The 57,671-nt window shown below is 37.9% G+C and carries 44 protein-coding genes and 1 pseudogene; 9 read left to right on the top strand and 36 right to left on the bottom strand.

What is annotated here, in order from left to right:
- Positions 1-8 precede the first annotated feature (8 nt).
- The 10 genes from P3R27_RS03180 to P3R27_RS03135 all read right to left on the bottom strand — a co-directional run bounded on the left by P3R27_RS03180 (position 9) and on the right by P3R27_RS03135 (position 14,285).
- Entirely contained in the window at positions 9-125 is a 117-nt protein-coding gene (locus tag P3R27_RS03180; RefSeq protein ID WP_126134186.1) for a putative metal homeostasis protein, read from the bottom strand.
- 35 nt (positions 126-160) lie between these two features.
- Entirely contained in the window at positions 161-310 is a 150-nt protein-coding gene (rpmG, locus tag P3R27_RS03175) for a 50S ribosomal protein L33 (protein WP_034687754.1), read from the bottom strand.
- A gap of 261 nt (positions 311-571) precedes the next feature.
- Positions 572-1,588: a beta-N-acetylhexosaminidase gene (locus P3R27_RS03170; protein WP_301356966.1), complete on the bottom strand. Its 1,017-nt coding sequence runs from the start codon at positions 1,586-1,588 to the stop codon at positions 572-574.
- A gap of 131 nt (positions 1,589-1,719) precedes the next feature.
- Positions 1,720-3,117, bottom strand: a complete 1,398-nt coding sequence (locus tag P3R27_RS03165) for a M24 family metallopeptidase (protein WP_301356965.1) — start codon at positions 3,115-3,117, stop codon at positions 1,720-1,722.
- Positions 3,114-3,881, bottom strand: coding sequence for a DeoR/GlpR family DNA-binding transcription regulator (locus P3R27_RS03160; protein ID WP_126134188.1), 768 nt, complete (start codon positions 3,879-3,881; stop codon positions 3,114-3,116). The genes P3R27_RS03165 and P3R27_RS03160 overlap by 4 nt, the downstream gene beginning before the upstream one ends.
- A gap of 822 nt (positions 3,882-4,703) precedes the next feature.
- Entirely contained in the window at positions 4,704-6,467 is a 1,764-nt protein-coding gene (locus P3R27_RS03155; RefSeq protein ID WP_301356964.1) for a 1-deoxy-D-xylulose-5-phosphate synthase, read from the bottom strand.
- 161 nt (positions 6,468-6,628) lie between these two features.
- A complete protein-coding gene (locus tag P3R27_RS03150) occupies positions 6,629-7,006 on the bottom strand; it encodes an EF2685/EF0750 family sortase-dependent surface protein (protein ID WP_051536110.1) in 378 nt (125 codons plus the stop codon).
- Positions 7,007-7,027: 21 nt separating this feature from the next.
- Complete coding sequence (locus tag P3R27_RS03145) at positions 7,028-7,684, bottom strand: hypothetical protein (protein ID WP_301356961.1); 657 nt, start codon at positions 7,682-7,684, stop codon at positions 7,028-7,030.
- A gap of 59 nt (positions 7,685-7,743) precedes the next feature.
- Positions 7,744-8,274 (bottom strand): hypothetical protein, encoded by a 531-nt coding sequence (locus P3R27_RS03140; RefSeq protein ID WP_034687761.1) that lies wholly within the window; start codon positions 8,272-8,274, stop codon positions 7,744-7,746.
- A gap of 20 nt (positions 8,275-8,294) precedes the next feature.
- Positions 8,295-14,285, bottom strand: coding sequence for an InlB B-repeat-containing protein (locus P3R27_RS03135; protein WP_301356960.1), 5,991 nt, complete (start codon positions 14,283-14,285; stop codon positions 8,295-8,297).
- A gap of 765 nt (positions 14,286-15,050) precedes the next feature.
- On the opposite strand from P3R27_RS03135, the gene P3R27_RS03130 reads away from it, so the two are divergent.
- On the top strand, positions 15,051-16,547 hold the full coding sequence (locus tag P3R27_RS03130) for an AcpB/EbpR/MafR family transcriptional regulator (RefSeq protein WP_034687763.1): 1,497 nt from the start codon (positions 15,051-15,053) through the stop codon (positions 16,545-16,547).
- Between the two features lie 427 nt (positions 16,548-16,974).
- Positions 16,975-17,114 (top strand): annotated as a pseudogene (locus P3R27_RS03125) (helix-turn-helix domain-containing protein); the annotation flags it as partial.
- Positions 17,115-17,196: 82 nt separating this feature from the next.
- Here the strand turns inward: P3R27_RS03125 and P3R27_RS03120 are convergent.
- From P3R27_RS03120 to P3R27_RS03090, 7 genes are all read right to left on the bottom strand, one after another.
- A complete protein-coding gene (locus tag P3R27_RS03120) occupies positions 17,197-17,550 on the bottom strand; it encodes a DUF7006 family protein (protein ID WP_301357533.1) in 354 nt (117 codons plus the stop codon).
- 179 nt (positions 17,551-17,729) lie between these two features.
- Positions 17,730-19,835, bottom strand: coding sequence for a WxL domain-containing protein (locus P3R27_RS03115; RefSeq protein WP_301357341.1), 2,106 nt, complete (start codon positions 19,833-19,835; stop codon positions 17,730-17,732).
- A gap of 430 nt (positions 19,836-20,265) precedes the next feature.
- Positions 20,266-20,613, bottom strand: coding sequence for a DUF7006 family protein (locus P3R27_RS03110; RefSeq protein WP_034687765.1), 348 nt, complete (start codon positions 20,611-20,613; stop codon positions 20,266-20,268).
- Between the two features lie 162 nt (positions 20,614-20,775).
- Entirely contained in the window at positions 20,776-24,936 is a 4,161-nt protein-coding gene (locus P3R27_RS03105; protein ID WP_301390159.1) for a WxL domain-containing protein, read from the bottom strand.
- Between the two features lie 32 nt (positions 24,937-24,968).
- Positions 24,969-26,012: a WxLIP family cell surface protein gene (locus tag P3R27_RS03100; protein ID WP_301357338.1), complete on the bottom strand. Its 1,044-nt coding sequence runs from the start codon at positions 26,010-26,012 to the stop codon at positions 24,969-24,971.
- A gap of 121 nt (positions 26,013-26,133) precedes the next feature.
- Positions 26,134-26,976, bottom strand: coding sequence for a WxL domain-containing protein (locus P3R27_RS03095; protein ID WP_034687769.1), 843 nt, complete (start codon positions 26,974-26,976; stop codon positions 26,134-26,136).
- A 4-nt stretch (positions 26,977-26,980) separates the two neighbouring features.
- Positions 26,981-27,343 carry an EF2685/EF0750 family sortase-dependent surface protein gene (locus tag P3R27_RS03090; RefSeq protein WP_034687771.1) on the bottom strand — a complete coding sequence of 121 codons (363 nt, stop codon included), beginning with the start codon at positions 27,341-27,343 and terminating at the stop codon, positions 26,981-26,983.
- Positions 27,344-27,952: 609 nt separating this feature from the next.
- On the opposite strand from P3R27_RS03090, the gene P3R27_RS03085 reads away from it, so the two are divergent.
- On the top strand, positions 27,953-28,276 hold the full coding sequence (locus P3R27_RS03085; RefSeq protein WP_301390158.1) for a hypothetical protein: 324 nt from the start codon (positions 27,953-27,955) through the stop codon (positions 28,274-28,276).
- Positions 28,264-29,454 (top strand): AcpB/EbpR/MafR family transcriptional regulator, encoded by a 1,191-nt coding sequence (locus P3R27_RS03080; protein ID WP_318036145.1) that lies wholly within the window; start codon positions 28,264-28,266, stop codon positions 29,452-29,454. Before P3R27_RS03085 ends, P3R27_RS03080 begins: the two co-directional genes overlap by 13 nt.
- 542 nt (positions 29,455-29,996) lie before the next feature.
- Here the strand turns inward: P3R27_RS03080 and P3R27_RS03075 are convergent.
- The 4 genes from P3R27_RS03075 to P3R27_RS03060 form a co-directional block, all read right to left on the bottom strand.
- Positions 29,997-30,659 carry a DUF2786 domain-containing protein gene (locus P3R27_RS03075; RefSeq protein ID WP_126134195.1) on the bottom strand — a complete coding sequence of 221 codons (663 nt, stop codon included), beginning with the start codon at positions 30,657-30,659 and terminating at the stop codon, positions 29,997-29,999.
- A gap of 69 nt (positions 30,660-30,728) precedes the next feature.
- Positions 30,729-30,989: a DNA/RNA non-specific endonuclease gene (locus P3R27_RS03070; protein WP_301355824.1), complete on the bottom strand. Its 261-nt coding sequence runs from the start codon at positions 30,987-30,989 to the stop codon at positions 30,729-30,731.
- Positions 30,965-31,234, bottom strand: a complete 270-nt coding sequence (locus tag P3R27_RS03065; RefSeq protein WP_235186297.1) for a DNA/RNA non-specific endonuclease — start codon at positions 31,232-31,234, stop codon at positions 30,965-30,967. Before P3R27_RS03065 ends, P3R27_RS03070 begins: the two co-directional genes overlap by 25 nt.
- A 132-nt stretch (positions 31,235-31,366) precedes the next feature.
- The gene (locus tag P3R27_RS03060) at positions 31,367-31,825 is read right to left on the bottom strand and encodes a hypothetical protein (RefSeq protein WP_241234764.1); all 459 of its coding nucleotides are present in this window, start codon (positions 31,823-31,825) and stop codon (positions 31,367-31,369) included.
- Between the two features lie 467 nt (positions 31,826-32,292).
- Between P3R27_RS03060 and P3R27_RS03055 the strand changes: the two genes are divergently transcribed.
- The gene (locus tag P3R27_RS03055; protein ID WP_241234765.1) at positions 32,293-32,442 is read left to right on the top strand and encodes a hypothetical protein; all 150 of its coding nucleotides are present in this window, start codon (positions 32,293-32,295) and stop codon (positions 32,440-32,442) included.
- A gap of 562 nt (positions 32,443-33,004) precedes the next feature.
- Here P3R27_RS03055 and P3R27_RS03050 read toward each other — a convergent pair.
- The 14 genes from P3R27_RS03050 to chvE form a co-directional block, all read right to left on the bottom strand.
- On the bottom strand, positions 33,005-34,012 hold the full coding sequence (locus tag P3R27_RS03050; protein ID WP_235186299.1) for a WxLIP family cell surface protein: 1,008 nt from the start codon (positions 34,010-34,012) through the stop codon (positions 33,005-33,007).
- A gap of 127 nt (positions 34,013-34,139) precedes the next feature.
- The gene (locus tag P3R27_RS03045) at positions 34,140-34,715 is read right to left on the bottom strand and encodes a hypothetical protein (RefSeq protein WP_271526072.1); all 576 of its coding nucleotides are present in this window, start codon (positions 34,713-34,715) and stop codon (positions 34,140-34,142) included.
- Between the two features lie 23 nt (positions 34,716-34,738).
- Positions 34,739-35,299, bottom strand: coding sequence for a WxL domain-containing protein (locus P3R27_RS03040; protein WP_301355830.1), 561 nt, complete (start codon positions 35,297-35,299; stop codon positions 34,739-34,741).
- Positions 35,296-35,601, bottom strand: a complete 306-nt coding sequence (locus P3R27_RS03035; RefSeq protein WP_034687793.1) for an LPXTG cell wall anchor domain-containing protein — start codon at positions 35,599-35,601, stop codon at positions 35,296-35,298. The genes P3R27_RS03040 and P3R27_RS03035 overlap by 4 nt, the downstream gene beginning before the upstream one ends.
- Positions 35,602-35,613: 12 nt before the next feature.
- Entirely contained in the window at positions 35,614-38,493 is a 2,880-nt protein-coding gene (locus tag P3R27_RS03030) for a hypothetical protein (protein WP_271526071.1), read from the bottom strand.
- A gap of 548 nt (positions 38,494-39,041) precedes the next feature.
- Positions 39,042-41,417, bottom strand: a complete 2,376-nt coding sequence (locus tag P3R27_RS03025) for a phosphoketolase family protein (protein WP_034687796.1) — start codon at positions 41,415-41,417, stop codon at positions 39,042-39,044.
- Between the two features lie 263 nt (positions 41,418-41,680).
- Entirely contained in the window at positions 41,681-43,105 is a 1,425-nt protein-coding gene (gene araA, locus P3R27_RS03020; protein WP_301355833.1) for an L-arabinose isomerase, read from the bottom strand.
- Positions 43,106-43,125: 20 nt separating this feature from the next.
- Positions 43,126-43,824 (bottom strand): L-ribulose-5-phosphate 4-epimerase, encoded by a 699-nt coding sequence (locus P3R27_RS03015; RefSeq protein WP_301355836.1) that lies wholly within the window; start codon positions 43,822-43,824, stop codon positions 43,126-43,128.
- A complete protein-coding gene (locus tag P3R27_RS03010; protein ID WP_034687800.1) occupies positions 43,818-45,422 on the bottom strand; it encodes a xylulokinase in 1,605 nt (534 codons plus the stop codon). The genes P3R27_RS03015 and P3R27_RS03010 overlap by 7 nt, the downstream gene beginning before the upstream one ends.
- Positions 45,423-45,706: 284 nt before the next feature.
- Positions 45,707-46,795 (bottom strand): GntR family transcriptional regulator, encoded by a 1,089-nt coding sequence (locus P3R27_RS03005; RefSeq protein WP_034687801.1) that lies wholly within the window; start codon positions 46,793-46,795, stop codon positions 45,707-45,709.
- A gap of 177 nt (positions 46,796-46,972) precedes the next feature.
- A complete protein-coding gene (locus tag P3R27_RS03000; protein WP_034687803.1) occupies positions 46,973-47,296 on the bottom strand; it encodes a PTS sugar transporter subunit IIB in 324 nt (107 codons plus the stop codon).
- A gap of 12 nt (positions 47,297-47,308) precedes the next feature.
- Positions 47,309-48,511 carry a multiple monosaccharide ABC transporter permease gene (gene mmsB / locus P3R27_RS02995; protein WP_034687805.1) on the bottom strand — a complete coding sequence of 401 codons (1,203 nt, stop codon included), beginning with the start codon at positions 48,509-48,511 and terminating at the stop codon, positions 47,309-47,311.
- Positions 48,511-50,043 (bottom strand): multiple monosaccharide ABC transporter ATP-binding protein, encoded by a 1,533-nt coding sequence (gene mmsA / locus P3R27_RS02990; RefSeq protein WP_034687808.1) that lies wholly within the window; start codon positions 50,041-50,043, stop codon positions 48,511-48,513. Before mmsA ends, mmsB begins: the two co-directional genes overlap by 1 nt.
- Positions 50,044-50,353: 310 nt before the next feature.
- Positions 50,354-51,445, bottom strand: a complete 1,092-nt coding sequence (chvE, locus tag P3R27_RS02985; protein WP_034687809.1) for a multiple monosaccharide ABC transporter substrate-binding protein — start codon at positions 51,443-51,445, stop codon at positions 50,354-50,356.
- Between the two features lie 226 nt (positions 51,446-51,671).
- On the opposite strand from chvE, the gene P3R27_RS02980 reads away from it, so the two are divergent.
- The 4 genes from P3R27_RS02980 (at position 51,672) to P3R27_RS02965 (ending at position 56,442) form a co-directional block, all read left to right on the top strand.
- Positions 51,672-52,637, top strand: a complete 966-nt coding sequence (locus tag P3R27_RS02980; protein ID WP_301355842.1) for an ABC transporter substrate-binding protein — start codon at positions 51,672-51,674, stop codon at positions 52,635-52,637.
- Positions 52,638-52,645: 8 nt separating this feature from the next.
- A complete protein-coding gene (locus P3R27_RS02975; RefSeq protein ID WP_271526069.1) occupies positions 52,646-54,094 on the top strand; it encodes a sensor histidine kinase in 1,449 nt (482 codons plus the stop codon).
- Positions 54,087-55,673 (top strand): response regulator, encoded by a 1,587-nt coding sequence (locus P3R27_RS02970; protein WP_126134202.1) that lies wholly within the window; start codon positions 54,087-54,089, stop codon positions 55,671-55,673. Before P3R27_RS02975 ends, P3R27_RS02970 begins: the two co-directional genes overlap by 8 nt.
- Before the next feature lie 112 nt (positions 55,674-55,785).
- The gene (locus P3R27_RS02965; RefSeq protein ID WP_301355847.1) at positions 55,786-56,442 is read left to right on the top strand and encodes a YitT family protein; all 657 of its coding nucleotides are present in this window, start codon (positions 55,786-55,788) and stop codon (positions 56,440-56,442) included.
- A gap of 336 nt (positions 56,443-56,778) precedes the next feature.
- On the opposite strand, the gene P3R27_RS02960 is transcribed toward P3R27_RS02965, so the two are convergent.
- Positions 56,779-57,671 (bottom strand): LPXTG cell wall anchor domain-containing protein (locus P3R27_RS02960; protein ID WP_301399057.1); only part of this gene is annotated, 893 nt, incomplete at its 5' end.

Below are 57,671 nucleotides of genomic sequence, written 5' to 3'. Positions count from 1 at the left end.
TACTACTATTAGTATTTATTCTTCAATCTTTTTGATTGTTGGATGAGTTTAAGCGCACGTTTTCGTGTTTTGATATTCGGGCTTTTCAATCGTCTATATGCACTTGAAAGGTCTTGCTTCTCCATTTTAACCCCCTATTTTCTAGAACATTCATTTCACTTTATTTTACTTCTGTAAATTGCATTTTCTTTCTTAATTTTGGCGAATATTTTTTTAACGTTAATCGTTCTGGTGTATTTCTTTTGTTTTTACTCGTCAGATAGATTCGTTCACCAGTTTCCTTGCATTCTAATGTAATGTTTTGACGCATTTTTTCCCCTTCTCTCACTTTTTTTAGTAATTCTATCATTGCCCTATTTGAAACTTTGATCAAACCATCCAAAATTACAAATAGTAATGATTACGATTTATAAAATATAATATACGCTAGTAACGAATTACTGTCAATAAAAAAACGAATGAAAATAGCTTCAAATGGATGGACTCTCATTTTAAACAATAAAAAATAACAAAAAAACTGATTTCCAATGAGCAACTATGTACGCCATCGAACGACAGTTTTTTGTCTTGACTATTGTTTTACAGTTGTTTCTAGTAGTTCAAACAGATCAGCCAGTACAAACTCTGCTTGTGGCTCATCTGCCCAAATACTGACCATACTCCCCATTACCAGTAACTCAGTACCGCTAACCACAGTGGCCGTTGAGATTGTCGCTTGTGCGTTTTTTGCTGTATCAAAGGAGTAATGTCCTTGTTCACTTGTTTTTCGACCAATGACCCAATACCAGTGATCGTTCGTATTCAATAGTCGATGCCCTTGATCAAGTAAAAATTTCGCAGAACTGACGTGATAGTTGTCCCATCCCGCTGTCCAATAGGCAATCATTAAGTCTTGATCGAATCGACCAAATTGTTCTTTTTCCTCGTAGTAGATGCCGTCGTTAAATACGATTGGAATCATCCCATAGGTTTTGACCAGTTGAGCCAACTGATTGGTATAGGTGACAAAATCTCGATACTTCCCAGATTGCTGGAGTCCTCGCCACCCGCCATCAGTTAAATCATTGGCAAATTCATCGCAACCTATATTGAAGGAACTAGTTATCGTTGAGAAGTAGCTCACATATTTTTCAAGTAGTGCTTTCGTGAAAGCGACCGCTTCTTGATTATCCAAATCAAGTGTTCGAATCGACGTTTGATAACAAGGGTGTTCGATGCCTAATTGTTGCATTCCTGTTAGAATCGCATCCATATGTCCAGGGGTATTGATAAGCGGGATCACTTCCATATTTTTTTCCTTAGTCACACTAGCTAACTCTGCCATTTCTGTTTCAGTCAAATAAGTGCCATTAGGATCATCATAGTACTGTTTTGTTCCTGCAATCAATGCTTCTTTGACTGACTGACTGGAATAAGCTTTTCCTTTGACAGTCAGCGCCATGTCATCCAGTAAAAAGCGTAATCCGTTATTTCCCAGTGCAAAAGAAATCGCCGTGTATCGACATTGACTTGCTTTTTTTATGATCTGGATCAATTGTTCTTTCGAAAAATATTTACGTCCATTATCAATCAATAAAACCTTTTTCATCTTTACCTCCACAAAAAGAAATCGTTTACATATTATACAATAAAGTAGGCCTAACGAAAATACTCTTTTGCACTTAAATAAAAAAATCCCCCTCTCAACCAGATTACTCGATCGTTAAGAAGGGAGGTTGCTTATTCAACTGAATCTACACAGAATGCCTTTTCTTTGGCTAAAAAGAACGGACGGAGATAACCGACAGTGTTTGATAGAGGCAGCAATTCTTCACTTACATGAATCTTCAAGACATCCGCTAAATATTGCTTACGTCTAACAATCCGCTCCCACATGTCTGGATATTGTGCCTTCATTTCATTTCTCAATCCTTCATCTGCAAGTACCACACATTCTTCTGCACTTACTCCAGTATATCCTGATACAGAAGGAATAATATCTAATTGGAAGATCATACCACTCTTGATGATTTCTTGCGAACCAGAATAAATGGGTGAGGCTAACCATTCTTCATCCGCCGTCAAGTGTCCGGGATTCAAATGCCAATGATAGGTCGCTTGTGGCAAGACTGTTTCAATCAACTGATAGAGATCAGCCCCTTTCATTCCGATATGGATAGCTTCTAACCAACTAACGATAGCTGCATAATATGGTTTTGCTACTCGATCAAGATAATCGGCTTGTTCTACCGGCAGTTGAGCTTCTTCTTCGATCACAAATCCTGTACGACTGGATAAGCCACCTTTGAAGCCTGTCGTCAATGACAGTGGATCACCTAATTGGATCGTTTTTGCTGTCGGATAAAGATTCGCAAATTCAAAACGGCGTCCAGTTGCAGTAATCGTGATCACTGTATTCGCTTGTCCTTGTCCGTGCAACAACTCTCCGATCTCGGATTCTTTCACACCAAGCTCAATGGCATCTAATGCACGTAGCATGCAAGATGAAGCAAGATTTGCCCCATATTCGTAGTGTGCGATTTCATTTGCATTATTCATGACACGCGCCCCTTCCTCACCAATCAATAGATGAGTGCCATTGACGATAGCAGTTTCCACAGTGATTGCTTGTTTTAGCGCATCTACGATAAAAAATGGTACATCGAACAATTGGCTATTGTCTTGTGTCATAGACGTAAACAACTTCCAACCGACTAATCCGATTTTCTTTCTATCTGCCACCTTTAATGATGCAAAAATAGCTGACAGATTTTGTTCATTGTCCATTGGTTGATTCGGTAAAGAAAATGCTGGATAATGGATCAAATCAGCAGTGATACGCGCATGTGCATTCATTTTTAGATTCTCATTCCCAAGGATCATCGTGAATTTGCCCGATTGATCTAACACCAATAATCCTTCTTCAAATCGCGGAATAAAGCCTGTAAAATATTCAAAATTACCACCATGCTCTTTATCTGCATATATCACCAACAGATCTATCGCTTCGTCTTTCATGCGTTCGATCGTTTTGTTGATTCGTTCGGTGATCGTCTCCTCTGTTAAAAAGACAGGGGAAACATCAGGAAAAATCGCTGGTTTTGGTATAGTTGTTAACTGGATGTTTTCTTTTTTCATTCATTCTTCCTCGCTTCTATGAGTTCTACATGGTTCTCAGTCAGTGCTTTGGCTAATGCTTTTGGAGGCTTTTGATCCGTGATCAAATAATCAATGGCTGATAAGTCGCAAACTTTATAAAAACCAGTTTTATCTAGTTTTGTATGATCCGCTAGCGCGATCACGCTACGTCCTTGTTGGATCATCTGACGTTTTACTAAGCCTTCTTCCTCTGTATGGATGAACAGTCCTTCGCTTGACAACGCAAATACTCCAAGTAGTGTGTAGTCTGCTTGATAATTTTTCAACTGTTCCACTGTTTCCGTTCCAAATAAAAACAACTGTTCTTTGTGTAATTTACCGGGTAATAAGGAAATAGCTGTTTTCGGATGATTGGCTAGTAATAAAGCGTGAGATAAAGAATTAGTCACCGCATGGATTTTTTTGTCCGGTAGTTCTCTGATCACTGCTTCCACTGTAGTCGAAGAATCGAAGATGATTGAGGAAGGATCTGCCATTATTTCAAGCACCTGCTCAGCCATTTGTTTTTTCACTTCATTTAGGATCGATGACCGTTTCTCATAATCAAAGATCGTTGCTTCTTTTTGAAGCGCTAAAGCACCGCCATGGGTCCGTTTGATTTGGTGCTGTTTTTCTAACTGGATCAAGTCGCGGCGAATCGTATCTTTAGACACGTCTAAGCGATCTGCTAAATCTTCAATCGAAGCACTTTTTTCTTGATCAATCATTGTTTTAATACGCTGGATGCGTTCTTCCTTTAACATGACGCTCACTCCTCTTACCTAGGATACGACATTTTGCATTACTTTGCAACTTTATGCTTTTTTAGCAAAAAAAATATGACATTATCCCTCTCGCACTAGCAAAAACCGAATGAACGGCAAAAATAGTAGTGTCCTCTGCAAAAAAATAAGACACCAGCTACAAAATTTGGAGAACGAATCTCGTGGACGCCACCTTATTGCTCAAGTTTAAAGGCTTCTACCCAGACTTCTTTATGGTTGATCGATTCCAATCGTAACAGCTCGCTTCTCTTAAATCGTTTCTATGCGTCTTAGCAAATTAAAAAACTGATCGATTAGTTAAACTGCACCAGCTTCCAAAAATTCTTGACGGCCCCCTACCACACACTTCAATAGGGTCATCTGTGTTATCAGAAACACACTGCACTGATCGTGACCCTCGAATTTGTAAAATAGTAACAAGCTATTTCAACGATCGCCCGCCTTGAATTTGGAAAAATGATCCAAATCACTATATCAAGCTAACTATCTCCCATGCTATTCGCTGTTTTTTTCCAATTGGGATTCATTTTCAATCTGGCACTTTTTGTTAAGCGATAAGGATTTACAACATAATGCACTCTGTTGCAATCACCAAAATACTCATCCTAATTTTCTAGTGACTTTCAGATAAAAATGCCGATAAAGAAACAGTGGCTTGCTTCAATACAATATCCTCAGCATTGAAAGCCAGTCACTGTTTCAGTAATTAATTGTTCAATTATTTTATTTATAAATTTGATTCAGGTGTAAGTTCGCTTAGTTTCAACTCTTTCTCTAGAAATAAGCGCTTCTTCAACTTGACTATCGTTGATCAGCGAGCGTTTCTTCAATATTTCCCACGATATTCTCTACTGTCAGACCATTTTCCGCTAATAGTTCCGATGCTTCATAACGATCATGAAATGCTTTATCTAAGCCGTAAGTTTGTACAAGGATCGCAGCATCCCCCAAATAGCCAGCAACCATTTGTCCATACCCGCCCTCCAAGATACCATCTTCAAGTGTAACTACTATATCGTGGGTTTCTTTGAGTTCATCTAGTAATTCAGTGTCTATCCCAGAGATGAATGCTGGATTGATCACCGTAGCAGTTAGCTGGAGAGTTTTCTTTAATTCAATAGCCACTTTTTCTGCCAAACCATAAAAATTACCTACACCTATAATTGCTACTTTTTCGCCTTTTTGAATGACTTTGTTCTTATATAACTGGCTGTAATCTGTCCGATCTACTTCACCAGAAGAAGTGATCGGACCGACTGGTACGCGGATTGCCACTAATTGATCCGTTTGATCGATCGACCATTCAAGCATCGCTAAGTACTCTTCTTTCGTAGTTGGGGCTAAGTAGACTAAATTAGGGATATGGCTCAAAAATGGAATATCAAAGATCCCTAAATGACTTTCATCATTCATTCCGTTTACAGAAGCAAGTGTCACGAGGATTGTACCTGATAAGCGATTCAGCGCTAAGTCATGGGAGATTTGATCATAACTTCTTTGTAAAAACGGTGAATGGACTGCCCATACTGGTTTTACTCCGCCTTTGGCTAAACCAGCAGTCATCGTTGCCGCATGTTCTTCAGCAATTCCTACATCCACAAATTTTGCCCCGACTTGTTGGCGTTGCTCTGGCGAAAATAAAATCATCGGTGTCCCTGCATTTACGGCTACTACTGTCGGATCTTCAGCCATTTTGCGTAATAAAAAGTCTGTTGTTATGCTGCTGTAGGTTTCTTTCCCTTTCGATCGCAGATACTCACCTGTTTCGAGACTAAACGGTCCACCCGCATGGAACTTTTCACGATTTTCTTCTGCAAAGGAGTATCCTTTTCCTTTGACGGTATGGATATGTAGCACAACCGGCGTATTTTGATCTTTTACTTCTTTGAATAACTCGATCAAAGCAGCTAAATCATTGCCTGCTTCCAGATAATGATAATCAAGTCCTAATGCTTTAAAGAAATTGTTCGTAGCTTGACCATTCGTTTCCCTTAGCTCTTTGAGATTTTTGTAAAGTCCCCCATGATTTTCTGCGATCGACTGGTCATTATCATTGACGATAATGATCGTATTCGTGCCTAGTTCAGAAATATTGTTCAAACCTTCATAGGCTAAGCCACCCGATAAAGACCCATCGCCAATCACTGCAATGACATTATTTGTTTCATTTTTCAAATCTCTTGCCTTAGCTAGACCGTTTGCTAAAGACAATGAAGTCGATGTATGACCGATCGTGAAGAGATCATGTTCGCTCTCTAATGGGTTCGTGTAACCTGAGACTTCCTGGTAATGCGCTTGGTCCAAAAACGCTTGTGCTCTTCCTGTCAACATTTTATGCACATAAGTTTGATGTGAGACATCAAAAACAAATTGATCTTCTGGTGAATCGAACACATAATGTAGCGCCGCCGTCATTTCAACAACACCTAGATTTGGGCCATTATGTCCACCGTATTGGCTGATTTTTTCCAATAACGTGGCACGTGCTTCCTCTACCACTTGTTGGAGCTCTTCTTGTTTCAATTTCTTTAGATCTTGAGGACCTTTTATTCGTTTTAATAACATGAATTTCCCTCCTTTATTTCTGCTTAATCATACACCTTGAACCGAACTCTAAGTCAAGTGATTTTTTTAACAAATGATTCTAATTGTGGTAAATATCGAATACGCTGTTATAAGCTTTTTCCCATAAAAAAACCGCAGATTCTTCAATCTACGGTTTCTATTTATTTCTTAGATGAATCGTTCACAATGATTTTAATCATTTTTTTTGGATTTCGACGCTTGTCACTAATAATTTGATAACTAACTAGAACGATCAAAAACAAAATCGCGCCTATCAAAACGTACAATATTTGTGTTGTTTCTCCCAATGGTGGTAAAACATTCTTCTTAGGCGGAGCGCTTGGTGTCACTGATTCTTTCGGATCTCTAGTATTCGGCTTTGTAGGGCTTGTTTCTTGTGTAGCGTTTGAGTCAAACTCTAGCTCTCCAATGACTTCAATTGTATTAGAACTAGCTTCTATGAGCATCTGTGGCAATCCAACGATCAATAGACCTAAAACCATGAACAAACAAAGAATTGTTTGTTTTTTTTGTTTCATCCAATCACCTCACAATTTGAACTATGGATAAGGATCGCCAGCTTCATCTAGGGCTTCAATGTTCAACGTCAACGTACTTGCAATTGAGATTGCTCCTTTATCCGTTGGAAAATCAAGAATATCAGTATCAACTTCTCCTTTAAAAGTAAAAGTCGCTGCGCTATCTCCTTGTAGATCACTAGGACGTGCATTCGGTGAAGCCAAGGTCATCAAGTCTCCTGATAAATTTGAATTTACTGCCCCATTTTCAATCAAAAGATTGTTGCTCCCTAAACTAACAACCAACGTTAACTGATCGATTGCTGAGATATCTCCAGAAGAAACTGTGTAACTTCCTAGACTGATTTTTACTGGACGACCCGAATGATTGGTGATCTTATGCTCTCCACCTAAAATCGTCTTATAGTCTTCTGGTTCAGTGAAGAAAACAGCTTTTAATGGTAACGTCACATTCAACCACTTATCTGGATTTCCTGGTTCTGGCGCTTCAGGATCTGTGTTATCAAATCCTAAAGTTCCATTGATCTCCACATCTGCAGTCGTATCAATCGACCCACCTATTGAATTATCGATCGTTTGGTCCTCTCCGTTGATGATAATATCAGCTTGAACACTTGCCCCTGTTGCTAAAATCGTGCCGAACATCAATCCTGTTGCTAAAATATTTTTTACTTTCATTTTGTTATCTCCTTTATTTATCTCTTTATATTCTAAAGCATGATTGCTTTATTCCGTCTTTACTGATTGACATTGATGGTCACGTCAACCGTCGTTTTACCCATAAGCTTTTTATTTTCTAAATCATAAAACTCTAATTCCACTACTCCTGGATGCGTGCCTGTCGTTAACTCTTTTGCCAATGTTAATTCGGTTACTTCATATCCAGGCTCCAATAAACCCGTTTCATACAGTGTTTCTTTAGAATCCTTTATGGACAATATTGCTTGCTGCCCATAACGATTGGTCGGTAAGTTTTGGATCCAAATGTTTCCCGTTTTACCATCCGCATTGACCCTGACTTCCGGATACACATTGATAGTGACATTACTATCGTCTACTGCTTGGTTGGCATATTTTTTCAATTGGTCTCCTGTCATTTTTTCCGCATGTTTGATCTCGGGAAAATCATCCGACAAAATCTGCGTTGGTTGGTTATTGGCATACCAATACCAACCAATCGCAACTAACACGAGCAATAATAAAAGAATTGCCAGTAATCTTTTTTTCTTTTGTTGTTCATTCTTTTCACTTAGTTTCTGTGTGATCATGTTCACCTTCTTGTGTGTGTTCAATTTATCTTCGCAGCAAGGTGTAAACTTAGCTTGCCTGTTACTTTATTATTTTGTGTGGCATCACCAAAATATTTCCCTGTAAAATGAAGTGACATTCGAGAATCTGCTGACATTGATTCAGTCCACTGTGCACCAGCAAAAGTACTTTCTTGTCCAACTAAAGGCTTGTCAGATAAGGTCGCACCTCTTCGTTGCAAATATAAAAACATCGATTCGCTTGTCACCTCTTGTTCCAATGAATCTAAAAAGACAATATTCGAAGTACTTGCTAATTCCACATCGTTTTTGGTATGGAAGGAAACTGTCAGTTCTGTCGTTGTCGAATGATTGACCACTTGGTAATCATCGCTAGTCACTTGATCGTCTAAGACGTTAAAGGCCATCCGAACCGGTAACGTTACATGGATTGCTAGATCACTTTCCACCACAAAAGGAATAGTATACTCCCATGTAGCTGTTTCGCCATTAACCAATGACTCGCTGACAACGATTTTGCCAGTCGTCGCTCCTTCTTTTGACGTATTGGGATATTGGGTGAACCCTTCAATTTTCAAGGTAGGATATTGACTGATATCCAAATATCGTCCAATTTGACGATCCATATCTTCACGAGACATTCCTAACGTTGCTTTTTGTTCCCTTGGATTTAAACGATCAATGTTTAATCGTTCAAATCCATTCGCGGTAATTTGATAACGACTTCGATTATCCGATATTCTTGGCTGCACCACGTTATCTTTGAAGTTGTCCAGTCTGCCATTGACCTCTGCATGGAAAATTTCCACGATCTCGCCTTTCGCAACTGATAGTCTTCGATTTGTTCCGAAACCATCCAAAATCTTCACTAAGTCTCCACCCTCTACTGAAAAAACTGTATCAGCAGTCATATTGTTCAATGGACCATTTTTGATAGTGGAACCTTCAAAGTGTTTAAATTCATAATAAAGCTCATTCGCGAACCTGTAATGAATCTCTTGATTAGATAATCCATATTCATAAGTTGCAGTAATCTGTGTTTGATCTCGGTTCAAACTAAATGTTGCAGCCCGTGTATCGTGATCGAAGTCAGTATATTTAATTCCTCGTATATTCAAAGAATGACCAAACTGATAAGTGACTGGCACATCGACCGTAGCTAATACTGTGCCATTTTTCGAAACCTCTACTCGTGCAGATTTACCATTCAACGAATCAGGAAAACTTACAAAACGTGCGTCATAATCCTTTGTTTCCGTTTGATCTTTGAATACTGTGACAAAGTCCATTGCCTGGTAATCTGTTTCCCCATATCCATAGTTCAAGACTTGATTCTTTGGCTGGAAATCTGTGTAATTTCCGATACCAGTAAAACCAATGACGCCTTGTTCATTGATGACCCCGATGGAAAAACGTTCGGCATTATTCCGATTGATTTGGAATGTACCTGTTGTGATCTCTCCTGCCAATTCCGCTTGATATGGATTGAATAAGTAAACAGGTTGTCCTGCAAGATCTAGAGTTACTGTTACTTGGTTTGTTGAGACAGCTGTATCTACTTCTGGTTGGATCGAGTTAAAGAACTCGGATGTTTGTGACCCGTTCGTCTGCCACTTCAAATAGGGATAAGTTCGATTAGCACTGCTCTCCATAGCAAAACCTGTGAGCCACTTTTCACCAAACCCAAGCTCAGTTATAGTTCTATCGATCAATCCTGTAGTACTACGAGCTTCACCCACACCAGTTGTCGTCGTTTTCCTTGTAGTGCTTGCATCAAAATAAACATTACTTGCTGTAATCCCAGTTGTAGTATTCGAAATTGCTTCACCTGCAGTAAAACCTGCGACGAACAAGTTTGTGAGCTTTGCAGTAGCAGTCGAATCGACTATTCCGATCACCCCATGTCCGTTCGTTGAACCAACGCTATAATTATCTATCATCGTTAAGTGACCATTTCCTTCGAGCTTACCAACAAATCCCGCGGAACCATTGGATAGACTTCCAAGCATATATCCATTATGATAACTCTCATTGATCGTCGCATTTCCTGCTAAACGACCAATAAACCCGCCAACATAACTATTCCCACTTCGTATATCACTCGAATTGATACTGCGTTCAATCTGAACTTGACCAATTTCTGTAACATAGCCAATCAGTCCTCCACGATAGCTGGTAGTTGAAGAATTAACTGTCGAGCGCGTCTCACTAAGCGTGTCGGTAATCGTTACTGTACCAGATGCTTGACCGATCAAACCGCCTAAATTCAAAGTATAATTATTCCCACCAGTAAAATTCACTTTTGAACTAGAGTGCCCCATGGTAAGCACGCCTGTCGTGCGACCGACGAGACCCCCTAGTAGACCGTTCGAAGTATTCGAATGAAGATTACTTGATACTTGGCTATTCGTAATTATTAGTTGTCCAGTGTTGTTTCCAACAAAAGCCCCGCTTCCATCTGACTGGTTTGAAACAATACTACTTTTACTGTCTATCCTGATATTATCAAGTTCAACAATACTCCCTGTGCTGATTTGGGCAATCACTCCTGCAGTATAGTTGGTATATGACTGTCCTCTAGTATTTGACACCCTTAGATTTTCAAATGTTAGATTCTCAATTCGTAAAGGATCGTTTCCGACTGAATGAATAAAAGCTAAGTCTAATTCTCCACTAGTCAACGTCAAATTCTTGATGATCGCATGATTACCGATCAATTTCGCTCCATACACTCGTCTGCCTGAAAAAGTTCCTGCATTTGCCATATCGATTGATATTCCATCTTCTGGTTCAATCGAATAGTCTTTATCATCTTCATCAAAAGGCACTTGACTGTTCAAAAAACGACTTAGATCCTCTGCTGTTCGAATGACCGTTTGCACATAATTTGCTGTCACAGTTGCATCTTCTGTCCCCATCGAAAAAGTAGCTGTTCGATTTTTTTGATCAACATTTGTTACGATACTTCCTGTGCCTGTCACGCTAAATCCAACAAAACGATATCCAGCATTTGCTTCAGCCGCCTGAATCGTTGTTGTATCCCCTTCGATAAAATTCGTCTGGACAGCAATTGGATCAGCTGCACTTCCTGTTAAGGGATCACGCCCCAGTGTCAAACTCATTCGCCGTGCGGTAAAGCCCACAACTCCTTGTTGATTGATCACCCCAATTGATACATTTTTAACATTGCCTTGATTGAAACCGAAAGTTCCTTCTGTGGCTTCACCTGCTAAGCCAGAACTATATGGATTGAATAGTTTCAATGGCTCTTGTTTTAGGTCTAACGTTACGGACACTTGATTGCCTGTCACTGGATGATCGACCATCGGATCGATACTTTCAAAAAACATAGATGGTTGGGTATTTTGGGTCTGCCAACTAAGATATGGATAGGTTTTATTCGTGCGCTGATCCACTGAAAAGTCAGTTTGCCAACGACTTCCGAAACCTAGTGCAGTGGTTGTTTCTTCAATCAACTCTAGCGTTGTTTTCGCTTCTCCAACTCCAGTCGTCGTTGACTTATTCGTCGTACTGGAATCAAAATAAACATTAGTCGCCGTGATACCCATCGTACCTGAAGTAATGGGTTCCCCCCCTGTAAATCCTGCGACAAAGAGTTGGCTGAGTGTCACAGAATCCGTTAATTGATTGTTCCCAATCACACCATTACCATTGGAAGAGCCGATACTATAACTATCCATGATGTCAAGAACACCATCGCTATCGGCCTTACCAATGAACCCAGCAGTTCCTAGACTTGTATTTCCTTGGACGTGCCCATTGTGATAGCTTTCCTCAATTCTAGCATTTCCTGACAACCTTCCGATGAATCCGCCCACATAACTATTATTTCCTCGCATATCACCAGCATTGATACTTCGTTGGATCGTAACCTCTCCTGAGAATTTCACTAGACCAATCATACCACCTCGATATGTCCCATTTAATGAATTGATGATTGTTTGGCTTTCACTTATAGAATCAGTGATCCTTACCTCGCTACTGGTTGCACCCACTAGTCCGCCGATATTTAATGTGTATGAATCACCTCCAGTAAAAGTAACTTGAGAAAGGCTACTATCAATGATCAACGGCCCGTCATTTGCACCAACAAGTCCACCTAACAGTCCGTTGGCGGTGTTGCTATGCAACGTTCCTAAAACTTCACTGTTTTTGATCATTACTGAACCTTGATTGTTCCCGATCAATCCTGCATTACCATCAGGCTGACTAGCAGCAATTTGACTGCTTTCATCGATCGTGATATTTTCAAGCTCAACTGACTTCCCACTCGCTACTTGACCGATGATCCCAGCCACATTAGAGTGTGTTCTGGTATTATTAACGAGTAATCCTTCTAATTTCAAGTTTTCTATACGTGAAAGGTTGTCGCCATCGATCGTTTGAATCAATCCAAGAGAAGCTCCTGAAGCTACTAATGAAAGGTTTTTGATGATTGTACCATTTCCGATCAGATTACCAGAAAATTGACTACGACCTGTAAAACCACCTTCTCCGGACATGTCAATCGTTTGATTTATCTCTGGTTCGATCGCGTACGTCTGTTCATTTGAATCATAAGGAAATTCGCTTCGTAAAAATTTCCCAAGATCCGCTTTATTGCGAATGACCGTCGAAGCATACTCAGCTGTGACTGTCGCATTTTCAGTTCCCATGGTGAAAGTGGCTGTGCGATTTGCTAAATCAACATTTGTAATCTTACCGTCACCTGTCACATTGAAGCCGGCTAAACGATAACCAGGAGAAGGTGTATCTGCTGTGACCTTCGTTGATGTCCCCACCAACAGATTGGTCGTCGGCGTAGTTGGATTACTGGCACTTCCAGCTTGTGGTGAACGTGCTAAAGTTAGCATTCGATTAGTCAACTCATAACGAGCGGTAACTTTAGCATTTTGAGATCCCATCGTAAACGTACCTGTTCGATTGGCTGTATTCACATTCGTGATCGAACTTCCTGTACCACTTACATCAAATCCCGTAAACTGATACCCCGTCGCTGGTGCTGCAGCAGTCACCGTTGTTGTTGCACCTTGTGCTAATACGGTCACAGGAGCCGTTGGATTCGCACTAGCTCCTTGTGATGGATTTCTAGCAGACGTCAAAGTATGAGCGGGTAGTTCTATAAAACTGCCACGAATTGCTTGATCAACTGTTGCAAAATAGTTTGCATAATACATATGAATATAATTAGCGGCATAATAAAAATACGTATTGAAAACCCAATCCAAATCAACCGAAAAAGCGTTTGTCCTTTGACTTGTATTTTTTGCGTCTCTGACTCTTTCAACACGTATAGTATATTGTTGAAAGTCAGCTAAGGAACCTTCATTACTATTTGAGGGAGATAGAACTGGCGCTTTTATTTGATAAGGATTTGTTTCTTTAATAGTAAATCGAAAATCTTCATTGCTATGTTCAACCGAATTCACTCCGAATTGATACTGACTTTTTGCAGGCATTTCTGAATAACTCACACCTGCATACAATAAATCGTTAGTATTGCGGTATAAAAATTGTCTAGGCAGCATAACTCGCCCTTCAATACTATTTCCAATTCTGTTACCTAACTGATTGTTGCCTGACCATACAATGGATGCCCGGCTATCATTTAAAAAATAATTCTTAAAAGTTGTTGGAAACTGTGTACGATTTCCACTAGCACTGCCCTGCAAGAATTGAGAAATCCAAAAATTATTTAAACTATTTAGCTGTTGCAGACCTCTTGGCTCCGTTTCTACTAAAGTTCCACCTTCCACCACTTTTTCGGTTGATACCTCTACTCGTTCACTCTCATCCTCAATCGTCTCATCACCTTCTACCAATGTTTCTTCTGTTGTTTCCTGCGTTTGGCTAACATCTTCTACATGTTCTTCTACCCTTAACTCGTTGATTGCCTCAGCAATAACACTGATACTATTGCCTAATGACGAAAAAAGCAGCAAGATAATTACAATAATATGTAAAAATTGTTTTTTATAAAAATGAGTCATTTCTTCCTCCTACTCTATACGTATTACTTGACGTGACGTAATCTGCTGATTTTTTGGCAGAAAGTTATACTCAATGTACATGGGTTACTTCATTCTATTCATAATTTTTTCTTATTTAATGGTTGATTCCATAAACAAAAGCCCTCTAAAATAAATCAACCAACCGTCATAATGGACTATTCATGTTTTTTGAAAGATCCACTAGTTATATTCAACTAATTGAATGTATGTCCCCCCCTTCTTAATCAGGATGAAATCGCGATGTTAAATAACGTTTTTACACAACTATCATTTCTACATCTTTTTATTATAATAACACTATTAAAAAATTTTTTTATTTTTATTTTTCTAAAATAAATAAAAATAAAATACTATAAAATTGATTTACATTTAAAAATCCTTGTTACAATCGATATTTTTATTAATTACAGAAATTTAAAGATACTTTTTTTTTGTTATTTAGAAAAAAATATCACACTATACACCAAAGAAATCTTCACAGGCAAAAAATATTGCCAACTAAAAAAATAACGAAATTATTCAAAATAACAAAAAATATAAAAAAACATTTTTATCCCTAGCTGATCTTACTGATTATGAAAAATTTTTTTAATTATAATGATTTTTTATTTCAAACGTTTGTTTTTTTTGTATAATTATAATAGGTATATTTTCCCCTTACCTTATTTACCTATGTGTTTTATCTTTATAGTCAAAATCGATTACTTACATATTTACAGAAAAAAAAGATTGGAAGCTAGAATAATGGAAAATTTATCCATCACCTTACAACTTGATAATCAGTTTAAACGACAATATCAAATATTAAATTTAGTACATAAAACCAACCAATTAACAATCAATGAACTTGCACTTAACTTAGAGAAATCAAAACCTACACTAAAAAAGGATATTGATGAAATCAATCAAGCACTGATTGAGCATTGTGTTTCACTAAAAATCGATCAAAAAGGTTTATTATCATTCCAATACAAAAAAGCAATGACAATCGATTCGATGATCACCTTATTAGTCAAAAGAACCCTCACTTACCAAATCATGGATCTGTTACTTCATAATATGACTTACTCAACCGATGAACTAGCCGATACCTTGATGGTCTCTAGAAGTACGATTTTTAAAACGATTCGTCATATGAATAACCTCTTGAAAGAATTTAGTGTGACGATCACCACCGGACCATTGACTTTATCAGGTAAAGAAGAAGATATTCGTTTTTGTTTTTTTGCATTTTACTCAAGCTTTGGCGACAGTGCGATCATTGATGCTGATAGCGAAATTGATGCTCAGTATTTAGTCGACGAAGGACATAAAAGAGATCACGCTTTTTTACATTTCAGTCATTTTCGTGCCGCTCTGTGGCTATCCATTGCAAAAGTACGATGGAAATGCAAAAAGCTATGTAGCCTGAATCGAAGTATTAAAGTGTTGATCAAAAACAGCAAAGGCTTCTCTTCGCTTGAACCATTATTGCAGGATTACTATCTTTCACGCTCAAAAGAAACACTTTCCTTAAATGAAATAATATGGTTATACTTGGTCTCACTTCATTGTATTTCCTACACACGTCAAAACAATTTAGATGATGGTCGCTCCTATGCATTTTATCGAGAAGAGGCTCCTGGTGTCATCGAAGCAATCCAACGTTTTCTAGCGACTGTTTTCCCAGAACATATGGTCAAGGACGGTACGCTAGAAAAAATGGAAGCTTATTTGGTCAATGCACGTTTACTTTCTAAAATGAGCCATACTTATGAATTACATTCACCCACCATGGTGACGCAAATGAAGGAACGATATTCTGCAATCTACCAAGTGTGGCTTGAAAAATTGACTCTTCTAAAAAATAATCCTTTGTTCGGTTTTGTTCATATTGACTATCTTGCAGCTGCGTTGACAACATTTCATGCTTCACTTTTAATGAAACAATCGAAGCGGCATTTACGCATTATATTTACGATCCAAGGACCACCATCTTTAGATGATTATATCCTGAATGAGATTGAGACACTTTTTACGCAACGGTCAACGATCGAATTTCAAATCGAACATGCTGTAACAAAAGAATCAATCGAAATGTATCAAGCTGATCTAGTTGTTTGTAATTATGATCTCCATCTGATCGATGAACAGATTTGCCAAATCCATCGAATCTCCAATGTTCCGACGATTGCGGATTGGCGCCTTTTAATGGAAACAATCACTTATTTGTCTTTGCCTGCTTATTTAGAAAATACATAAAAAAATATCACTATTATTTTCTCCACAAAAAAGAGGCCGAGATAGAAGTGTTCAGCCTCAAGAAATAAGGCGCCATCCACAAAAATTTGAAGAACAATTTTCGTGGATGGCGCCTTATTTCCGAAGAGGTCACTTCTATTCTCGCCATTTATTCGGCTTCAGGAGATGCGCTAGGACTAATGTTCCAGCCTCTGTTTTCGATCAGTCGTCCTATTCGTCAACATCGAAGCTTAAAAATATTTTTGTTTTTTTCTTTCCACCATTACTAATGCATGACGATATTCAGAAATTGGATAGATAGGCGCTGTTGTTAGTAGATTCAATTTTTTCTGTTCGATAAAATAGAATAATTGCTGAAAGGTTTGTTGCTATTCTTCATCTAAAACCGAATCTAACAAATGCCTGAGATGATAGATTTTGGCTTGGATCGGCTGCTGGAAGAGAAGCTGCACGTGCAAGAGGAAGGTTTGGTGGTCGTCCTGAGAGGTGGATTTGGAATTACTGAAGACTCTAGTAGATAACGATACGTCTATTAAGACGATTGCCGAACGATGGAACGTTTCTTGAACAACCATTTATCGTTATCTTGGTAAGAGAGTGGAAAAGGAAACACCTAAGTAGTTCTTAGGTGTTTCCTTTTCTTAGAAATTTATACTACATTAAATACCATCGAATATTTATAGTTTGCACTCAGATCATTGCCACAAAGTTCCTTAAAATACGTACGGTAGTCCGTCTCTACAAGCCGCAAAATCTCTTTTATTGGCAATTTACTATAGTCGTAACAAATTATTTCAGCCATTAGTGTTAGTTTCGCATCGATCCCTATAATTTTAGGGAGATTTTCCCAAAAATTGTCTGGTGAAATCGTGCTTGTCAATTGATTCAGTTGTTCGAACTGTTGTACCAAGTATTCATTTAGTGCTTCGTTTTCTTTTTTTTCTTGTGACAGATTTTTTTGAATCTGGCGCATATATTCATCTTTCATTAAGGCTGCTACCATCTTATATAATCCTTTCTTTTTTCTTTATTTCCTATGGGGATGATTAACTATAAAATTCTTTCTATTTATTGATTTTCAACGTTAAACCATTAATATTTTTTAGATTATCATTTTTGTGAAGATCTGATTTATGAAAGGGTCGAAAGATTTAGAGAATTAAAAAAATCATACTCTATTTTTTAATTGTCAGGAACTGCACTTAATTCCCACGTCAACTTGGTCGAATAATTAGTTGCTTCTGGATTTGTTCCTTTAGGTACAAAGAGACCCACACTTTTATCTGCTGTATTTTGATCCCCAAAACGATAGATCCATGTCCCTGTCCCAGATTCTCCTTTTGCTTGTATAAGTACTTTTCTTGTATTTGGTAAAATTCTTTGCATGGATTCTTCCTGTAGTTCAGGTGTAGTTCCACCTTGTGCAGTCACTAGTTCTTGATTGAATAACTGAATTTCAGATCCGGTTAATTCCTGTCCACTTTCGTTACGGAATTGCTCGTACTGAGTAACCGATAACTGCCAACCATTACGTTCATTGACGGAACGACGATCACTAATCTGCACAAAATTTGGTCGTTCCTCGCTGTCGCTTACTGCTCCATCTACATTTAATAATCGTTGCGGTTGTGCATAATAAATTTGATCACTAACAGATATTTTTTGCGTCTCAAAGTTAAATTGAGAAACAAAATCAATACTTAATAAACCTTGATCTTCTGGCAGTTCTGGTTTATTTTCTGGATCGACATAGATATCTGGTTCTAATGGATCAACAGGACTAACTTGAGAAACATCATAAATATACGTTACATTTATATTCTCTTCAGTAAAAATCCCTTGAGCATTCGTTGGTTTCTCAATTAATTTATACTTTTCTATTTCCAATGCGCTTGTTTCATAGCTTTCGCCAATAACTCCCCGGAGTTCTTTCGAATCTGCTAACCTATTTCCCACAGAATCAATATGATTAACAAAAACTCTTCCCTCTTTTTCAAATAAAGCTTGAAGAGTAACATCAGAATTTCCCATAGCAATTGTCGTATTGGTTGCACTTGGGTCATCAATTACTACATTCGTGCCAGTATTCACCTGCCAACCGACAAACCGATAACCATAGTTAGCCGTTGCTCCAATTTTGGTACTTTGCCCTTGACTCAATAAATCCATATCGGCTTGTGTATTACCACCAACGGATGGGAGTGATTCCAATTTTAATGCATATTGAACTGGAGTTACTCTAGTCTGGGTAATAGCTGTGTTTAGTCCATCCAATCGAAAGCCAATCGTAGTCTGATCAGAAGTTGCCGTGAATCTCATTCTGTAAATTTGGTAATTTGAACTTAAAAAGTACGATGCACTGTTTAATGCATTAGGTCCAGCTATTACCCCATTACCATTATAAGCAGTTATAGCTAAATTCCCTGTAGCTGAAATTCTTCTTGCATTTACTTGTACATCATACGTATGACCTTGAACAGTTTGAATTGTTTGACTAGCCATTAAAGTTCTAGTTCCGCTTAGACGTTCAACTTGCAATGCCGCATGTGATCCTATTTGAAAAGTAGAGTCACTTAATCTATTCCAACCTGCTGCAGTTGTTGCTTGAGAAATAGTCAAGTTTCTGGAAAGGGCATCAACCGGCGTTGTAGATGATGCTAATTCCCAGTGAGGGATAGTTGTCTCCACTCCTCTATTGAATACAAAATTTGGATTTATTAAAAGATTAGTCACATTACGTTCGTTTTTTATATCAGTATTTAACGTCTGATCTATGTCTGTACTGCTTGAATTATTGTCACCGCTTTCTTCACATTCACTGATTTCAAGATGAACTGTGGTTTCTTCAACCGATAGTTCGTAGTTTCCAATCATGTCAAACTCCAACGAAAGGGCAAACGTATTTTTAGCCTGTTCTGACTGAATCAACCATTCATGAGGCTGCTCTCCTTGTACAACTGAAGTTCCTTCTGGTAACTGCTCTCTGATGATTATTGCTTCTTCGGGTAAGATGATTCGCACCTCTGAAACTTCATGATCAGAAAAAATATTCACCTTTATCGGTTCATTTACCGCTCCTTTCAATTGAGATTGAGTAAAGAAAAGGTGAGGAGCATCAGCCAAATTTTCTAAAGAGTTTCTTTCGTGTGGTATTTCTACTTGTTGTTCATGTTCGTCTGTGTCTATCGTTATCTCTGCAGAGAACATACTTGTTGGTATGAATACTATTTGAATAAATAGAACTATCGTTCCTAAAAAAAGCATTAGTCTTCTTAATCTTAAGAGCATTGCATTCACTCCTTCTCATCACCTTTATCCGTTTGCTTTTGTTTTCTTTTATAGATGAGGAGATAAAAAATAATTTCACGTAAAATGATTAAGACAATCAGTCACCAATTCATGCTTGAATCAACGGACACATACTAAAGTAACGCTATAAACGTTATGCATTTCTATAATCTCGTAAAAACTATATTTCACCATTTCTATCTAGTGTCGCATCATCTTTATCACTCACTACATCTATAATGCCAAAGTCAGTGTTAATATGCCCTGTATTACATCTGTCTCTGTAGAGTCAGAAATAAATAATTGAATGACATAGTTTGTTGCTAAGTCAGCTGCATCCTCCGTTTAAGTTTGTTTAATTGCCCCAAACTCTCAGCCAATTTATTATTTACTGTGATTTTCTGCACACTTTATTTTATAAGTAAATTTTTTATAATATATTATATACCATCGAATATTTGTTCTTTGCACTTAAATCAAGCTCACAAATTTCCTTGAAGTACGTAGAATAGTCTGTTTCAACTATTCGCAGAATCTCTTTTATTTTTAATTGATCAAATTGAATTAACTCTGTAATTAGTGTTAATTTTGCATCAATTCCTAGAATTATAGGAAGCTTTAAGAAAAAATTATCTGATGAAATTGTATTTATCAATTGATCAAGTTGCTCGAACTGTTGTATCAAATAGTCATCTAGTTCTTCAATGTCTCTTTTATCTCTTTGCATGTTTTCTTGAAACTGACTCATATAATTATTCTTCGTTAGAGGTGTTTCCATATTGTATGCTCCTTTCAAATTGATGGGATTAAATAGAAAAATTTTTCTACTTATTAATTTAACCATAGTAATTCATCTATTTTTATATTTTCATTTTTTAGGAAAGTCCGATTTATTAGAGAGTCTAAGGTCATAGAATGAGAGAATAAATTGAACTATTTTCTAATTGTCAGGAACTGAACTCAATTCCCATATCAACGTTGTCGAATAACTTATCGCCTCTGGATTTGCCCCTTTGGGAACGTTGAGAGTAACACTCTCTTTTGCTGTATCGGCATCACCAAAACGATAAATCCAGGTACCTATTCCTTCATCACCTTGTGCTTTTAACAAAGTAAAACGATTACCTGGTATTAACTCACAGGTAACAGATTGTAGTCTAGGTGCTGTTCCACCTTGAGCAGTAATGAGTTGTTGATTTGAAAAAATTAAACTGGCACCATTAAGCAATTGTTGTTCTTTACTTTTAAATTGTTCTTTTTGTGTCACGGCTAATTCCCAACCATTACGTTCAGATTCTAGTCGACGATCACTGATCTGAATATAGTTTGGTCGTTCTTCCATTTCGTTTACCGTTCCATCCTCATTCAATAACCGTTGTAGTTGTGCATGATAAGTTTTATCATAAGCTGAAATAGCTTGTGAACCAAATTTAAAGGAAGAAACGAAATCAATACTCAATAGATCCTGATTTTCTAGTGGGTCAGGCTTACTTTCTGGATTCACTTCTACTTCCGGATTCAATGGATCTAACGGAGCAATAGGTGAAGGGGAATCTACTTCGAATACAACATCATAATTAACAGTAAACGCACCTTCTCCTTCAATTGTTTGTGTTACTGCAATAACTCCCTCTTTATCTGTATTTGAACTATGTGTATTATCAAATCTCACAAATTCAAAACTAAACTGTTCTTTTTCTAATTCCGTAAATTCTTCATGGTATGAGAAAAAAGTCGATGCTATTTGAGACATTTCTTCTTTTGATGCACCAAATGGAACAACTATATCATTTCGTGTAGTTAATTGATTCACACGCAATAGATGATAGCCATTTCTAGTCAACATATAATACGCAAACGGGTACCCTTGCGTCTCTAGACGCATGTCATTATTTCGAGAAACAAACACATTATTTCCTAATTCATTAGTTACCGGATTATTAATTGTACTTGTATTAATTTTAGTAACATCTCCATAATTCAATGATACATCGGTCAAATTCTCATTCCATTCATTAATCATCTTATTTATAGAATCTGTAAATGTTATTAACCTCAGAGCATGAGATAATAAACTATGTTCCTCTGAGTTTCTATAAATATTAATATGAGGGCGTGTTCCCACACGTTGTGTTCGTAAGCTCTGTTCTCCAAAGGTCGGAATTAGCTGTGGTTTTTCTCCAGTTAATAAACTGAGTGAACTAGTAAACTCGTTTAATTTAGTTTCATTCCCCTGAGTTGCCTTAAAGCCAATACTATGCCCCCAAATGATGTTATAAGAGACAACTACATCTTTTGAAAGGTGATCAGTAGTTACTTTGATAGTTGTTGTTTTTTTACCTACACTTTGAAGATCAAACTCATCAATCAATTCAACATGAAAATCTTCAACAACATGACCTTTAGGTGATTCAGAAACTGACTTTATGAATTTTTTTAAATCAATATCTTTTGTATCACTTCCTAAAATAATATCTTGAGTTTTAGTTTCTACGTCCAATTTTTTTTCATTATATACCGCACGTATTTTTGTGTTTTCGGATCCCATAGTAAATTGTGTATTTGGATTTTGTTTATCTGATACTAAACTACCTGAGCCGATCACTTCCCATTTTTCAAATTGATATTTTTCATTCGGATTCGCTTTTAACAACGTGTTTTCTCCTTCAAGCATGGTCGTTTTTTCTGCTGAGGGATTCCCTCCTTCACTCGGTATAGCTTCGAAAGATAAGGAGTATTGTTGCTGTTCATAAATGTACGTCACCATTTGTTCATATTCTTTAAAAATCCCTGTCGAATTTACCGGTTTGTCTTTTAAAACATAACCTTCTATTTCTTTTGGGTTAGTAGTATACGGTTCATTCAAGTTTCCCTCAATTATATCATCGTCCAATAATTTTTTACCTTCTCCATCAGTGTACCGTATAGTGATATTTCCGCCCTTTTGTGTTTCAAACATAAACGTTAAACTTGCATTTATATCGAGAGGAGTAAATTCATACGTTTCTTCATCATAAAATCCATTTTCTGTCAAAATATCTTGAATGGAATAATTCGATTGGCTAATTATTCCATCTGGAATAGCACTTTCTATTTTTATAGGTATATCGATATATCCTTCTATTTGTTCTTTAGGAAATACAGTATTTCCATTTTGATCTAGATAAAAAATATTTATGACTGATTTTTCATCAGGATATTCTTTACTTCCAGCTATACTTATTCGTTTATAGTTTTCATTGGTGATATCAAATCTAGGGTCACTAAAATTCATAATGTTTTTTCCAATCTGACCAAATCCTCGACTAGTTGAACTTACAAGATTCGGTTGTTCCCAAAGAGATTCTCTGTTTTGCCAAACACTTATATATGAATCGAGAATACTTACCTCAGCTCTCGTTGCTAGAAAGAATAAATCGGTAGCGGCATTACTTCTAATCTCTACGTTTCGAGGGTTTATTATTGAAAATTTAGTGTCTGCACCTTTTAAGCTAATAATAGCATTTAATTCAGTATCAGGTTCATCTTCATCATCAGGTTCATAAGGTCCATCCTCAATACTTTCACCAGGAGAAGAAGGAAGTTCTGGGATAATATTATTATCCTGATTAACCAACAATACTTTCATTTTTGCACCTTGTTCTGTTCGTAAACTAGTACCCTTTCTACTAAATTGAATTCCCATTTGGTTTGATGTATAAATATTGAGTTCACCATTATCTTTTACAGTGTAGTTCTGTGGTCGATTATTTGAGGCACTTTGATCTCCTAGCGGCGCTACACCACCCTCTTGATTTTGATAAAAGTAATTTACTTTTGCTTTTTCCTCAATTATATAGTTTTGAAAGTGACGAAAGACAGCTGGCTGATTCGCATTCTTGTTATTCTCTCGATAAAAATTTACAGTAGCACCTTTTTTTACTAAAAACTCAGAATTTTTTCCTGTGACAGCAGCGCCAAAAACATTCCTTGGATACCATACAGCAGCTCTGGGACTATTAAATACTATGCTCGTATACGTACTGTTTTCTTCAACAACAAAACTTCCTAATGCAAAATTTGATCTACTGGTCCTTATGTTTGTATTTCCTCTTATGATAACTTCAGATCTTCTGGCGTCTACAGCCCTACGTGATCCAGAAATTATGGTGTCTTCAATTAGAATCCGCCATCGTCCACCAGCTACTGAATCGTTTCCTCTTATAAAATCCTTATTAATAGCGGAAAATAAAATATTTATGTTATTTAAATGTAATATTTTTTCTGTATCTCTCGGAGGATCGCCTAGCAATAAGCTGTTTCCTTCCAAATACAAGGTATATCCATTACCATCTATTTCTAGATTTTCTGTTCTTTGCTTAAAATTATCGTTACTAAAAGTAAATATGTCTCTCATCAATTTTATTTTTTTCACTGAATTGTCTTCAATAGCTTGAACTAATTGGTTCCAATTAGAAATCTCTACGTATTCAGTTTTTATATCATTATACTCAATAAATTCATTGGTATTTTTTGTTAAATTTTTTTCTTCCGTATCTTTGGGAATGTTTGTCGAACTTTCTTCAAAAGATTCTGATATTTCATTTTCTTTATTATCTGTATCAGGTTTGATTAGTATATTCTCATCCTCAGTTATTTCTATAGTCATTTTTTCTTCACCAATAGATACCTCAAATACTCCAGATTCTTCGAATAAAATGGGTAAAGTAAATTGATCTTGCGCAAGTTCTGATCGAATTAACCAAATATTTTCATCTGAAGTTTTTTTAATTTCCAAACTATCCAACAAATTATTTGTATCAATTTTCCCTTTTGGTGGTAATTTGATTCTAATTTCATATACTTTTTGATTTGAAAAAATATCTACTTGTATTGGTTCATTTACCTTTCCTTGCATTTGTGATTGGGTAAAGAAAAAGATTGGTGAACTTATCTGATCTTCTAAATCATTCTCAATAGGTGGAGATTCTACTTGTTGTTCCTGTTCCTTTGTTTCCATCATTGTTTCTGCATAGACCATTCCTAACGGTATAAATACTGTTTGAATCATTAGAATTATCATCACTACAAAATATATTGATTTTCTTAAACTTGAGGACATTGTATTCACTCCTTTTCATTCCTCTTATTCGCTTACTCTTTTTTTCTGTTATGCCTAGATAGATAAAGAATGATCCCCAGCAGTAAAACAAGTAATATGATTGAGCCAATCATCCACCAATTGATGCTCGTATCGAGCATCACATCCGCTCGATTCAATGCACGCGCTTCATCTGCATCGATCGTAAAATTCCGTTCCCATTGCCATTCCTCTTCTCCTGAACGTGCCGTCATTTTCAATACGTAGTCACCATTACGAAAGCGATCCCCATCTAAGGAAATCGGAAAATTGAAATTGGAGTTTGGCGCCATTTGCATCTGTTCTTGACTGACTTGGTATAAAATTTCTTCTTCGCCCACTTTTTGAACCGTTGCTTCGATTTCCAAACGATTGATAAATGTCGGGGTGAAGTTTTGTAGATTGGCACTGATGACATTGCGATAGTTGAGTTGATCGGCAAAAACATCCAACAACTCTAAATCAGGTTGCACGGTCTCTTGACTGTTACTCACCACCACACCGATGATATACGCAAACTCATTTTGGATGGCGACTCCTTCTTCGTTACTCGTCTCTTCTGTTGTGTCTTCTTTGACTTCTTCGATCCGTAAACCACCCGCTAAGAAACCTTCAAAGGCTTCTTTAGGCATGTTCAGATCAAGCGTAACGGTCTTTGTTTCATTGCCACCAAGCTCAATAATTTCTGGTTGTTCAACCAACTCAACCAGCGAATGCTTGAGTGTAGGGTCTGCTTTTTTCGCATCTTGTCCGTATTCTACGACCCCCATCACGTTAGTATAAGCAGTATGTGGGGTGATTTGGATTTTCTTAGCTTCTGCGTTTGCGTTTTGTAGTTTCAACGTTAGCTTTTCTGTCGCATCCGGTGCCAGGGTTAACTGAAAGTAACCTTCGTTGCCTGACTTTTGGTTGTCCGAGAATTTCGGTGTTACATAAAAATTCAATGTTCCCTCTTCTGCGCTCACGCGCATCGATGCCAAAAAACTAAAGAACACCATAAGGAGTACTACACCTACTTGTTGGATTTTATTTTTTCGATATGTATTTGCTTGTTTCATTCGTCTACCCCTTCCTTTAAAGAGAGTAGCGCTACAAAATTGTAACGCTACTCCATTAATATAAGACAACTTACTTTCTATCGATTCCAAATCTGGATTATGCTTCACCATTTTCTTCTGATTATTCTTCTACACCGCTACTATCAGGTGTATTGGATAACTCCCAAGTTAATGTTGATTTGTATTGTGCCGCATTTTTGGCTGTAGAACCCGGAATAAATAATTGAATCGCATTGTTTGTGACTACATCTGTCTCTGGATCGGCCTCTTGCGTATTTAAGTTTTCTTGATTGCCCCAAACGACGGAAGAGACACCTGCTCCTTTATCTTTTTCTGCTTTCATAACTGATACAGCAGAAGCATTTGGCATCAATTTCAAATAATTGACTCCGTCTGTATTCGTAGATGGTGCATTGAATTCTGGCGCATTCTTAGGTGTATTTCCTTCATACTGGATTTTTGGGTCTAACAATGAAATCTCCGCACCAAGCAATGTGTCGTTTACCGTTGCATTGGTTGCTTTAAAGTCTGTCATGCGTACTTGTAAATCCCAACCAGCATTCGTTCCACGGACATCTTGTACTTGTGCAAAACTGACATATGGAACTTTGTTTTCTTCACCAGTTGTTCCCCTTTTTTGTTGTTTTTCTGCAATCATGTTGTAGGTTTGATCTTGATTCGAGATGACTTGTGAACCGAAATTCATCGTGACAGCTTTCATGATCGATAAAGGTCCAGTTGTTGCTGGTTCTTCAGGGTCAATCTCTACATCTGGATCTATTTCTGGTGGAACAACGACTAGTTCTTCCTCTTCATTTGGTGTAAATTCAATCGTTCCATCGGTTGTTATATTACGTACTTCTTTTGATGTTTCTTCAGTTGTGTCGTCTGCGACAGCCGTGATACCTCCGGCAAAAATGGTAGAGCTTAACGCAGCAATAGTTGCTAATCTAACGAATTTCATGTATTTAAATCCTACTTTCTTTATTTGTTTTTTTCTTTTTGTGATTACAAAACCAAAAACCAAGTGTTACTAAGGTGATCAGAATTCCCAACATTTTCCAAGTACTCATCTGGCTCTCGTATGTTTGTGGTAATCTTTTCTGCTCGCTCTTTCTCACTTCTAATGGTGGTTGAGCGATTTCTTTAGGGAAGATTGGTTTTATCTCAACTTCGGGTGCTGGATCTGGAATTCCTTTTGTTTCATATACGCCAGTAAAACCAATTGTTCCTCCTGTTTGGACTTGATATACTTCTTGAGCAGCGACTAGATTTAACGGATGTATGATAATCAGTAATACGATAAGGAACAAAATGTGTGTGTGTTTCATTTCCCTCCTCCAAAATTCAACTTAGATTTTTAAAAATCTGTACTCTGTAGACTACAGAAGTAGTTTAACAACGAATTATTTTCTCTGCATAACAAAAATTGCGTAGCTTTATGCAATTTTTTAACTTTATTTTTCATAAATAAGTGAAAATATATAACAAATGTTAACGTATACAATCGAAAATAAGAGAAAAAGAATAAATTTACATTTTTATTTTTTTGATGTTCGTTTCATTAAGAACAATAAAGTACTCAATTAATTAAAATACATTTCTAATAGTGACTAGATATAGTATCTTACTTATATATGAAAAATATTAATAGTACTGCTATAAAGCTAGACATTTGTCAATTTCTCACGGCTTTTTTGTGTATTTATTATCATTACATATACTGTATCCCCATTAACTACTGCTCAAAAAAAAAAAATAAAATAAGCGTAAATAAATTTTTTACATTTCAGCAAATTACTAGTGCTGTATACCGAAGAGAACAATTTAGGTTTTTAGACTCATATTTAGTAATAATTTGTTTTAAAGTAATAAATAATCTATACTGATTTAATCATCTATCTAACATTAAATTAATCTTTAACGGGGGGGCATATATAGTGAATCAATTTCAATTCAATTTTATCATTGACAAACAACTTATTCGTATAGTACAGATTTTAGAACAATTCCAACAATTTTCTGTATGTAGTACAGCGGAATTGACTGAAGTTACTGGTGCTTCCTACAGAACAATTTTAGGCGATATCAAAGAAATAAAAGATTATTTTGAAAACAGCATTGCATTAGATTCCTCAAATACCGGATATAGCTTTACTATCATAAATAAACAAAAATATCTAGAACTAAAAAGATACCTAAGTAAGGAAGAACCTTTATTTAAAATAATTGAAAGCATTTTTTTAATGAAATCTATTCATTAAATGAATGGAGCGAAAAACTTCATATAACTCGTACCTCTCTTGCTAGATATATTAATAAAATTAGGCCAACACTATCCAAGTATGAATTGTATATAACTACAACAAAAGTTGATATTATTGGAGATGAAATCAATATACGTCATTTTTTCCATGATTTTTTTTATCAATCAGATATAACATCGCATACTGTGATACCTTCTATTGAAGCTCAAGAAATTGCAATGAGTTTGAGAAAAGAACACTTTTTTCAAGAATATTCAAAAATCTCATTTTTTGATTTTAACTATATAATATTCATCACCTTGGAACGGTTCATTAAAGGAAACAATATTATTGTATTTTCCAAAGATAAACTTTTTTTGAAAAATCAATTACTCAAACACATGAAATTAATAAACTTATCACATGTAAAAGAAATGATTAAAATTTTTTATAACGTCGAATTAACCGATGAAGAACGGACTTATATGTATATACTTTTAATTAGTCGCAGATCGATTGAATCTTTGGAAGCTGAAGAAAATTTTATTAAGCATTTTAGTTATTGGCCAGAAACTATCTATTTAGCTGAAGAACTTATACACCGATTTGAAATTAGAGGCGAAAGAAAAAAAAGAACAATTATTTTTTTTAATTCTTTTTTTACAAGTTTATTTCTAAAATATACTGTTTCTCCTATTTTAGTTAAAAATTTTGATTCTTTTCCTTATCATATAAAAAAAATTCACCCTAATATATATGATATATGTCATGAATTTATCAGTGAAGAACTTACTAATTTTCTACATTTAAATCATGAACAAGTAGATAGTATAAGTGCAGACATGACATTATTTATAGATTCTGTAAATAATAAGAATTCTTTATCTAAAAAGAATATTCTACTCTTACTTGAAGGAAATCAATTTATTGTGAACAGTATACAGACCCGCATTTATAAGTATTTTTATAATCATCATAATCTTAACTTTCCAGATATCACTGAATTAAATTCATCATATTTTGATACTCATCAATTTGATATTGTTGTAACTAATTATTTTGAATATCTAGAACAATTTGATATTAAAAGTCCTACTATAATATTGGAGCCTGTACCTACAACTTCAAATTGGAAAGAATTATTTAGAATTTTAGCTCCTGACCTAGGAAAGGATTTGTCCTTAATCGATTTTTGAATAGTAGAAACACTTAATTAGTTCTGTCTCCACATTCAATATTTAAATCCAATCTTCTTTGTTAAACATTAGCTTAATCTTTTTCTTATTTTTCATGATTGCACTATCCACTATATTTTCCGTATTCAATCTTTTTTTGTTTTTAAAGCATATGATCGGTATTTAATTTTTAAACAATTATCACAAGAACTATTAAGCTAAATAAAAAGAACTTCTACTATTACTTATAAATCAAATAATAGTAGAAGTTTTTTAGAAAATTTTGCCATTTAACAACAAATTATTTCGTTATTTTAAAAGAAAAATATCAATCCAAGTATACCAAGAATCTACAAAAGGCCCAATAAGGTATACTCTGTTGGACTCAAGAGAATATGTCTTTCTGACCTAATTAATTGAGCCACTGAAAGTGCTATGAAGTGAAGAATAAAAAAAGGATCAAAAACTATTAAGTTTCTGACCTCATACATTCCATTATTATTTTTTATTCCTCTCAATCATATTTTCCATGGCAGTTACTTTGATACTTTGTTTGAATATCTTCAAACAGTTAGTCTCTCTTTGTCAGTAAAGCGGACCCCATCTGCATATCCGGAGTAAAATGCTTCTCTATCTTTTACATCATGGGACGTGTCTTTTCCAGGAACAAGTCCAATCTTTTCAACTGCGATTTCTATAACTTTCGGTACTTGTAAGGCAAGTTCATAGCCGTTTGTTAGCACCTGCTTCTTGAAAGTTTCAGTCAATCCACGTAAATAGCCTTCAAGATAATCTTGCTTCAGCTGCCATTTCCGCTTGTATTTCCGACGTATCTCCGGTAATTGTAAAAATTGTCTAGCACAATAGCTGACACTTCCACGAGCATATTCAAATGTAATCTGAGCGATTTGAACATCTGATTCGATTCCAACGAAATGAAGTTCAATTGGAGGACCCGATACATAGTAATAACGAACTCGAAAGTTCTTAGCAATAATCAAAGCAAGTCGGTAGAGCCATTTTTGAGAACGTCCCTCGTATATGATCGTATTAATCACTGCCTCCGTTTTTTGTTCCTGCTTATAGCTAAAGACATCTTCTTCATCTATATTGTGCTGGAGCATCAACTCTTGTGCTTTTACTAGTGCTGACATTGATTCCTCATCGTTTGCATCATTTGCTAAAGCAAATAACTTAACAATTTTTTGTTTTGCTTTTTCATCCATATAATTTCACCTTTTATATATTTTCTAGTTTAATATCGCGAAAACAGAAATATTAAATACCTTCTCAACTTAATTTATACTCGCTTTGCCTGTACTGTAATCAATAGATAAACCATCTTGCACGTTGTGGATTAACACATTGAATTGAATATCGTTGGTTTCAACGCTGCGTGCTTCCATTTGAATCGCCCTGGGCAATAATTCTCGCTCTCTGAATATCGGAGTGACCCGATAACGGACGTGGTTATTGGTTTTTCTTAAATAGTTGGCCACTTCATTTTCAAATTGAACCATGTGGATCTGGTTCAGTTGTTGTGTTCCGGTAAACAAGTTTTTCCAGTTATCATTTTATCATTCTCACCGGTCATCTGAAATCCAATTAAATGGCTTCTATTATAGAGCCAAATATTATTTTCAAGCTTTTTTTGATTCCAACCAGTAGGGTATACGTTTGAAATATCCCCTCGTTCTTCTGTCGGCATCATCGATCGATGTAACAGTGCATCTGCGACACCGACACGATTTAGTGAATCGAGATCCGAAAATGTTTGCCAGGTCCCAGCATCTATTGACATCTCTTCAGCTGTAAAACTGGGGTTATTGCCGTTTACTTGAATAACAACATTCTGACCATCAAAATTAGGTAGATTCTCAACCTCTTCAGCTGAGATTTCTTCCTGATAGGCCCAATCACCGAAAAAGTTAGGCTACTGAACATCGAATTCAGATAAGTCCACTAAAGAAGCAGTAAACCCAAACAAACTGAACAATGCTGCGAGTATGAATTTTGACTTACGTTTCATATATCCCACTTCAAGTTCTGTCTCTTTAACGGAAACTCGTTTGTTTTTTTCTTCGACAGCTACTTCCATTGATCGAATCAATTCTGATGTTTGTGTCTGCGTTAAATCTTTAATCGTATCTTTTTCTTTCTCACTCGCTTTATGTTCCAACTGATTGCTTAAATCTTCGATTCGTTTCAATTGTTGTAACTCGATATTATTCATTTTCTTATCCGTTTGTTTCTGATCTGCTACTGTCACAGAATTTTTAGCTGTTGATTGTTCAGCATCTTCAGCAATTACCGGAGCATTTCCCTCATCTGATAGTTTAGGTTCGTTCTGGCGTGTAGGTTCTTCCGAATGCTGTTTATTGTGATCACTCAATGATTCAGCTGTATTTATAGTTGGCTGAGTTTCAAGTTCAGCAGTTGGCAATTGATTTTCAGGTACGCTAGGATCCTCTGAAACCTTCTTCTGTTCTGTTTGAGCTGCTTCTTGTGAATCGTTTTCCTGTACCTCTTTTTTTTATCAGCTAAAAGGTGCTTGATTTCTTTTTTCCTCAATGACAAATTTCGATCAATTGTATTTGACAATTATTTTAACAAGCCATTAATTGATAAAAGTTTGCGATTAAATGAATTTTTCAAACCTAAACGAATGTCATCCATTGTGTTCGTCACTTGATACACTATATTATTTTTTTGTGTGCTAACATACCTATTTCTGCCCATATTACAGAAAATAGGTTTTCACAAGGCTATGTTTTATCCCTAACAGACCTTGTTTACATTGCTTCTCACTGCAAAGAACTCGACAAAGACGCGTTAGAACCATTGATCGAGTTACTCAAAATGAAACAAACAAAAACAAAAGGTTGGAAAAACGATTATATCTCTCGTTATAATGGCTATCAACCGTTCAGTTTCCGTCGACAAGACTGCCCATGGATCACCGAAATGATTCTACATTTTCTGAAATCTAATTCGGAAATGTCATTTTAAAAAAATAGTCGATGCATAACAAAGGTATGTGTTCATATCTTTTTTAGCGTTATTAAAAAAAGAATATCCTTCATGATCAATACATCACTAAACAATAAAAACAAGCTTATCCCAATAAAAAATTCATATTTTTTAATTTTAACCAAAAAAAAAATTTCGTTATGATATTATTATTATTTTTAAAAATAACAAAAAAATGGTATTATTGGGTTATAAAGTTGATAGAGGAGTGAATGATGTTGGTCCAATTAAGTAAATTTTTATTTTGGTTTCCTTTTAGCATTGCCGCACTAGCATTCTTTTATTTCTTTAAAATAACTAAGCGCACTTTTTCGATTTTCTTAGCTGCGTGTCCTGTGATTTTCTTTATTGTAAAAATCACGACGTATTACTTTTATGACTCTGTGCGGGTGTTTCTTTATTATGAGATTGGTCTACTGCTGTCTGTGATTTTTTTCATCAGTGTGCTGTACTATTTCTATAAAAAACGCTAATTAACAGAAAGAGATTGTGATCCCTATGCTAAGACTCGTGTTAACATAAGGATCACAACCCCTTTTGGTTATTCTTCTTTTTTCTTCTTACGTATGAACAGAAAATAAATCAGCAAGAGAATGATTATTCCAAGTAAAACACCCGCAACTACATATACCCAAGTTGGGATTGATTGTTGATTAACTTCAGTGATCGCTACCTTATTCACTTCTTTCGCTTCATTTTTACTGATCGTAAACTCGCGGTCAAACGCCCATTCATTGTCTTTTGCATCAGCGACTTCTAAATGCAAGGAATAATCTCCTGCTTCTAAACGTTCATTATCCCAGTCGATCGCGAATCGATACGTTGATAAGGGTGCCATTTGCATCTCTTTGTCATAGGATACTTCTTTTACTGTATCCCCCGCAGCATCTTTCACCTCAGCATTATATTTCAAATGACCAATCGCATCCATCGTTGGATTCTTCAAAGTTGCTACCACACTTGTTTTCCCAAATGAAATGGCTGGTTCGACGCCTTCCAATTCCAGCTTTCTTTGCACTTCATTCGTATTATTCATTAATTTCAATCCTAAGACATAGCCATAATTGTTAACGATTTGGCCCTCTTGTTCCGCTTGACCTGCTTTCATAACATGGATGGCTGCCAAGATTTGTCCATCAAAATCTTTTTCCGACATTGTGAGGTCAACGCTAACTTCTTGTGACTTCCCACCAGCTAAAGTGATGCTTTCTGGGACTTTCGCAATGTTGTCGATTTGAAATTCTTCTGGTATATCTGGTTCATCAGTTGGTTGCGTGTAATCAATAAACCCTTGATCATTCGTATAGGCTTGGTTTACTCCAACCTGGTAAGTTGACTCTTCATTCGATGTATTTTCTATCAGGAACTTGATCGTTTGTTTTTGACCAGGTTCTAGTTGTAAATCAAAGTAAGTTAATTTTTTATCGACTTGATTTTGTGGAATAATTGCTTTGATATGAAAGCCTACGTCACTCTCAGTCTCTGCCTCGGTGACCAAAGGGAAGCAAAAAGCAAACATGAAACAAATGGCTAAAATTATTTTCCGCATCACTACACCTCATTTATCGATTCATTTGGTTTTTCCCGTCGATTTGATCATGAACAAAAACCTATAGAAAGAATTGAAGCAATCGCTGAATGCGATTGCTCCAATCTTCTCAATTTGGACACAGCCATTAAGAAGCATCTGCCGTATTGTACAATTGATAATTGATCGTACCGTTCAAGACATTATTTACTTGTAAGACATTGCTCGGATCGGTAAAACCAATTGCGATCGATGTTACCGGAGTGGTGATTTGACCGGTATTATTTCCGGCATCTGGTGTAGTAGCTGATCGAGCGACAATACCAGTTGCGCCTGTACCAACTAATTGTGCACCATTGATTTGGAATGAATTCACATCAAATGTGGCTGGCGCAGCTGCTCGTGTCAATTGGTTGTTCGCAACAGTTGCTCTCACTGACCAAGCTTGTGCGATGCTATCATTTGAAACAACGATATTTCCTGGTGTCGTGATCGTTCCAGTGCTAAGTGAATACGTGCTATTTTCGATTTCCGTCTCAAACGCATAAGTCGCTGGAATGGCATCAAGTCTTAAATCTCCTGAAGTAGCATCGGTGATCGTTACAGTCGTTGGTGTACTTCCTGTTTGTCCTGGTACCTCTGCTGCGAATGCTGCTACTCCACCTATATTTACTAAAACCAACCCTGTGAATACTGCACTTAATGTTTTTGTTTTGTGGTTCATTTTTATTCCTCCTTGATTTTCAATTAATCTACATCGGCAACCACATTTACGAGGTTGACCGTCTGTATCGCTTTATAGGTACCACTTGGACTATTAGCAGGAATACTCAACTTAATACTTTCTTTCGGGATGATCAATCGAAAGTTTTGTTTCGTTCCTTGACTGTCTTTGATGAGTTCTTGCGTTTCGCCATGACTGATATTTTCTATATCATTGACTTGATAGACGGTTGTTTCTTCTGTTATCAACTGTCCATCTTTCAGAGAAAGTTTTATTGCATATTCCTGCTGATTTTTAAAAGCAGATAATGAATAATCGAGTTTCCACCCGTTCGTTCCAGAACGATTGTCAACCACTTCGATCACTAAATCTTGCTTTGCTAGTACTTCAATGTCCGTCTCAGGGACTGGGTAGCGATCAAATGTTGGTGGTATCACTTTCTTTAAATAAATAGCAGGTTCGATGATTTGGACATTCACTGCTGATTTTTTCTCTTCACCCACGGAAGATGCTCGGATCTTTGAAGGGGAAACAAACATCAGGGGCAAGATAAATAGTAGCAACCATTTGATTTTAGGCTTCATCGCTTCTGCCTCCTTAATCGATACATCAGTCCGACAAATCCAATCAGCAATGTACCGAGAAATGCAGACGTTCCATACAACAAACTACCCGTTTGCGGAAGCATCCACTTCGCTTGCGATTTGGTCGTTCCACTTTCACTCTTATCTATGGGACTCACTTCGTCTTTTTCATATAATTCAAACTGGATTTCTTGCTGATCGGAAGCAATCACTTCGTTGGCAAACGCAGGAGCGACTCGCACAAAGCCAGTGAACAAAACAAAACTAAGCAGGAACAAAAGATTCATAGTTATTCGCTTCATCTCATCGCCTCCTTATTCGATCGTAGCCGTGTTATATAGCTTCCAATTGGCTGTTGCTCGTCCACTATAATCACCCACAGGCAACAGTTTTGAGCTATTTAACAACACTCCCGTATTTTCACTCATATTCAGCGTATAAAGATAACCAGTCGGGGTCACACTCGAAGAATCAAACACTTTGATTGATGAATTACCCAAATTTTGAACCGCACTCGTAGGACTTGTTTTCCAGACGAAAGAAAAAGGTGCGCTCGTTCCACTCGTGATTGAAAGACCAACCGACCAATTTCTTGTTGTTCGTGGATCTCTCGAATCCCATACCTTTAATTCTAAGCTATTGCCCGCATCACGATCCAAGATCCCTTTACTTTGACGAACCTTTCGATTCGTCCATTTGAATGTACTTGGTGCCTGTTCAAGTCTTAATTCTCCAGTGTAGGTTACCATCAGATTCAATGATGCTGCCGGTTCTTCGGGTTTCGTCATTTTTCCGGAGGAGTATACTTCAATGACAAATTTATTTTCTCCATAATCAAAATATTTCGTAGGGATCACTAACTGTGTATTTGCATTAAAATTTGTCGCCCCTGTTGTCGTGACATCAGAGAATGGAACATCGGTTAGATAAGTCGTTCCTTTTCTCAATTTGAAACTTAATCGATCGCCGACATCCAAATCTTTCCAATAGAATGTTTTTTTATACCCAGGATTGCGATTTGCAGAGATATCCAATGTCTCACTAAAATTGGTCACCGTATTGACATTTTCCCATGATAAAGCCGTAAATTGGTCCGTTTTTCTAACCCAATAATACACGGTATCGCCATAGTAGGTGACGTTTGTTGTATCATTTGGCGTCGTCCCCACTGGATTTGCCAAGACTGAACTTCCGTAACTAGTTAGTGCATCGGCTGACAATGTTCTTGTTGGTGCTGAATAACTCAGTGTCGCTGAATCTCCTGGATTGAGATTGACCGCGTTATTGGCTAACGTCGTGACCACTGTGATCACGCCAGTCGTTGCGTTATTTGTCACGACTGTTGATAAATTTGCTGGGGCAATGGTTGATGTTACCCCTATGGCAGTCGTCTTCGTGATCGTCGGTATGACTGTCGCATTTGTTGCCAAATTAATTGCTTTCGCATCCAGCACTGTCGTCCACCTCGTAGTATTCAAGGGTGCTTCGCCTGTGTTTACTTTGATTGTGGATTGAATCTTAGCAGGCTGCTCACTGATCAAATATTTATTTTTACTCGTGTCAGTACTAGGAACAGTCACAGAGGTATTCGTATTATCTAATACACTACTCGTCACTGTCGCTCCTGTCGGTATCGGCGGTTGTGTAAAAGCAAAACGAACTTGTCCTGATACACTTCCGTTTGCCGCTGTAAATCCCCAATAGGCACGATTGTTGTTGGTGGCTAACTGCAATTCCGAGTTCAGCTCTCCCCAAGAAACCGTCGTGTCAGTAGTTTTTGCCCCATTGATAGGATTTCTGAATGAATACGTAAAGTTATGTGTTGTGCTATTAAAGCTATAATTGAACTCGTACCATGTCCCATCTTGGACATTTGTACTGACAGCTCCATTAAGGGGGATCAAGCTGTTGTGTTTGATCCGTCCGGGATTAGCGAGGGTCAAAGTGAACCAATCATTTGCTCCTAAATCACCATTTACAGCATTGATTGGTTGATACGTTCGGATTAGATTGCCGGGAAAGGTATATGCCATGTGTGGCGTACTTCCAGCAGGAATTTGTGCATCATAGCGAGCTCTACCAGTTACTGCTTCATTTGCAAACAAGTCAAATTCAACCGCAAATGAATTTTTAATAGCGGTTGTTTCTGGCGTACGCGGGGTTAATCCCTCATAGTATCCGCCAGTTGCTCCGTAGACACCCAAATTTTGTCCGTCTACGCCTACTGCTCGTGAATTCGTGATGGCTGTAGTTTTTCTAGCATCATTATGCATGACAAATGCCACGCCGTCTGCTTGTTGTGTACCAAAATTGACGTAGACACGTTGTGAAAATGACTTCGTAAAATCTAAACGATACGCGTCATTTGACCAAATCGAGGTCCAGTTATTACTCCCCGAAAGAGAAATTTGTGAAAATGGTTTTCCACCATTATCATTCGTATTCGTGACATTTGAAACGACTGCCCCACCATTTGGTGCGGCAAAAGCGCCACTGATAGGCATAGCTCCCGGTGGTACGTATTGAGAACCCGTGCCTGTTGCAAAAGCTTGGTTTACTCGTGCCTTGGGTGGTTGGTAGTCAGAAGAAGTCGAGCTTTGTTCTTGCGCTACTTTTGCTTCACTGGTTGATTGCTGTGTCTCAGCCGTTTCCTGATTTTCTCCAGTTTCGCTATTTTCTTCAATGGTACCGCTCGTTACTTCGGTTGCTTGACTCTCTGAAGTAGCAGATTGATCGTTATTTTCTGGTTCAGCAAATGGAAGAATTTCTCCTTCTGGTGGTGTCAGATTTGTCAATGTTCCATTTGTGGACTTGTACTTGACAAATAATCGAACAGGTTTAGTTGGTTGGGTAAAATATAGGGTAGAAAATTGTTCTTCTGTCAACACCTGACTCTCACCGAGTAATTTATCATCTAACATGAGAGGGATTTTTTCCCCCTTAGAATCGATCAAACTTACGGAAAATTGTAAAACTTCAGACGAATTTTGATCTAGTTTAAATTGTATCCCTTTATCTGTGTCTTCGAGTGATAACGCCACTTCGCCATTATCGATCAACACATTCATTGGCTGGATTTGGTCGACATTAGCAAAAACAGAAGAGCAAACGCCTCCAAAGAAGAACACCATAATAATAATAAAAGTTATAAAAAACGGTTGAATATTGGTTTGATTTCTATTCCTTATCCCCACAGATTTACCTCCTTTGTCCAAACTATTGCAATTTGAATATAGAAGACTTGTAAAAAGTCGTTACTTTTATCATTTTTTCAAATAGCATTTGAGATCAGGTCCATTTCTACTAAATTTCACTTGAAAAAGAAAATCCATCAAAGACTATTATGTAAAAACAACGGAATGACTGATAGAGTTATTTAAAATAAAAAAAGAGCTATGTATAATCTAAATATTTTCTTACGATATCTCTCATCAAAAAAAATAATAACACACTTTATTTTTTAAATGAATTTTTATGCTTATAACATTATATAATTACAACCATAACAGCCAAAATATATGCTTAAATAGCGATAATGAGAGCGCTATCTTACGGCTTTAATCTCCATGGATAAGCATGCACAAAACACTTGTTTTATGCATGCCCGATTGTTCAAACAACTAATAGGTTGCTTTGATTTTTCACACACTAAAATTCTGTGAAAGGAACTAAATGTAAGATTGCTAAAAAAACACCAGCGAAGGCGGATAGAGCCGCGTTTCACTAGTGCCATTCTTAGTTATTATTCCTTCACCCGAGCTAACTCCGCCCATCTCCAGTTTTCCACTACTGGCAGATCATGTCCTTCTTTACGAATATACTCTCGATGTTCTTTCAATTGTTGCGTCATTTCTTCAGCAAAAGCTGTCGCTTCTTCACCGTACACAGTTACCGCTGCATGTTGCGCTAAGTGGAAGCGATCCAATTCACTAAAGACGCGCATATCAAACGGCGTGGTGATATCGCCATTTTCTCGATAACCATGGACCATCAATCGGTGATTGTGTCGTAAGAAGAAAATATCCCGGATCATGCCTTCATACCCATGGAAAGCAAACAGAATTGGTTTGTCTTTCGTAAAGAACGTGTCAAACACTTCATCACTTAGCCCTCTCTGATCAACAGATGGGTGTCTTAACTTCAAGATATCTACCACGTTGATAAAGCGGATTTTTAATTGTGGAAATGCTTGATTCAATAGCGAGACTGCCGCAAGTGCTTCAAGATTTGGTTCTGTGCCTGCTGCTGCGATCACTAGATCTGGCTCTTCATTCGCAGAAACGGTACTAGCCCAATCGATGATTTTCAACCCCTCATTGGCTAATTCTTCTGCTTCTGTTGCAGAATAAAATTGCGGACGTGGATGTTTGCTGGAAATAATCAAGTTGATGACTTGCTCTTCTTGTAGCGCGCGATCCATCACAGCCATCAAACTATTCGCATCTGCAGGCAGGTATTCGCGAATAAACTCTGCTTTCTTCTCTGCTAGATGAGTCAACACCCCAGGGTCTTGGTGGGTATACCCATTGTGATCTTGTTGAAACACAGTCGATGTGGCAATCAAGTTCAATGAAGGATAGTTTTTCCGCCAAGGCTGATCACTAGCTTTACGCATCCACTTGAAGTGTTGCGTCAACATCGAGTCAACAACACGTAAAAAAGATTCGTAACTAGCAAAGAAGCCGTGCCGTCCTGTCAAAACATACCCTTCTAAAAATCCTTCTGCTTGATGTTCCGACAGTTGTCCATCAATGACCCTTCCTACAGAAGACTGCCACTCATCTGAAGCATCTTTAGGTTCCAACCATTGTCGATCTGTCACTTCAAAGACTTTATTCAAGCGATTGGATTTTGTTTCATCCGGGCCAAAGATCCGAAAATTGGTTGGGTTCTTCGTGATTACATCTCTGGCTTGTTCTCCAAAGACCATCATATCTTGTGCAACGACAGCTCCTGGTGTTGCAGTATCCACTGCATAGTTTTTCCAATCAGGCATGACTAACGGTTTGGGATCGATCCCGCCATTTGTGATTGGATTTGTCGACATCCGACGATTGCCTTTGGGTGCGAGCTCCTTGATTTTTTGGTTGATTCTTCCTTGTTCATCAAACAGCTCTTCCGGGCGATAAGACTGTAACCAATCAATCAAATGATCGACGTGTTCCATATGCTCTGAATCAACTGGAATTGGCACCTGATGGGCGCGGAACGTTCCTTCCACTTGTTCATTTTCCCACGTCTTTGGTCCAGTCCAGCCTTTTGGCGTCCGAAAAATAATGACGGGCCATCTTGGCATCGTGGCTGATTCCGCAGGTGCTTGTCTTGCTTCATTTTGGATTTCTTTGATTTCTTCGATCACTGTGTCTAGCGTTAAAGCCAGGATGTGATGAACAACCTCTGGGTCTGTTCCCTCAACAAAATAAGGTTTCCAGCCCATTCCTTCGAAATACTTTCGAAGATCTTCATCACTCTTGCGGGCAAGGATGGTTGGATTCGAAATTTTTCCGCCATTCAAATTCAAAATTGGTAACACCGCACCGTCATTGACTGGATTGATAAAGACATTTGAAAACCAACCGCCAGCTAATGGACCTGTTTCTGCTTCGCCATCGCCTACAACTGTCGCCGCGATCACATCCGGATGATCAAGGATCGCACCTGTCGCATGGGCAAGTGAATAGCCAAGTTCTCCACCTTCATGGATCGATCCTGGTGTTTCCGGCGCGGCATGGGATGCAATTCCGCCAGGATAAGAAAATACCCGACATAAATGTGCCAATCCTGCTTCATCTTCTGTAAATTCAGGATAGATCTCACTGTAACTGCCATCAATATAAGAATTAGATACCATCACTTGTCCACCATGACCAGGGCCCTCTATGTAAAACATATCCAAATCGTATTTATTGATGACACGATTTAAATGTGCATACACAAAATTTTGTCCAGCAATCGTTCCCCAATGTCCAATAGGATGTGTCTTTACATCGTCTTTAGTTAACGGACGGCGTAATAATGGATTATCTTTTAAATACATTTGAGCAACAGAAATATAATTTGCAGCCCGCCACCAAGCATCTAATTGTTCGAATTCTATTTGTTTGTCTACGTTTGTCATATCGAACACCCCTTTAATCATTGCTAGTCCTACAAAAGAACAAAAAATGAGTCTGGCCTTTACCAGAGTGTCCAGACTCATCTTCGTCGCTTCTTTCGACTGCTCGTATGTGCTATCCCTTAATCAGCTGATAACATTACGGTATTTATTTAACTTTAACTTGAATCTCAAAGAAATGACATCATAACGCTCTACTTCGTTGAAAAAGAATGTTAGACGTAAGTTTTTCTAAAGTCCCAAAGTCTTTCAATGGATCATTTAAGTTATTTGATGACAATATCTTCTAAATCAACCAAGCGTGCCCACGTTTGGATCTGCTCAGTCGTAAGGTGCAATGACACAACGGTATGGTGTCCGCCACCCGTGCGGATCCAAGCACCTACCCCCTCATGGAAATTCGGTTTGACTTTCCAAAGTACGCGTGCCACTGGTAAATGTGGGGCTTCTTCCGTTGGTTCGAAGGCTTCCACTTCATTGATCAACAATTTGTAATCCGTGCCAAAATCTGCCATGGAAACCACGACACCATCGCCTGCTTTCCCGTCAAACACCAAACGAGCCGGATCTTCTCGATCACCCATCGATAATGGCGAAACAACGATTTTTGGTCGATTGACTGCCAATGTCGGATCTACTTCCATCATGTGAGATTGTAAAATTGCTTCTTTTCCTGGTGTCAGTTCATAGGTGTAATCTTCCATGAAACCTGTGTCTTTATTTTGTGCCATGATTTTTAAAATCCGATCCAAAGCAGCTGTTTTCCAATCCCCCTCACCGGCAAATCCGTAGCCTTCTGCCATTAATCGTTGGACTGCCAAGCCAGGTAATTGTTGCATACCGTAAAGATCTTCAAAGTTTGTTGTGAAAGCATTATAATTGCCCGCTTCCAAGAACCGTCTGATTCCGATTTCTTGTTTTGCTTGTACTTTGACATGTGCCTCCCAAGTGTCATGATCATAATCTGCATAATCAAAATCATAAAGTTGTGTATATTCTTCAAATAATGACGCTACTTCTTCATCAGTGACTTCATCGATCACTTTGACTAAATCGCCAATCCCATAATAGTCGACCACCCAGCCGAACTGGATCTGTGCTTCTACTTTGTCTCCTTCGGTCACAGCCACATTACGCATATTGTCTCCAAAACGAGCGACCTTGATCGAGAAGCTTTCATTATAAGCTACAGCCACATGCATCCAGTCTGAAATTCGGCGTTGTACATCTTCTGATTGCCAATGACCAACAACGATTTCATTTTTCTTATTGAGACGTGCATTAATAAAACCATATTCCCGATCCCCGTGGGCTGCTTGGTTCAAGTTCATAAAGTCCATATCGATCGTTTCCCATGGGATACTCTCGTTAAATTGAGTAGCTAAATGTAATAAGGGCTTTTGCAGCAATTGCGTGCCACGAATCCACATTTTTGCTGGTGAGAAAGTATGCATCCAAGTGATAACACCTGCTACTTGCTCCTGGTAATTCGCTTCCTTCATGATCGAGGTGATCGTATCAGCAGTTACTGCTAGTTCTTTTAGTACAATCGGATAAGGCAACGTTTGGTGATCATTTAGTGCCGTAACGATCGTCTCTGCATTCTTTTTGACCTGCGCTAACGCTTCTTCTCCATATAGATGTTGTGAACCTACGACAAACCAAAATTCTTTTTTACTGATTGCTAACATGATTGTAACTCCTCTATTTTTTATTTTTTTTGGCCATAATACGCATCTTTGCCATGCTTGCGTAAATAATGTTTATCTAATATTCGTTGGGGCAATGGTTCGGAAAAACTATTCAATTGGCGAGTAAATAAGTTCATTTTCGCCACTTCATCCAGTACAACGGCATTCATCACCGCTTGGGAAGCATCTTTCCCCCAAGTAAATGGTCCATGGCCATGTAACAACACTCCTGGAATTGCCATGATATCAATATTTCTATTTTGGAATGTCTCAATGATCACATTGCCGGTTTCGTGTTCATAACCAGCATCGATTTCTTCTTGTGATAAAAATCTTGCACAAGGAACGCTCCCATAAAAAGTATCTGCATGAGTCGTACCCATGGCAGGTAGATCGATACCCGCTTGTGCCCAGATCGTTGCCCATGTCGAATGCGTATGACAAATCCCACCAATTTCCGGGAAATGTTTGTAAAGAACCGCATGTGTCGGTGTATCGGAAGATGGATTTAGTTCACCTTCGATGACTTGATTATTCAAATCAACAACGACCATATCTTCTGCTTTCATTTTCTCGTAGCTTACGCCGCTAGGCTTGATGACAAAATAACCCGTTTCCCGATCAAATACACTGACATTCCCCCATGTGTATTTGATCAGTCCCTGTTTTGGTAAAGCTAAATTTGCTTGATAAACAGATTCTTTCAGACTTTCTAACATTCTCTCACTCCTTCTTCCATTGATACGATCGCGGATACTTCGATAGGCAACCCTTTTTCATACAGCTTAATAAATTTTTCGTAACCTTTTAAATCTGCCTCTTTGGGATCGATTGTCAGACCCTCACTAGTTGAAAATACCTCTTTTGCTAAAAATTCTTCCAAAGTCATACCCTCTGCCGCTCGGAGATAAGCAGCTAATAAGGCAATCCCCCAAGCGCCTCCTTCTCCGGCTGTTTCCATGACTGTAACAGGTGCTTCCATCGCTGAAGCTAGAATCGTTTGAGCAACTTTCGGCGTTTTAAAGATCCCACCATGTGCGACTAAACGATCGATCGTGACTTGTTCGGATTTAAGTATCTCCATCCCTAGACGCATCGCCCCAAAAGCACTTGAAAGGTGCATCCGCATAAAATTCGCTAAATCAAACTTACTATCCGGCTGTCGCACGAATAATGGTCTGCCTTGTTCCATTTTTGTGATATTTTCTCCAGAGTGGTACCCGTAGCTGAGTAATCCTCCACAGTCGCCATCTCCTTGTAGCGCTTTCAAAAATAAGGTTTCATAAATCTGCTGTGTATCGATCGTCACACCAAGACTCTCACTGAACTCTTTGAAAATCTTGACCCATGCGTTGATTTCTGATGAGCAATTGTTTGTATGCACCATTGCCACAGGGCTTCCGTCAGGTGTTGTTACTTGGTCAATTTCTGGATGGATATTTACTAACTCTTTGTCCAATACGATCATTGCAAAAGCCGATGTCCCAGCTGAAACATTCCCTGTGCGTATCCCCACACTGTTCGTTGCGACCATACCGGTGCCGGCATCCCCTTCTGGTGGGCAAACAGGAATCCCTGCGGTTAAATTTCCCGACAGATCTAAGAGCCTTGCTCCTCTTTCAGTCAACGTCCCTGCAACCTCACCAGCCAAACGAATTTCTGGAAGGAGCGTTTCTAAAGGTTGCATAAAACCTTCTGTTTGTGCCAATTGATCAAAAATAGCAATCTTTTGTACATCATATCCCTTCGTTTGACAATCAATCGGAAACATTCCAGAGGCATCTCCAACTCCTAATACTTTTTGTCCGGTCAACTGCCAATGGATGTAGCCGGCTAAAGTTGTAAAGTAACTAAGATTTTGTAGATGTGTTTCTTTATTTAAAATTGCTTGATATAGATGGGCAATGCTCCAACGCTGTGGGATCGTATAATGAAAGGCATTGCTCAGTTTTTCCTCTGCCTCTGCGGTAATGGCATTGCGCCACGTGCGAAAAGGAACAAGCAATTCATCGTGCTGATCGAATGCCAAATAACCATGCATCATTGCGCTAAAGCCGATAGCTCCTATCGTAGTCAGTGTCGTGTCATACTTTTCAGAAACCACATCGATTAATTGCTGATAACTCGATTGTAACCCCTTCCAAACCTCATCAAGTGAATAGGTCCAAATACCGTTTTCTAACTGGTTTTCCCAATCGTAACTTCCAGCTGCAATTGGCTCATAGTGTTGATCGATCAGCACTGCTTTGATTCTCGTCGATCCTAGCTCAATGCCTAGTGCTGTTTGCCCTGTGCGAATCGCTTCTATTTGTTTCAACCTAGTTTCTTTCGCTTCGATGTCAAACGCCCCCTTTGTTTCTCTTTATGATAGTTATAGTATAAAACTTTTTGTACGTACATGTCAACGGAAATATAGTTATCTGTTCGTACATAAATCTTTTTTTATTTTTCCTGCTAAATGCACATTTGCCATATAAAAAAGGCAAAGAGAGCAAATTCCTCCTCTTTACCTTTTTAAGAGCAAATACTCTTGCTAGACATTGACTAATGTTCATCAAATAAATTTTTATCGTATCTGGTACACTTATAGTTTCCCCTTAGCTACTCGCCATTCTTTGCTGCACCAACTGAAGCTCTGATCACCAACCTAGGTTCATAGACGATATTTTCTCCTTGATTGCCTGTTTGGATCGTGTGAATGATCCATTCTGCCGCATCTTTCCCCATCCGCTCTTTTGGATGAGTTAAAGTGGTCAGTTTCACTGCACCCATCTGACTCAACGAGGAATCATCATTTCCGATGATCGACAATTGCTGCGGTACTTGATAACCCTTCGCGATCACTTCATCAAGCAACTGGCTAGCAACTTGATCGTTGTAACAGATGATGCCGGTACTTGCCGTTTCCTTTAGCTGTAAGAGGACTTTTTCACCTAGTTTCCCACGTGAATCAGTCGTGTAGGTGAGGATATCTTCCGGCGAAAATTGGATACCGTAGGCTTCGCACGCTTGAATAAAGCCTTTCATCCGATATTTTCCTTGTAAATCATCGATTTTCGTGATGAACAGTAATCGCTGATGACCTTGCTGGATCAAATACTCCGTCCCCTTAAAGCCAACTTTTACATCGTCGACACAAATCGAGGCGACCGCTAATTCTTCATAGACAGCATTGATCATGACCATCGGAATCCCTTGTTCTCTCAATCGGACATAGAGCGCAAGGTTCGGATTATATTCATTGCTTTTTGTTGGCTCTACGATTAAGCCATCTACACCAAACTGCAACATTTTTTCCAAGCAGTTTTTTTCTTGTTGATGATCATTATTCGTACTCGCTAATAAGAGTGAATATCCTTGTTCACTCAACGTTTTTTCAATTCCTCGGATGATCGAAGGGAATATATAATCCGATAAATACGTCGTGATCACGCCAATCGTCTTTTGGTTTTTTCTACTTTCTGATGTTTTCTTATACGCGTCATCGACATATGTTCCAGAGCCTTTCTCTTTACGCAGATACCCTTCATTGACTAACAATCCAATCGCTTGTCTTACCGTATGACGGCTGACTTGATAGTCTTTTTGTAATTGGAGTTCAGGCGGTATCGGTTCATTTGGTTTGAAAATTTGGTCAATGATCTTATCCTTTATCTCATCTGCGATCATTTGATATTTTGTTTTATCCATAATTACTTTGCCAATCCTTTCACTCCGACGTAAGTTGTCCGAACAATTATATGATATCATTGTAGCACAACTTGTTTTGGAAAGGCTTATTAACAGGAAAAAATATCTGTGAGTTTCTTTTTGTTAGCGCTTTGTAAGGAATAACTGCTCTGTTTTCAGCTTTTAGTTCAAGTGATTTCAAAAAAATTGTAAGATATCTGCTAAGACAGATTCTCCATCAAATGTTTCGTAATCTTCTTTCCGAATCATTTTGTAAGGAACAGCTTTCACCGTCAGAAAATCTTTTAATCGTTCCACTTCATATTCTGATTGTGGACCGATCATCAGTCCGTCAATCTGCTGGTTTTGGATTGCCTGCTCTGCCACGATTGCTGGTGCAGAGTATACATGTAGCGGTACACCTTTTTCATTTGCTGCATTTTGGATATTTTTTACTAGCAGACCTGAAGTGATCCCAGCGGTACAAATCAATAATATCCGTTTTTCCTCTGTCATTTCCATCTGTTCGCCACCTTAAGAAATTTTGCGTTTTTTATTGTAAATATCCAATACGACAGCTAGCAATAAAATCAAGCCTTTGATTGCTTGTTGCCAGTCTACTCCGACCCCCATGATCGACATCCCATTGTTCAGCACGCCCATGACTAACCCACCAACGATTGCTCCAGTGATCGTTCCAATTCCTCCAGAAGTCGAAGCTCCTCCAAAGTACACAGATGCCATCGCATCTAATTCAAGCGAAGTCCCTGCCTGAGGAGTAGCAGCGTTTAAACGTGCAGCTAAGATCAGTCCTGCTAAAGCAGCCATGACGCCCATATTCACAAATACCCAAAAAGTGATTTTCTTCGTCTTGATCCCAGATAATTGAGCAGCTTTCAAATTACCACCTGTGGCATAAATTTGTCGTCCCGCAACTGTCCGATTGGTCAAAAATCCATATATCCCAACAATTACACCTAAAATAATCAATATTACTGGAAATCCTTGGTATGAAGCAAAGATATAACTTAATCCTAAGACAAGAACAATCGTCAATGCCGCTTTGATCAAGAATGCGTTCAATGATGGTACTTCAAATAAATTTTCTTTTCTTCGCGCTCTCGCACGCCATTGAGCAAATACTAAACTAACAGCTAACACGACACCTAAAATCAACGTCAATAAGTGCATTCCAGGAACACCAAAGATATCTGGTAAATACCCCGTCGAGATTTTTTGGAAACCTCCAGGGAAAGGAGCTAAAGATTGCCCTCCTAATACAACCTGTGTCAAGCCACGAAACATCAATAGACCGGCAAGTGTCACGATAAACGCAGGAATCCCTACATAAGCGACCCAAAAGCCTTGCCATGCGCCGATCACCCCACCGACTAATAAACATAAAGGGACTGCGAGCCATGGGCTTATGTTGTTATTGACCATTAACATACCCGCCATCGCTCCTACAAATGCCATGACTGAACCTACCGATAGATCCACGTAGCCTAAAAGCACGACCAACAACATTCCCGCAGCCAAAATCAAAATATGGCTGTTTTGCAGCACGATATTCGTTATATTCAGCGGTCTTAAAAAGATCCCGCCGGTCATTAGTTGAAAAGCGATCAACAAAGCGACCAAAATAATGACCATACTATATTTACTAAAGATATCTAAGATCTTTTCTTTCACATTCCAAGCTTTTTTTTCCTGACTTTTTTTTGTGACATTTTCCATCAGCCCACTGCCTCCTCTTCTTTTGTCATCAGGTTCATCAATAACTCCTGATTTGCCTCTTCTCTAAGCACTTCTCCCGTCATTTTCCCTTCATTCATGGTATAGATCCGATCACACATACCGATGATCTCAGGTAGTTCAGAAGAAATTATACAGACACATTTTCCTAAGGCAGCCATTTCTTCAATAATTGTGTAGATTTCATACTTCGCCCCGACATCTATACCACGAGTCGGTTCGTCCAGAAATAAAATTTCCGGTTCTGTCATCAACCATTTAGCTAAAACGACTTTTTGTTGATTCCCACCACTTAAACTACCCACGTTTTGGAACACATTGGTGGCCTTGGTCCTCATTTTTTTCCGAAAGTTTTCTGCTTCGATCACTTCTTTTTCTTGATCTAAAATGCCACTTCGACTAATTTTTTCGAGACTAGCAATCGTCGTATTTTCTCTGATGTCCATCAAAAGATTCAAGCCAACAGATTTACGATCTTCGGACACATACGCCAACCCATGATCAATTGCTTGAGAAACATCTTTGATCACTAATTCTTTTCCGTCTTTAAAAACCTTGCCGCTGATATTGCTTCCATATGATCGACCAAAAATACTCATGGCAAATTCAGTTCGTCCTGCTCCCATCAATCCGGCGATACCAACAATTTCTCCTCGTCGAATCGAAAAATCGATATGATCATTGATGATTCGGTCGGTTGTCAATGGATGGTGGACCGTCCAATCCTTGACTTCAAAATAAACCTCGCCGATATCAGGATGACGATCAGGGTAACGATTCGTTAAATCACGACCAACCATCCCCTTAATGATCCGTTCTTCACTGATTGCTGTATTTTCTAACGTTTCGATCGTTTGGCCATCTCGTAAGATTGTGATCCTGTCCGCCACCGCAACGATTTCATTCAATTTATGCGAAATGATGATCGAAGTGATTCCTTGATTGCGAAACTCCTTGATCAAGGCTAACAGATTGGCGCTTTCTTCTTCATTCAGTGCTGCTGTCGGTTCATCTAATATGAGTAATCGAACATTTTTAGAAAAAGCCTTCGCAATTTCCACCAACTGTTGATGCCCGACACCGATTTGCGAAACTAAGGTATTCGGATCGATTTTCAAGCCCACTGTTTTTAGTAGATTTTCTGTTTTTCGTTCAGTCAAGTTCCAGTCGATCATGCCATGCTTTGTTTGTTCGTTCCCTAAAAAAATGTTTTCTTTGATCGATAGATAAGGACTCAAAGCTAATTCCTGGTGGATGATCACGATCCCTTTCGCTTCACTATCTCTAAGATTTTTAAATTGACATACCTCACCGTCATACATGATTTCGCCTGAATAGCTGCCATAAGGATACAAGCCGCTCAACACATTCATCAATGTGGATTTTCCTGCACCATTCTCGCCACAAAGGGCATGGATCTCTCCACGTTTGATACGGAGATTGACATTGTTCAACGCACGAACACCAGAGAATTCTTTGATGATTTCTTTCATTTCTAAAATATAATCTGCCATTTTTTCACTTCCTAATCGAGAGTGTGATAGTAGCGCTCAACTTCGAAAAATAAGCGAAAAAACTAAAATTTATTCTTCAAATTTTGAGATCTCACGCTTATTTTTGAAGGAGCTACTACTGAAACACTGTTTATTGAGGTTATGCCAGAAGCATTTTGACCTTAGCAATAAGAGAGAAAATTGAAAAATAGTTGGTTATATTTCTCCGATTTTTTGCTTAATGTTGAAGGTCAGCTTCTAAACACCGTTTATTCGGTTCTAAGGAGTACAAGAGGACAAATGTTCCAAAGCCCTTTTATTTAATGCCCTCTTATTGGCCTAAATCACTTTCACTGTAATACTCAGTATCGATCAGCTCTTGTTTGTAGTTTTCTTTATCTACAGATACAGGGTTAGCTAGATAAGTTGGAATAACTTTCACGCCATTATCGTAGGTTTCCTCGTCATTGACCGGCACTTCTTTATCATTGTTGATTGCTTCGATCATCTCTACCGTATTATCAGCTAGCACCCGTGTATCTTTAAAGATCGTTTGTGTTTGCTCTCCTGCAATGATAGATTTCACTCCAGCAATCGTTGCATCCTGTCCTGTGATAACTGGAAGTGGTTTGTCAGCTGAGCCATACCCTACTCCTTTTAAGGAAGAAATGATCCCTAAACTAATTGGATCGTAAGGAGAAAGAACCGCATCTAGTTGTTCATCTGTATAGTTAGCACTTAATAAGTTATCCATACGTGCTTGTGCGGTTGAGCCATCCCAACGAAGCGTCGCGATTTGATTGAATTTCGTTTGACCTGATGAGACGTTCAATTGTTTGCTGTCGATATAAGGTTGAAGAATCGACATCACACCATTGTAATTGATCAATGCGTTGTTATCGTCAGGTGAACCGCCAAATAATTCGATCGTAAATGGTCCAGCACCATCTTTTAAGCCTAATTTATCTTCGATATAAGAAGCTTGTAAAACACCTACACCAAAATTATCAAATGTTGCATAATAATCGACATATTCAGAGTTCATCAATAAACGGTCATACGCAATGACTTTGATATCCGCCTGATGTGCTTTTTCTAAGACATCTGTCAATGCTGAACCGTCAATCGATGCAATAACCAACGTATCAACTCCCTTTGTGATCATATTTTCGATTTGTGCCACTTGGTTTTCTACTTTGTCTTCTCCATATTGCAAATCTGTCTTGTATCCTTTTTCTTCTAGTTGCTTGACCATGTTGTCGCCATCTGCGATCCACCGCTCTGCAGATTTTGTTGGCATCGAAATACCGACGAACCCTTTTTCATCTCCGGCTGCACTGCCATCGCTACAACCAGCAAATACTGTTACTGACACTAATAAAAAAACAATTGCTACCAACCAATTTTTCCCAACTCGTTTCATGTGTGTCCCTCCAAATACTTATTTGATGAATTCATCATAGTTTAAACATAAAACGCTTTCATTGATTATTTTTCTGTGTTTCTATAAATTCCCTCGTAAACTTATGTAAACTTTTGATTTTTCTTCATTTTCTTTTGACGATTCTTGATTTTCTTACGAAATTGACAAACATGCTAATATGAAATTTGAAAACGCTATATGATATAGATAAAAGGGGAGATTCATTATGAAGAACAAAAGTTTTTTTATTCTGGCAGCTTTTTGCCTGCTATTGACTGGGTGTGCTTTCAACTCTACTGAGCCTACAAAAAAAGAGTTGACCGTTGGTTTTTCTCAAGCGGGCACCGAAAGTAATTGGCGCAAAGTTCAAAATCAGTCCATCAAAGAAGCACTAGAAAAACAAAATTTCCAAGTCCTTCACCGAAATAGTTACTCTGATCCAAAACAACAGATACAAGATGTGATGACATTTATTGCCTATCAAGTCGATATGATCGTGTTATCTCCTATCGAAGAAACTGGCTGGGATTCTGTTTTGGAAGAAGCCACAGAAGCGAATATCCCAGTCATCATCGTTGATCGCAACATCACAACGCAAAAACAAGATCTCTATTTGACCCATATTGGTTCAAGTTTCAAAGCACAAGGTAGTCGAGCTGGCCTCTACGTCACCAATCATTACCAGCAAAAAACACAAGAATCGATCCAAGTATTTGAGATACGTGGTTCAGAAAACACATCTCCCACTCGCTTGCGATCAGACGGCTTTTTAGAAACCATCGCTCGCGACCCAAGAATCCATGTCAGGCAAGCGATCACCGGAGACTATATTCGATTAAAAGCCAAAGAACAATTTTCAAAAGCCATTGATGAGGGAAAACTTGAGGGAATCGATGTCATTTATTCTCACAATGATGAAATGACACTAGGTGCCTTAGATGCGATCAAGGAAAAAAAACTCGAAAAGAATTTTGTGATTGTCAGCATTGATGCACAAAAAGAGATAATCGATCAAGGAAAAAAAGGAAATGTCAACTGTGTGGTGGAATGCAATCCTTTTATGGGTGAACTAGTAGCCAATACAGTCAAACGCTACTTCGAAAAGAAAGCGATTCCACGAGATATCTACGTTTCTGATACGGTGTTCTCAGACCAAAATGATTTTTCAACGATCCCACCGCGGGGATATTAGGAGGTAAAATGAAAAAGAACGAAAGCATTAAAGTACTACTTCGACATACAAGCTGGCTCATGTTATCTTTAGCAATCACGCCTTTGATCATTAGCATTGCACTTTATACACATTATCTTTTTTCCTATGAAAAAAGTATCCATAATATCTCGATTGCTAATCAAATCGCAAGTAACGTAGAAGAAACAATCATCGAAGAAGCTCTTGGATTAACTTACGGACAGATCACACCCGAAGAATTCCAACAGAGCAACCAGATCAATCATATCAAAGAAGAAATCAGTGCGATCAAAGTCAGTACTCAAAACTCACAAGAATTAGCAACACTCAATATCGTTTTGCGCTCTCTTGATAATGTTTCTGACTATTTAGACAAAATCATTGCAAATATTTATCAAAAAGAAACATTCGCAGAGAATCAAGCATTGATGTTACATGTTGAATCTGCGGTCAAACTTGCTCATGACATCTTACAAGATTTTGTCAAAATCGAAATCGATGCAGCTTCCGTAAAAAGTGAAGAAGTTCGCAGTTCCTTAGTGATTCTCTCCACCATCGAGGCTGTTATCATCGTGCTGATTTTCCTATTGACAAGAAAGTTCAACACAAAAATGATGTACCAAATTCAACAGCCTATGGATGAAATGATCAAAATGGCTGATGCATTAGCAGAAGGACATTTAAATCATCGGATCAAAACTCCACAAAATAATGAGTTAAAAAAATTAAGTAATAGCATGAATGATATGGCTGATAACTTAGTGATTTTGTTAGAGGAAAATGCGTTGAAGCAATATAATCTTGCGCAAAGTGAAGTCAGGACATTACAAGCTCAGATCATTCCCCATTTTATTTATAATAGTTTAGATGCCATTTTGGTCTTGGCAGAAATGGGTGAAATTGAAAAAGTCAAAGAAATGACATATGCCTTATCTGACTTTTTCCGCATTTCATTAAGCCAGGGAAAAGATTGGATACCAGTCGAACAGGAAATTCGACATTGCGACAATTACCTGAAGATTTTGCAAATCCGCTATGGAGACCAATTATCTTATCAATTAACCATTGATCCAAAAGTCAATACTCATCCAATATTGAAAATGATTCTTCAACCATTGATTGAAAATGCGGTCTATCATGGAACTAAATTGGTACGTCGGCCAGGAAGAATCAATGTAAAAGCGTATATAGACCAAGAAGAATTTATCCATTTTTGGATCATTGATAACGGAAAAGGGATTACTGAAACCAAGTTAGAGGAGATCAACCAAGAACTCGCAGATGGTTTAGATACTAATTTCCATAAAGGATATGGACTCTTTAATGTCAACAAACGCTTGCTTTTGTACTATGGAACCGATGCAAGTATTAAGATTACTAGTCGGATCGATCATGGAACGGTCATCCATGTCGTTGTCCCTACAAAAAATATAGATAGGAATGAAGCAAATGTATAAAATTTTTATTGCAGAAGATGAACATTTGATTCGCGAATCATTGAAGAGAATCATCACTGAGTTTTCAACCTTTTTACCATTGGGCTCTATTGAAGATGCCAGCGATGGTGAACTTGCTTTATCAATGATTGCCGAGCAGAAACCAGATATCTTATTGACAGATATTCGTATGCCTTTTATGAATGGGATTGAACTAGCCAATGAAGTAAAAAAACTCTTGCCTGATATCCAAATCATTTTTATTAGTGGATATGATGAATTTACGTATGCAAAAGCTGCGATTCAACTTCAAGTAGCAGAGTATCTGTTAAAACCGATCAAACCTAATGAACTACAAAAAAGCCTAGAACAAATCATTCAAAAACTAGAAGCTGCCTCCTTATCGAAACAGTCTAAAGAAACAAACGGCTATTCCTTAGAAGTACAAAAAAACTTCTACTTGAATGCCCTGTTCAATAATCAGTTACTACTGTCAGAAGCAATTGAAGAAGGTCGAAAACTTGAACGTGAAATCGCCGGAAATAAATATATGGTTCTTTTGATCGCAAATCATACAAATAAATTTTTTTCAGATTATGATATTTTTCATGAAAAGATGGCTGAGCTATTCAATAACGATAAACAAATACTTTTTTCTTCCCTTTCTTCACGATTCATCAAACTATTGATTTTTGATCCAAATGAAGAGCTATTACAAAAAAAAGCAAATCAGGTTGCATTGCTTTCTCACAAAACATTAGGGCATACGACAGATGATTTGGTTATTGGAATCGGATACCCTGTGAAACGAATCAGCGAAATTCCACATAGTTATCAGACTGCTGTTCATTTGCTCAGTTATTTGAAGATCGATCCTAAAATAAAAATTCTTTCTTATTTAGATTATGAAAAAAAGCTTGGCAATTACGGACAATCTTTTGATCTAAAAGAAGCCATTCGTTTACTCAGAAAAAGCGAAATTTCTTCATTTGTTGAGAAGTTAGTTAAACAGACCAATCAACATGCCGATCCACTTTTCGTTAGGCATCTGATCATTAATGAGTTGAATGGATTAGTAACGATACGTCAAAACCAAACCAATCAAGTCGTTTCTTTTACCTCTACAGAAGAAATTCCGAACATTCTGTCAGACACGCCTCTCTTCGTCCAATACGTTGAACAAATGATTAACTTTTTAAAAGAAATGGTACTTGAGAATCACATGAATCAATATAAAGAAGTACTCGAACAATCCGTCACGTATATTGAAAACCACTATTTTGAACCAGAGCTTTCTCTTAAAGAAGTGGCTGATCATGTCCATTTGAGTAGCTCACATTTCAGTACGATTTTTTCTCAAGGGATAGGACAAACATTTATTGACTATCTTACTGAACAACGCTTGAGCATGGCTAGGCGACTTTTGCGGGAAACCAATTCAAAACTATCTGTCATAGCCTCAGAAGTGGGATACAATGATCCAAATTATTTTAGTTCTATTTTTAAGCGAAAAGAAAAAATCTCACCTAAAGAGTATCGAAAAATGAAACAAAATCGTGCACATTCTTTACAAGAAAATAATTATCTAGTCAACAAATAAGCAACAAACCCGCGTAATATTTTTTTCAGTTTAGTCTGAAAAAGTTGTTACTTTCTTAACTGGACTACTTGCTATAATTATAGAAATAGTGAAAAACGAAAGGAATACGCGTGTGAAAGCAGAAATAAAAAAATTACCTGTGATTATTGTTGGAATCATTAGTATTACTGTGGGACTAAATATGTTTTTGCTTCCACATCAAATTGCTTCAGCGGGCGTAGGATCAATTGGTTTTCTTCTAGAAATGGTCTTGTTGATCGACCGGACATTGATTGTTTGGGCAATCAATCTTGCGATGCTTTGTTTAGCTTTTATCTTTCTGGAAAGAGCAGTTTTTTTTAAAACTCTGATAGGTAGTTTGATATTTCCGATTATTTTAGCATACACACCGGCTTTGGTAATCACCCAACATTTCCCAATCGCTTTAGTCGCTGGCAGTTTTCTATTTAGTCTTGGAATATTCATTCTTTATCAAATCGGCGCGTCAAACGGCGGGGTTACGGTTCCACCATTGATTTTCAAAAAATATTTTGGGATCGAACATGCTCTAGGCGTTTTACTGACAAATACCGTGATCATAGCTCTAAACCTTGTGATTCTTGGGATAAGACAAGCGGTTATCTCTGCCATCTCTATTTATCTCATTTCATTTTTCATGAAAAAACTATTACAATTTCAAACTCAATTTTTAACTATTAAGGCGATTGATTTAGTGAATGAGAGTTCGCCTATTCTAGATGAACAACCTAATAAAAATCTAGCAGAATAAGCATTGTAACTAATAGCTATTCGAAAACAACCCATGAAATCCAAAAATAGGAAACTATTTTCGGGGGTTCATGGGTTGTTTTGTATCGTTTTATTTTATCCATTCTCTAGTTAGAATGAGTGGAGTCAAAATGACCACTTCAAAATAAAGTGTCTGGACATTAGTCCTATCACCCACCTAAAACTGAATAAACAGCGGAAACAGAAGTGACATCATCGGAAATAAGGCACCATCTACTAAAACAAATTTGTGGATGGTGCCTTTTTTTCAAGGCTAAGTACTTATGTTCCGATTTCTTGCTTATCGAGGTAAAAGTACTCTATATTATCTTATTTTCTACTTTTTATCCTTATTTTCCTCTTTATTTTCTTGTTCTTCATCTTCCTCTTTGATAACACGTTCGACACGATCTTCATCCTTTTGTAATTCACGGCGTTTACGTTTGAATAGTCCAAAGAATCCCGCAAAAGCAACAAGTATCCCACCAACAATTTTTCCAAACATCCCTGAAGTTGAACCAGTCTTAGGTAATTGCTTACCTGAAACATCTTCAGAGTCACTTGTCCCTTGTGTGTTAGTCGTTTGGTTATTACTAGATAATCCATCGTTAGAGCTGGTATCACTTAATACTTGGGTTCTTGCAATTTGATTATCTGTATCGGTTGTCTCAGTTGGTGTGGTACTACTTAAATCAGTTCCTCCACCACCACCGGTGCTTGGATTTACCTCTGGTGTTGTCGTGCCTAGGTCGACTTCTGGTGTGCCGGTACCTAGATCTGTCTCGCCGACTGTAACTGGGTCTACTTCCGGGATTGTTGTACCTGGATCAGTTTCGCCGACTTTGCCTGGATCTATCTCTGGCATTCCTGTATCAGGATCAGTTTCGCCGCTTGTGCCTGGTTCGACTTCCGGGGTACCTGTATCAGGATTAGTCTCTCCGCCTGTTCCTGGGTCTATCTCTGGCGTTCCTGTTCCTGGATCAGTTTCACCGACTGTACCTGGATTGACTTCCGGGGTTGTTGTACTTGGATCAGTTTCGCTGACTGTACCTGGTTCGATTTCTGGCGTGCCTGTTCCCGGATCTGTCTCTCCGCCGCCTGTTCCTGGGTCTATCTCTGGCGTTCCTGTATCAGGACCAGTCTCTCCGCCTGTACCTGGGTCTATCTCTGGCGTTCCTGTTCCTGGATCAGTTTCACCGACTGTACCTGGATTGACTTCCGGGGTTGTTG

The organism is Enterococcus spodopteracolus (assembly GCF_030441955.1).
Classification (GTDB): Bacteria; Bacillota; Bacilli; order Lactobacillales; family Enterococcaceae; genus Enterococcus_B; species Enterococcus_B spodopteracolus.
Note: the sequence above shows the minus strand (reverse complement) of the source record. Positions and strands in the feature narration are given on the sequence as shown.

Bases quoted from the DNA above. Each gene is read 5' to 3' on its own strand.
- P3R27_RS03180 (WP_126134186.1), bottom strand. From the start codon at position 125: ATGGAGAAGCAAGACCTTTCAAGTGCATATAGACGATTGAAAAGCCCG.
- P3R27_RS03130 (WP_034687763.1), top strand. From the start codon at position 15,051: ATGGAAAATTTATCCATCACCTTACAACTTGATAATCAGTTTAAACGA.
- P3R27_RS03090 (WP_034687771.1), bottom strand. From the start codon at position 27,343: ATGAAACACACACACATTTTGTTCCTTATCGTATTACTGATTATCATA.
- P3R27_RS03135 (WP_301356960.1), bottom strand. From the start codon at position 14,285: ATGACTCATTTTTATAAAAAACAATTTTTACATATTATTGTAATTATC.
- P3R27_RS02975 (WP_271526069.1), top strand. From the start codon at position 52,646: ATGAAAAAGAACGAAAGCATTAAAGTACTACTTCGACATACAAGCTGG.
- P3R27_RS03065 (WP_235186297.1), bottom strand. From the start codon at position 31,234: ATGTCAATAGATGCTGGGACCTGGCAAACATTTTCGGATCTCGATTCA.
- P3R27_RS03035 (WP_034687793.1), bottom strand. From the start codon at position 35,601: ATGAAGCGAATAACTATGAATCTTTTGTTCCTGCTTAGTTTTGTTTTG.
- P3R27_RS03170 (WP_301356966.1), bottom strand. From the start codon at position 1,588: ATGAAAAAGGTTTTATTGATTGATAATGGACGTAAATATTTTTCGAAA.
- P3R27_RS03050 (WP_235186299.1), bottom strand. From the start codon at position 34,012: ATGCGGAAAATAATTTTAGCCATTTGTTTCATGTTTGCTTTTTGCTTC.
- P3R27_RS03105 (WP_301390159.1), bottom strand. From the start codon at position 24,936: ATGTCCTCAAGTTTAAGAAAATCAATATATTTTGTAGTGATGATAATT.
- P3R27_RS03145 (WP_301356961.1), bottom strand. From the start codon at position 7,684: ATGAAAGTAAAAAATATTTTAGCAACAGGATTGATGTTCGGCACGATT.
- P3R27_RS03075 (WP_126134195.1), bottom strand. From the start codon at position 30,659: ATGGATGAAAAAGCAAAACAAAAAATTGTTAAGTTATTTGCTTTAGCA.
- P3R27_RS03120 (WP_301357533.1), bottom strand. From the start codon at position 17,550: ATGGTAGCAGCCTTAATGAAAGATGAATATATGCGCCAGATTCAAAAA.
- P3R27_RS03110 (WP_034687765.1), bottom strand. From the start codon at position 20,613: ATGGAAACACCTCTAACGAAGAATAATTATATGAGTCAGTTTCAAGAA.
- P3R27_RS03095 (WP_034687769.1), bottom strand. From the start codon at position 26,976: ATGAAATTCGTTAGATTAGCAACTATTGCTGCGTTAAGCTCTACCATT.
- P3R27_RS03150 (WP_051536110.1), bottom strand. From the start codon at position 7,006: ATGAAACAAAAAAAACAAACAATTCTTTGTTTGTTCATGGTTTTAGGT.
- P3R27_RS03055 (WP_241234765.1), top strand. From the start codon at position 32,293: ATGAAACAAACAAAAACAAAAGGTTGGAAAAACGATTATATCTCTCGT.
- chvE (WP_034687809.1), bottom strand. From the start codon at position 51,445: ATGAAACGAGTTGGGAAAAATTGGTTGGTAGCAATTGTTTTTTTATTA.
- mmsB (WP_034687805.1), bottom strand. From the start codon at position 48,511: ATGGAAAATGTCACAAAAAAAAGTCAGGAAAAAAAAGCTTGGAATGTG.
- rpmG (WP_034687754.1), bottom strand. From the start codon at position 310: ATGCGTCAAAACATTACATTAGAATGCAAGGAAACTGGTGAACGAATC.
- P3R27_RS02980 (WP_301355842.1), top strand. From the start codon at position 51,672: ATGAAGAACAAAAGTTTTTTTATTCTGGCAGCTTTTTGCCTGCTATTG.
- P3R27_RS03025 (WP_034687796.1), bottom strand. From the start codon at position 41,417: ATGACAAACGTAGACAAACAAATAGAATTCGAACAATTAGATGCTTGG.
- P3R27_RS03160 (WP_126134188.1), bottom strand. From the start codon at position 3,881: ATGTTAAAGGAAGAACGCATCCAGCGTATTAAAACAATGATTGATCAA.
- P3R27_RS03140 (WP_034687761.1), bottom strand. From the start codon at position 8,274: ATGATCACACAGAAACTAAGTGAAAAGAATGAACAACAAAAGAAAAAA.
- P3R27_RS03045 (WP_271526072.1), bottom strand. From the start codon at position 34,715: ATGAACCACAAAACAAAAACATTAAGTGCAGTATTCACAGGGTTGGTT.
- P3R27_RS03155 (WP_301356964.1), bottom strand. From the start codon at position 6,467: ATGTTATTAAAACGAATAAAAGGTCCTCAAGATCTAAAGAAATTGAAA.
- P3R27_RS03000 (WP_034687803.1), bottom strand. From the start codon at position 47,296: ATGGAAATGACAGAGGAAAAACGGATATTATTGATTTGTACCGCTGGG.
- mmsA (WP_034687808.1), bottom strand. From the start codon at position 50,043: ATGGCAGATTATATTTTAGAAATGAAAGAAATCATCAAAGAATTCTCT.
- P3R27_RS03040 (WP_301355830.1), bottom strand. From the start codon at position 35,299: ATGAAGCCTAAAATCAAATGGTTGCTACTATTTATCTTGCCCCTGATG.
- P3R27_RS03100 (WP_301357338.1), bottom strand. From the start codon at position 26,012: ATGAAACAAGCAAATACATATCGAAAAAATAAAATCCAACAAGTAGGT.
- P3R27_RS03015 (WP_301355836.1), bottom strand. From the start codon at position 43,824: ATGTTAGAAAGTCTGAAAGAATCTGTTTATCAAGCAAATTTAGCTTTA.
- araA (WP_301355833.1), bottom strand. From the start codon at position 43,105: ATGTTAGCAATCAGTAAAAAAGAATTTTGGTTTGTCGTAGGTTCACAA.
- P3R27_RS03115 (WP_301357341.1), bottom strand. From the start codon at position 19,835: ATGCTCTTAAGATTAAGAAGACTAATGCTTTTTTTAGGAACGATAGTT.
- P3R27_RS03005 (WP_034687801.1), bottom strand. From the start codon at position 46,795: ATGGATAAAACAAAATATCAAATGATCGCAGATGAGATAAAGGATAAG.
- P3R27_RS03165 (WP_301356965.1), bottom strand. From the start codon at position 3,117: ATGAAAAAAGAAAACATCCAGTTAACAACTATACCAAAACCAGCGATT.
- P3R27_RS02970 (WP_126134202.1), top strand. From the start codon at position 54,087: ATGTATAAAATTTTTATTGCAGAAGATGAACATTTGATTCGCGAATCA.